We start from the raw sequence: 57142 nt of genomic DNA, 5'->3' as shown, positions 1-57142 counted from the left end.
GCCGCGACGGCCACGTCGAGCCGAGCGAGATCAGCGAGTCCGCCCCCACCGCGGGCCTCCAGCAGACGTCGACGGTCAACGCCGGCAAAGACTGGACCGGCGCCCGCCTGGTCTCCCCCCGGGGCGCCAAGAAGAAGTAACTCACTGCCCCTCCCGCTCCAGGTCGGCGCCCCCACGGGCGCCGGCCCTAAGGTGTTTGCCCTAGTCTGGGAGGATGCCGATCACCGTGGGCGAGCCGGCCCCCGACTTCCTTCTCAAGGATCAGAACAACCAGGAGGTACGCCTCAGCGACTTCCGCGGTCGCAAGGCGGTCCTGCTGGTCTTCTACCCCCTGGCGTTCAGCCGCCACTGCCACGGCGAGCTGACCGAGATCCAGCAGAACCTGCCCGACTACACCGGCGACCACCTCCAGGTCCTGACGGTGAGCGTCGACTCGGTCTACAGCCACAAGGTGTGGGCCGGCCAGGAGGGCTTCGAATTCCCACTGCTGGCCGACTTCTGGCCGCACGGCGAGGTGGCGCAGGCCTACGGAGTCTTCGACCACGACCGCGGCTACGCCGTGCGGGGCACGTTCCTGATCGACGCCGACGGCATCCTCCGCTGGTCCGAGGTGAACGGCCCCGGCCAGCCACGGGACCAGAAGGCCTGGCGCGAGGCCGTCGCCACCCTGACCCCCTGACCGCGGGCCGTCGCCAGTCGCTGCCCTCCCCCCCTGAGCGCGGGCCGTTGCCAGTCGCTGCCCTCGATCAGCGGCAGGGTAGGATGACTGCTCCGGCAACATGCCGTGCCGGGCGCGTAGCTCAGTGGGAGAGCACTCGCCTTACAAGCGAGGGGTCGTAGGTTCGAAACCTACCGCGCCCACCATCGTGAGCAGCGCGGGAGCGGCTCGCCGGAATTCCGGCAAGCCGCTCCCGTCTCAATTCTTGTCTCATATCGTCTTCAGAACGGTCCCTGCACTTTGCTCGATGATGGTTATCGGGAGTTCGGGCGAGGTGTCGTGTGACTTGCCGGTGGTTCCGGGTTGCGAGGCTCTCGTGTTGCCGTGAGGCAGCCACAAATGAGTGCCGGAGTGCCCTACGACGCGACCTCCGTGCCTCTGGGCCTTCGAATCGCTCGTCCGCACGACGTTCATGATGGCCTGTAACCAACCCGCTGAGCTATCACGATTCGCAATAGCAACTTCTCTCGCGCTGGGGTTGGTAACGGCCGGGCGGGCGTGTGCTCTCAGTAGCGAATGATCATGATCATGGCCTGAGGCGCCCGCGCACTTTGCGTAGCTACGAGCTAGCGTGTTGCACTATGCTGTCCACACCGATTGCCGGAGGACGCGCGTGTCTGAGATTGACGAAGAGCTACTATCCAGTATTTTTGAAGTTCGAGCAGAGTTTCTATCCAAGAAGGAACTCACTCAATGGACCGCGACAACCTTACGTGATAAAGCCATATTAAGTCGTCTCAAGGGCCCGGGCGCCAAACTTCTGATTGGCCCACGAGGCTCGGGAAAGTCTACTCTACTTCGTCAATCGTACTTCGAAATGCATGAGGAGGGGAAGGATCTTGCTGTTTACGTCAACTACAGCAGATCGCTCGCTTTGGAGCCCCTCTTTCATCGCGCGGCGAATGCGCTACAAATTTTTCGCCAATGGGTACTGACAAAGATTGTTCTGGGTGTCCGGGATGCTGTGCAGGAGGATAAGCGACAGCTGCCCAATTCTTTGGCTAAATGGGTTCAGCCTGGACAATCTTTCGTGCATGATCTGGAATCCGGCAAGGATCCGTCGCTGCCAGATAACTTCCTCACGCCTAGTCAGCTTCTAGGTCTCCTCGAAGGCTGGGTCGAAAGCCTAGGACGCCGTCGTTGCGTCCTGCTCCTTGATGATGCCGCCCATGCATTCTCCCCTGACCAGCAGCGCGAGTTCTTTGAAATTTTTCGTGAGCTTCGCTCTAGAGTTGTTTCCGCAAAAGCCGCTGTCTATCCGGGTATCACAAGCTACTCGCCCAACTTTCACGTTGGGCATGAGGCAGAGGTCGTGGAAGCATGGTACCGACCTGAAGAAGAAGACTATCTCGGCACTATGCGAGAGATGGTAGAACGCAGACTTCCTGATTCTTACAAGACTCGACTACGAGGTCGAACCGACTTGGTAGACTATCTAGCACTAGCCTCTTTTGGGCTGCCGCGGGGCTTTCTGGTGATGCTTTCGCAGCTCCTGGGGGTAGAGGAGGACGGCGATCAGGCTCCGACTCGGGCGAAGGCGGAACGTGCGGTATCCGACCACGTTGCCTCGGTTCGGAATATCTTCAAGGCACTTTCTTCAAAGCTGCCGCGCTACAAAAACTTCGTAACCACAGGCGAGGAGCTTGAGACGGCGATAGCGCGGGCGGTGCAGAATTATAATGCAGAAAGGCCTTTGAACAAAAAGGCCGTTACTGTGGCCTTCCCGGAGCCATTTCCGCCCGAGCTTTCCCGAATGCTTTCGATGTTAGAATATGCTGGACTCCTTCGGAAAAGCGATGCCGTCTCTCGCGGTGTAAAAGGCGTCTTCCATCGCTACACCGTGCACTACGGCCTGCTCATTGAGGCGAATGCCTTGAATCTTGGGCGTAGTTTTTCCTTGAGTGATGTTACTACCAGCCTGGTTGAGCGTGATTCTCATGCCTTCGTGCGCACACAGGTGCATCGACTCTTGGGAAGTGGCTACGAAGAACGCTGCACGCTTGACTTGGTGCCCTGTCAAAACTGCGGCGCCCCGCGACTTTCTGAGGAGGCCCAATTTTGTATGAAGTGTGGCCGACCCTTGCAGAGCGCGTCGATTTACGCGGACCTACTTCGAACGCCAATCGACCAATTGCCTTTAACTTCCAAGAAACTCGCAGGGCTAAAAAAGTTCACCTCGATTCGGACGGTTAATGATGTGCTCCTAGACGAGGAGAACATAGAAATCCGTGCCGTTCCAGGTGTTGGTCCAATTTGGGCCGCACGTATCCGGCGCTATGCAGAAGAGTTTGTCAGTGTCTAGGCGAAATTCTTCGACTCAGGCAATGTTCGTCAATCATCCCCCGGAGTCTCTCACGCTTGACCTTACTCGATGCTGCGTGCCAACGCAGTCCAATGGGAGCCCGATCGATACGTTCTATGAAACGATACGCCATACTCTCACTCTTGGGCAGCCTGATCAATTACGTGATAGCCCTACTCTCGGAAGGCTTCTGATCCTCGGATTAGTCACCGGAACCGAGGCTTACTTCAGGACTACACTGTTCGGCTTGACCTCTTTCTGTCCGCTAGCGAAAGATTCACTCGCGGACAGCGAAATTGCTTTTGGGGCAATCGATTTCTACGGTGCTGACCAAGCCGCTCTGGGGCTTTTTGAGCGAGTAAGCTTCGCAGGCAAGCTCGGCATCAAAGAGATGTCCAAGAAGATTGCTGGCCTTACATGGGTGGACAGGTCTTCGCTTGGCGTTGCGGTTTCTGATTTTGAAAAGGTGTGCCACATGCGCCACGCTGCGGTGCACTCGCAGGGAGTATTGAATCGGGGCAATGCCCGCGCTCTCGGGCTGGGTAGATCGACTGGAGCAATGAACGTGGTCGTTGACATGCCGCACTTTCACATGGCCGCGAAAGCATGCACCAATCTGGTGCGAGAATATAATCGATCGCTATACGAACACATCGTGCAGCGATGGATACGTGAGCGAATTCTTGTGGGTAGATGGAGTGATGATAGGAAGTTCTTTCAACCTTTCATTGATCTCATGCGCTCCCAGGAGGACGGTCTAATGCGAGGAACGGCCTACTCTGTGTATAGAACGCTTCAATCCGGAATTCTGAATCGCTACGCTTCTCCCTGAGGGTGCCGCCCGTATGCTGCTCGAATTCAACTGAGCCATTCGGTATCCGTTGTGTCGTCAACGTGCTGCCGTGGGGAGAGAGTTGCTCGAAGCCCGCATAGTTGGCGGATGCCCTGCAGGGTTTGGAGGCAAGCGACTAATCGGGTCTCTGCCAGACGAACGGGTCAAATGACGAATCCGGCTGACCCAGTGCTTCGTCATCTGACCCGCTTCCTGTGTCTTTCCGAGGGTCAGTTCGTCTTCCAAAGCAGTCCGGCGACTTGGTTGGCGATGTCTTTAGCGAGATCCGGCGCAAGGTGTTGATACCGAGTATTCATGGCCATTTGGGACCAGCCCATAACCTCCATGCCGGCTCGGGTCGGCACCCCAAGGACCAGGAGCATCGTTGCCGCCTTGTGGCGGGCGTCGTGCAGGCGAGCGTCACGGACGCCGGCCTCTTGGAGCAATTCCTTCCAAGCGTCGTGGATCGATCGGCCGGCCGTTCTGTTGAGCGAAAACCCAGCCGCCCTCCTCCCACAGTTGGAGGGCGCGTTCCCTCTCCGCATCCTGGACCTTCTTGTGCTCGCGGAGAGCCGCCACGATGAGGGCTGGAATCCCCACAGCACGGCGACCGGCACGCGACTTCACGTCGACCTCTTTGAGGCCGCCTCCGTGCTTCTGAGGACATCTGCTGGCGTGCCGGGAGCAATCGGCGCGGAACACCTCCCTTCGGTGACGGAATGCCGAATTGCCATACCTTTGTCTCGGCGGGAGTTGGTCGGCGGGCTATTGCCATGAACTCTAGGCGCGGGGTCGGTTCGAGGCGGTTCATTTCGTAGGTACTCGTATCCCTAGCTCCAGGCATCGCGTAGAATCTCGGCCGTGGCAGCAAAATTTTCCTGGCGGAGCGTTGATCCGGTTCCTGAGTTGAACGGCGATGTCGCTGCTTTACTCGCCACCATCGATGATCTCCGGCGGGTTTGGGAAGAGACTCTTAGCCTCGCAACGAGCGAAGAAATCCAGGAGGCCCGCAAGCGCAGTCTGCGTCGCCATGCGATCGAGACGGGAATCATCGAGCGCCTGTATGACCTGGATTGGGGAGTCACGGAAGCTCTTGTTGCCGAAGGCCTCACGCTTAATGCTGCAGAGCGTGAAGGGGGTATCACCGAGGACACCCTCGCAGTTATTCGTGATCAGTATTCTGCTCTCGACTATCTTGCAGAAGCTTGTCGCGGTGGTGTCGACCTGTCGCTTCATTTCATTCGAGAACTTCACGTCCTGATTACACGTCATCAGATGACTTATGAAGCTCAGGATCAGTTCGGCCGGATTGTGCATAAAGCTCTTTCTCACGGAAGCTGGAAGACGCACAAGAACCAGGCGGTGACTGCGGAAGGCGACATCGTCGAGTTTGCGCCTCCCGAGCATGTGCAGTCTGCAATGGAAATGCTGCTCGTTGAGTACGGTAAGTCCTCGAGCACGCACCCGATAATCCGCGCCGCGTGGTTGCATCATCAGTTTACTTCGATTCATCCTTTCTCTGATGGAAATGGCCGCGTAGCTCGTGCTCTCACGCTTTTGGTTTTACTGCAGGCGCGCTATGCGCCGCTAGTGGTTGACCGGCGTCAACGGGTCGATTATATTGCGACGCTCGAAAACGCTAGCGCTGGAGATCTGCGTCCATTGGTCCGGCTCTTCGCTAGGTTAGAGGGGATTGCGCTCCGCTCGGAACTTATCAGGCCGGTAGAGGTGATGCCTGTCGGGTCAGGCGCTGTAGATGTTGCCCGAGCCTATGCCGATCGACTTCGGGTCTTGGTTCAGGGCAGGGGCGAGGAGCAGAAAGAGCAGACTGCAACACTTGGCGCTGACCTTCACGCCAAGACTGGTGAATACGTACGAAGCGTTCGTGATCAATTCCGTGAAGCTTTCCGTGCAGTCGATCCAGCGGCCGATGCTGTTGTATTCCAAGCGGCACCTGGTGAAGAGCGTGCTGGTTGGTGGCGGACCCAAATCATTCGTACCGCAAATGCCGTAGATTTTTATAGCAATCTTCGCGAGGGATGCTGGTGGACACAGTTGCGTCTGACTGTTTTTAATCAAACCCTGCGATACGTGGTTGCGATTCAAAAAGTAGGGCGAGGCGAAACGGGGGTACTCGCTGTAACGGCTTTTGCTGAATCCGTCGAGAATCTCGGCGAGAACGACGTATCTCGACCGACATCATTGCTAAACCCAACCCCAGATGACAGCGTGACTCTCGTCTATACTGACGTCGCGGATAATCGATGGCCTGAGGTTCTCGATCTTGCCGATCGCTCGCTGGCTGCTGCTATTGCAAGTTTCAGCAATGGATTGGGCTAGCCTTCAACATCAAAGTGCGTGTCCTCTGGCGTGTGTTGATGAAGGGCGAGTTTCGCGCATTGGTGATTTCCGAAGTCCAAGGCGAGGGCGATTGGGAAGTGGTCAAGCCTTTGTGTTCCGGACTGGGGTCCAAATAATATTTAAGATATTGCAACCGCGGAGTTGAGGGACGGCGGCGATTTCTCCTTAATTGTCGAGCGAATTATTAGATCTTTGATGATCGGGTAATTTTGTTGGCAAGCGAGGCGGAATGGCACTATTCGCGGCCATTTCCGCCATCCGGGTTAGGTATCATGGCTACTTCAAGCCGTTGGATGTCTTTTCCGGGGGCCGAGCCCCCGGAAACCCCGCATCACGGTGGTTGCGCCTGATCGGCCCGTCTCGGTCGTCGGCGGCCCGTGTGGTTCCTCGCCTCGGGTGTCTTCGTCGCCCTTCACTTCCTGAGCGCTGTCGAATGTGTCTTGCGGCGACTCTGACGGCCAGCTGCCTTCCGCCTCTGTCGAGGCCGGCCGTCGGCGCGTTCCGGGAGAGGCAACCGGGGTGCAACGGGGGTGGGCTCATGTGGGGGACGGGTGGGCCGATTCGGAATGCGTCTGCGGCGGGGCCGCGGTGGGCGGGTCCGGGCCGGTTTCCCCTCGGCGGCCGGGGCCCGCCCGGATGGATGGGTGACGGGCATGGAGGGCTTCGTGGGTACGGAACTGCACGCCGGGATCGACTTCGAGAAAGTGGTCGTCTCGCCGTACCCGCTGAAGATGCGCAGTGGGATCGCCCGCCGGGAGCGGACCGGGATGCTGGTGGAAAGTGTCTGCCGGGCGCCCAGCGGGCGTGGCCGGGAGGAACGGGTGACCTTCGCTGCTCGTCTCGCGCTGCCGCTGCTTCTTGTTTCGGCTGTGCTTGCGGCCGCCGGGGTCAGCTGGTGGCTCGCAGTCGGCGGGAGTGCCGTTCTCGTTGGCGGGGTGTGGCGGCGGCAGGCCCGGGCGGCGCAGGAGGCGGTGTTCGCGGTGCCGCGGGATGACGCGTCGTGTGTGTTGTGGTCGGTGCCGGAGCGGGCCGCGTTCGCGGGGGCGCTGGACGGGGCGCGGCGCGTCCGGCGGACCTGGCCGGCGCTCGGCGACATGATCGATCCGGTCCTTGCGGACCGGTCTCTGACCCGCGCGCTCGGCGAGCTGGCCGAGGTTCTGGGGCGGCGCCAGGAGCTGCGCCGGGTCCGGGAGGAGCTCGCGGGGGTACGCGACGCCGACATCCCCGTGGACAGCCCGGCCCGGGTGGCGGCCGACCGGCAGCGGGAACGTGCCGACGAGGCGTGGCGGGAGGCGGGTGACGCCGCCAACCGGATTCTCGGCAGCATCGACGCGGCGGCCCGTGCGGGGGAGAGCTTCATCCGTGAACGGCAGGTCGCCGCGACGGCCCGGCACGCCGAGCGGACGCTCGCCCGGGTGGCCGGCGTTCCGGCCGCCGTGGAGAGCGGGCCCGACCTGGCCGGACGCACCGAAGCCGTGATCGACGCCTACCGCGACCTGGCCCGCACATAGTCAAGACGTGCAGTGCAGTCAAGACGTGCGGTGCAGTCAAGACGTGCGGTGCAGTCAAGACGTGCGGTGCAGTCAACACGTGCAGTGGCCGTGTGTATGACAACAGGCGCATGACGTCGAGGCCTGGACCGCTGAAGATTCACTCACGCATATCCCCCGGAGGGGTGATGTGATCGAGGGCCCCGATGCGGGAACCTTGTCGCATGCCAGGTGTTCGCATGTTCAGGCCGCTCGGCGGGACAACTGCCGGGGGACCAGGATCGGGCCGGCCGCGCGGGTCGATCCCAGTGCGGCTGCCAGGCGATCCTGCACCTCGTCGGACGCGGGGAGCCGCCACTGGGTGCGGGCCGGATGGATCTCCCAGCGGACCGGGCCCTCGGGCATCCGGCTCGGTGGGGCCGGGATCCAGGAGCCGGCGCCGTGCCGGACCACGTCGAGGCGGTGTTCGAGTTCGGGGCGCAGGGTGCTTCCGGGGCGTACCAGGAAGATCCAGCGGCCCGCGGCGGTCACCGCGACCGGTCCGGAGGCGGGGCCGTGTGTGCCGAGCGACGCGGGCACCTCCAGGGCGTCGAAGGTGTCTCCGGTGGGGAGCAGGACGGTGTACGGGCGCCGCCGCCACCACGCGGAGATGCGGGCCGGATCGTCGCCGGTGGACGCGGCCCAGGAGTCGAGGGCCGGGTGGCAGCCGGTGATGTCACAGGCGGTGCGGCCGCAGTCGAAGCGGTCGCCGGTCAGGTGTGCGCCGGGCGTCACCGCCCAGCCGTGTGCGGCATACCGCAGCGCGGCCCGGCGCAGGAGGGCTCTGTCGAGGATTGACGGTGGGACGAACGGCTGACGGCTGCTCCACTGCATGGCTCGATACCCCCGGATTCGAGTGGTTGGGCCGTATCCCACGGCGACGAACGTCGTTGGGTCCGGCAGATCCACCCTTTGCAACTTGCATGAAAAACTACGAGCATCGGTGAGCAGGCGATCACACACGCTGTGCGATCTGCGCGCACGTGAGAGGTCCACACTGCGAGTGACACCGGATGGCTCACCGGCGGAGGGACCGCCGGTTGAGTGGGGAGGCACCGTGGACGAGCTGCCGATCGGCCGCCGCGTCGCCTATTGGCGGGGCCGACGCAAAATGTCCCAGCAGGTGTTCGCGGACCGGCTGGGCAAATCGAAGAGCTGGGTCGACAAGGTGGAGCGCGGGGTCCGCCGACTCGATAAATTCTCCGTTGTCTATGACATCGCCGACGTGCTCCAGGTCGACGTCCAGCTGCTGCTGGGCAAAGAGGTGGAGCGTAAGCCGGAGACGCAGAACTGCATCGACCAGGTGGAGGTCGAGGAGATTCGGGCGGCTCTGGAGCGTTATGACCAGATGAGCGCGTTCTTCCAGGCGGTGCCACATTCGCCACCGCTCACCGAGATGCGCAAAGCGGTCAGTCACGCCTGGCTGACCTACCAGCACGCCAAGTACGGGGCTCTGGCGCGCGCTCTGCCCAAGCTGCTCCGGGACGCCCAGGCGGCGGACAGCGCCCACGCCAACAGCGACGACGCGCCGCACGCCGCGCACCTGCTCGGGCAGGTGTATCAGATCGCCTCGTCGGCGCTGCGCAAGGTCGGCGAGCACGAGCTGTCCTGGCTGGCCGCGGACCGGTCGATCGCGGTGTCGCAGCGGGCCGGCGACCAGTTGCTGGCCGGGCTGGCCAGTTACCGGGTGGGCAGTGCGCTGCTCGCGCTCGGCCGGGTCCGCCCGTCGCTCGAGGTGAACGTCAACATCGCCAACCGGCTGGCGCCCGGCCCGGACCGGGCCCGCCCCGATCAGCTCTCGGTCTACGGGATGCTGCTGCTCAACGGGGCGATGGCGGCGGCCCGGATCGGCGACAGCGCCACCGTCCGGGACCTGCTGTGCGGCGCCGACCAGGCGTCGCTGGAGCTGGGCGGCGACTTCAACCACTACTGGACCAGCTTCGGGCCGACGAACGTGCAGCTGCACCGCTGCGCGACGGCGGTCGAACTCGGCGACGGGAAGCTGGCCGTGGAGACGCACGAGGGTATGGACAAGGCCGGGTTCCAGGCCATGCTGCCGGAGCGCCGGGCGCATCACTACCTCGACATCGCGCGCGGTTACACACAGATCGGCGACGTCGAGAAGGCCGGCGAGATGCTGCTGGAGGGCGATCGTCTCGCCCCGTCCGAGATCCGGTGCCGGCCGCTCGCCCACGAGGTCCTTTCCGACGTGCTCCGGCGTACCCGGGGCACGCCGCCCGCTCCGATCGCGGAGCTGGCCGAACAGATGGGAGTCGGTGTATGAGGTGGGTACGCGAGTGATGGCGGGTAACCCCTCACCCGGTGTGCTGTACGTGCTGGTGTGCGGCTCACCGATGGCCCGGGACGTCGGGATCCTGGTCAGCCTCGCCCAGAGCGAAGGCTGGGACGTCTGTGTGGTCACCACCCCGGACGGCCGCAAGTTCGTCGACGTGGCGGCCTTGCAGGCGCAGACCGGGCACCCGGTCCGTTCCGACTACAAGAGTCCCGGCGACCCGGACGTGCTTCCGGCGGCCGACGCGATGATCGTCGCGCCGGCCACCGTCAACACGGTCAACAAGTGGGCCGCCGGCATCACCGACACGCTGGTGCTGGGTCTTCTCGTGGAGGGGTACGGCTACGGCGTCCCCACCGCGGTGGTGCCCTACACCAACAAGGTCATGGCCCTGCACCCGTCGCTGCACGAGAGTCTCGCGAAGCTGCGGGACTGGGGTGTGCACGTGCTCTACGGCGAGGACGTGTGCCGTCTCGGCGGCCCGGGGCAGACCGATCGTTTCCGTGGCCAGTTCCCCTGGCGGCGGGCCCTGCAGGCGGTCAGCAACCCGATCGCGGCGGGCAGCCGAGTCGAGCCGGGGGCGCTTTCCTAGCGGTATAGGGTTGGCCCTCGTGACCGACTCAACCGTCCGCTCCGTGGTGGATGCCCTCGACGCGCGTTTCCCCAGGGCCTGGGCGGAGTCGTGGGACCGGGTCGGGCTGGTGCTCGGCGAGTTCGAGCACCCGGTCACCCGTGTCCTCTGCGTGGTCGACTGCGTCCCGGAGACCGTCGACCAGGCGATCGAGCTGGGCGCCGACCTGATCCTGGCGCATCATCCGCTGTTCCTGAAACCGGTGTCGTCGATCGCGCCGGACACGTTCAAAGGCGCCCTCGTGCACCGGCTGATCCGGGCCGGGGTGGCGCTCTACACCGCGCACACCAACGCCGACGTGGCCAACCCCGGTGTGTCCGACGCGCTCGCTGCCCGGCTCGGCCTGACCGGGCTGAGCCCGCTGGCGCCGGCCGAGGGCGCGGCCGCCGGTGAGGGCCGTGGCCTGGGCCGGGTCGGGGAGCTGCCGGAGCCGCTGACCCTCGCGGCGCTGACCCGCCTCGCGGCGCGGCGCCTGCCGGTGACCGCGGCCGGGGTGCGCGCCGCCGGCGACCCGGACGCCCTTGTCCGCCGGGTGGCGGTCTGCGGTGGCGCCGGTGACTCCTTCCTGTCCGTCGCCGCCCGGTCGGGCGCTGACGCGTACCTCTGCGCTGATCTGCGGCATCACCCGGTGAGCGAGCATCTCGCCTCGGGTGGCCCGGCCCTGCTCGACGTCGCCCACTGGGCGAGTGAGCGTCCCTGGCTCGACGACGTGGCGGCCTGGCTGCGCGAGGTGTTCCCCGTCGAGGTCGTGGTGTCCGATCTGGACACCGACCCCTGGACCGTCCATGCGAATCATGATGATTTGGAGATCCGCCCGTGAAGGCCGCCCCGGAAGCCCAGCGCCGTCTGCTCGACCTGCAGGCCGTCGACACCACTCTCGCGCAGTTGGCGCACCGGCGTAAGTCGCTGCCCGAGCTGGCCGAGATCGACGCGGCCGCGCGGGAGATCTCCGCGCTCGAGGACGAGCGGGTCCGTGCCCAGGTGGTCGTCGACGACCTGGAGCGCGACATCTCCCGGCTGGAGAAGGACATCGACCAGGTCCGGCAGCGCAAGGAGAAGGACCAGAAGCGCCTGGACGCGGGCGGCTCGCTGCGTGAGGTCGAGGGCCTGCAGCACGAGCTGGCCACGCTGAACCGGCGGCAGTCCGAGCTGGAGGACGCCGAGCTCGAGCTGATGGAGCAGAACGAGACCGCGGCGGCGGCGCTGACCGAGGTGCAGGGGCGGCTGACGGCCGCGGTCGGGCGGCGTACGGATGCCGAGCGCCGCCGTGACGAGGCCCTCGCCGAGATCGCCAAGGAGCTGGAGTTCAAGACCCAGGCCCGGGGCCCGCTCGCCGCGGACCTGCCGGCCGACCTGGTCACCCTGTACGAGAAGATTCGTTCGGAGACCGGCATGGGCGCGGCGCTGTTCCAGGCGGGCCGCTGCGGCGCCTGCCGGATCGAGCTGTACGGCGCCGATCTGAACCGGGTGAAGTCCGCCCCGAAGGACGACGTGGTCCGCTGCGAGGAGTGCCGGCGGATCATGGTGCGGACCGGGGAGTCGGGCCTGTGAGCGGCCTCCGGGTGATCATCGAGGCGGACGGCGGGTCGCGCGGCAATCCCGGCCCCGCGGGGTACGGCGCCGTGGTCCGTGACGCCGGCTCCGGTGAGGTGCTGGCCGAGCGGTTCGCCTCCCTCGGCGTCGCCACCAACAACGTGGCGGAGTATTCCGGCCTGATCGCGGGCCTGCAGGCGGCGGCCGAGCTGAACGCCGAGCGGGTCGCCGTGAAGATGGACTCGAAACTGGTCATCGAGCAGATGTCCGGCCGCTGGCAGATCAAGAACGCGGGTCTGCGGCCGCTCGCCGCCGAGGCGGCCGCCCTGGTCGGCAAGTTCGCCGAGGTCGCCTTCGAGTGGATCCCGCGGGAGCGCAACAAGGCCGCCGACGCGCTGGCGAACCGGGCGATGGACGGCGCCGCCGAGACGTCCCCGGTCGCGGCGCCGGCGGAGAAGGTCGCGGCGCCGCCGGCGGAGAAACCGAAGTCGTGGGCGCCACCCGCGTCGCTGACCGACGCCACCCGGATCATCCTGGTCCGGCACGGCGAGACGCCGCTGACCTCGCAGGGGCGTTACTCCGGGCGCGGCGACGTGCCGCTCACCGACGAGGGCGAGGCGCAGGCCATGGCCGCGGCGGGGCGGGTGGCCGGCATTTCCCGCGACATCGCGGCGGTCCTCTCGTCACCGCTCTCCCGGTGTACGCGTACCGCCCAGCTGATCGCCGACGAGGCGGGCGGGCTGCCGGTGACCGTCATGGACGACCTGATCGAGTGCGACTTCGGGGCGTGGGAGGCCAAGACCTTCGCCGAGGTGCAGGAGCAGTGGCCGGACGAGATGTCGGCGTGGCTGGCGTCGACGAGTGTCGCCCCGCCGGGTGGGGAGTCGTTCCAGGCGGTGGCGAAACGAGTGCGGGGGGCTCTGGCGACCGTGCTCAGCGCGTACCCCGGGAAGGTCGTCGTCCTTGTCTCGCATGTGTCGCCGATCAAGTTGATCCTGCGTGACGCGCTGGCGGCCGGGGATGCCTTCCTGCACCGGCTCTTCCTGGACGCGGCGGGTGTGTCCACGATGGACGTGTGGCCGGATGGGAACATCGCGGTCAGATCGGTCAACGAGACCGCCCATCTTCGATAGCCCTTATTGACCCTCGCAGGGCGGACGTTTAGCTTCCTCGATTAGGAAACTTTCTTCAACGTTTCGCCCTGGAGGGCTCATGCGCGGTTCCACCCGCCGCCTCGTCGCCGCGGCGGCCGCTGCCACCTGCCTCGTGGCGGCCGCACCGGCTCCCGCACAGGCACACGGGAACGACAAATACACCAAAGTTGCCTACTTCACCCAGTGGGGCATCTACGGCCGTGACTTCCAGCTCGCCGACGTGCAGAGTTCCGGCGCGGCGGCCCGGCTGACCCACCTCAACTACGCGTTCGGCCCGGTCACCGCCGACGGCGTGTGTGCCTCGGCCGATCCGTGGGCCGACTGGCAGACGCCGTTCTCCGCGGAGAACAGTGTGGACGGTGTCGCCGACGTGGCCGGCCAGCCGATCTCCGGCAACCTCAACCAGATCGCCGAGCTCAAGAAGAAGAACCCCCGGCTCAAGGCGCTGATCTCGCTCGGCGGCTGGACCGGGTCGGCGCACTTCTCGGACGCCGTTCTCACCGACGCGTCCCGCAAGAAGCTGGTCAGCTCCTGCATCGACCTGTGGATCAAGGGCAACCTGACCGGTCTGCCCGGTGGCGTCGGCGCGGGCATCTTCGACGGCGTCGACCTCGACTGGGAGTGGCCCGGCTCGGCCGGCAACGACGGCAACGTCATCCGCCCCGAGGACAAGCAGAACTTCACCCTGCTGCTCGCCGAGTTCCGCGCCCAGCTCGACAAGCTCGGCCGGCAGAACAAGAAGAAGTACCTGCTCACCGCGTTCCTGCCGGCCGCGCCCGCGAAGATCGAGGCCGGCTTCGAGGTGAAGAAGATCTTCAAGTACCTCGACTTCGGCACCGTCCAGGGCTACGACTTCCACGGCAGCTGGGAGTTGCGCGCCAACCAGCAGTCGGCGCTGCGCGTGCCGGCCGGCGCGCCCGACAACCCGGACTTCTCGGTGGACAGCACCATCAACGCCTGGATCGCGGGCGGGGCGCCGCGCAAGGAGCTGGTTCTCGGCGTGCCCTACTACGGGCAGGGCTGGACCGGCGTCACCGGCGGCCGCAACGGCCTCTTCGGCCCGGCGACCGGCCCGGCGCCCGGCGTCTTCGCCGCCGGCTCCGAGGACTTCAAGACGCTCCAGAAGCTGCCCGCGCAGGGCTTCCAGGTCCATCGGGACCTGCGTAACGGTCACGCGTGGCTCTACGACGGCAACACCTTCTGGACGTACGACGACCCAGCCGTCGTCTTCCAGAAGTCGCTCTACATCCGGGCCAAGGGACTCGGCGGCGCGATGATGTGGTCGCTCGACGGTGACGACGCGAACGCGTCGCTCACCAAGGCCATCTCGGCCGGCCTGCGGTAATCGTCGTCATCGATGCGGCGGTGTGCCCACTCGGCGCACCGCCGCACCCGTTCGGCGCACAGGGGATCGCTCGATCAGCCGACGTCTCGTTAGCATGACGTGAACCACACGCAATGTGGACGGAGGAGGACTCATGACTGAGCCCGAACGTCGGAGAACCGATAGAAGTCCCTGGAACTGGCTGCTCCTGGTGCCGATCGTGGTGCCGCTGCTGACCTTCCTCTACAACCGTGACGAGCCGCGGATCGGCGGTTTCCCGCTCTTCTACTGGCTGCAGTTCGCCTTCATCCTGCTCGGCGTCGGCACCACGACGCTCGTCTACCAGATGACCAAGAGGCGGCGGCCATGAGTGAGCACCTGACCGAGATCATCGTCTTCACGGTCCTGTTTCTGCTGGTCAGCGGGATGGGGTTCGTCGCCTCGCGGTGGCGGCAGCCGAAGGACATGGCCCACCTCGACGAGTGGGGGCTGGGCGGACGCAGCTTCGGCGGCTGGATCACCTGGTTCCTGGTGGGTGGCGACCTGTACACGGCGTACACCTTCGTCGCCGTTCCCGCCCTGATCTTCGGCGCCGGCGCGGCCGGGTTCTTCGCCGTGCCCTACACGGTGATCATCTACCCGCTGTTCTTCCTGATCCTGATCCGGCTCTGGTCGGTGTCGCACCGGCACGGCTTCGTCACCCCGGCCGACTTCGTCCGCACCCGGTTCGACTCGCCGACCCTCGCGCTCGTCATCGCGATCACCGGGATCGTGGCGACCATGCCGTACATCGCCCTGCAGTTGATCGGCATCGAAGCCGTCCTCAAGACCATGGGCGTCACCGGGGAGAGCACGATCGCGAGGCACCTGCCGATCATCGTGGCGTTCGCGATCCTGGCCGCCTACACCTACCAGTCCGGGCTGCGGGCGCCCGCCCTGATCGCCTTCGTCAAGGACACCCTGATCTACATCGTGATCCTGGTGGCGATCATCTACCTGCCCTACAAACTCGGCGGCTGGAACGCCATCTTCGACGCCGCCGACGCCAAGTTCCAGGCGTCCCCGGCGCCCAACGACGGCATCACCCTCAACGCCAACAACCAGGTCCAGTACTTCACCCTGGCCCTCGGCTCGGCGCTCGCCCTGTTCCTCTACCCGCACAGCATCACCGGTGTGCTGGCCAGCAAGAACCGGGACGTCATCAAGCGCAACATGTCGGCGCTCCCCGCGTACAGCCTGCTGCTCGGCCTCATCGCGCTGCTCGGCTACATGGCCATCGCCTCCGGCGTGAAGCCGCTGCCCGGCGCCAAACCCGGCACCGTCGACAGCAACACCGTCGTGCCGGTCCTCTTCGACCAGCAGTTCCCGTCGTGGTTCGCAGGCGTGGCCTTCGCCGCCATCGGCATCGGCGCCCTGGTCCCGGCCGCGATCATGTCGATCGCCGCGGCCAACCTGTTCACCCGCAACATCTACAAGGAATACCTGCGCAAGGACGCCACCCACGCGCAGGAGGCCAACGTCGCCAAGATCACTTCCTTGGTGGTGAAGATCGGCGCGGTCGCCTGCATCGTCTTCCTCGACCCGCAGTTCTCCATCGACCTGCAACTCATCGGCGGCGTGATCATCCTGCAGACCGCGCCGGCCGTGGTGATCGGCCTCTACACGCGGTGGCTGCACCGGGGCGCGCTCATCGCCGGATGGGCCGCCGGCATGGCCATCGGCTTCTGGATGCTCTGGCAGATCCCCAATGCCGCAACCGGTCGCAAACACTTCGGCGGATCGGCGTTCCCCCTGTCCGAATTCGGTCTCGACAGCACCAAGACGATCTACGTCGGGTTCGTGGCGGTGCTCGTCAACGCGCTCGTCGCGGTGATCGTGACGCTGGTGCTGCGCGCCGCGTCCGTCCAGGAGGGCATCGACGGAACGAAGGACGACGACTACTTCGCCGACGAGGGTGACGCGCGGCTCGAACAGCAGCGCACCACACCGGTCGAGAACGTCTCCTCGACCTGACGTCAGGTATGCCGCATCTCCCGCCGCAACGGGAGATGCGGCACCGGCAGATCCGAGCGATACGCGAGATCCGCGGGGCTTGCGGCCTCCTCGCGCAACCGGGCCACGAGACGTCCGGCGATCATGTGGTACGCCGTGCCGGCCGCCGGCCAGCGCACCGTCTCCGTCCCGTCGCCGACGCGTACCGTCAGGCTGTCCTCCGTCTGGAAAAGCTCGGCGAGGGTCTCCTCGCCCGCGTGCGAGCGTCTCTCGTCGTCTTTTCCGCCCCCACCGGCCCGCTGCTGGCTCGTGCGGCCGGCTTCCTCTTCCTCTCCGGCCGGCTGCCGGCTCGTGCGGTCGGCTTCGTTCTGTTTTCGGGGCGGCTGCCGACTCGTGCGGTCGGCTTCGTTAGTCCCGGCCGGCCGGCGGCTTCTCTCCAGTCGCACGCCGGCGCCCGCGGGCAGGGAAGCGGCGGCGGCCGCGAGGCCCGTCCCCAGCGCCGCCCAGCCCACCTCGCCGGTGAACGGCGGGACCGCCGGAGACGGGACCCGGCGCGGGGCGGGCCGCAGCCACAGGTCGAGCATCCCCGGCCGGTCGACGATCTCCAGCACGCCGGCCGCCACCCGCCAGCCCACGCTCGGATCCGGCCCCGGGCACCGTATCGGCGGCGGCCCCAGCTGCGCCCCCACCTCGGCGATCGCGGCCACGAAGAGATCCCGCCGTCCCGGAACGTCCAGACCGTCCGACTCACTGAGATTCAGGTACACGGCGGTCACCTCGGCCCCGAACAGGAACGCCCCCGCCCGCCCCGGAGCAGCGTCGAAGGCGCAGCTCACCGTCCCTTCGGACGGCGGCCGGTAGATCCAGCCCGCGGCCGTGGCGAACTCCTCCAGCTGATCGGCCGCCCAACTCCACTCGAATCCCGCGACCGCGGCCACGGTCCGAGCCACCACGTGCACCGGGTCATTGTTGCCCATCGGGGCCGCCACGCCACGATGCATGAGGGTTACGGCATACGCGAGGCGAATTTAGGTATTAGTCCGACTCGCCACAGATGAGGCTGATGCTCCGGTAGCGTCTGCTCTGGCGCCGCCCGACCGTGACCTCGCGACCTCGCCTTGTGACCCTCGCCTCGTGCCCTGCGGAGGAGCTTCAGCGTTGCCCACCCAGACGACCCTGACGCAGCAGTTCGCCACCGAGTACGCCAAAGGCGCGGTGCCCGGCATGCTCCGGGCCATCCGCACCATCAAACGCGCCAACAACCTGATCCTCGTCGGCGCGCTCGCCGCCAGTTACCTGCACCAGGCCCACTACCTGGCCACCCTGGGCGCCGGCATGTTCGCCTGGATCGTCCCCGCGGTGTTCGACCTGGCCATGCTCTCCATGCTGACGATCGCCCACACCGCCGGCATGGCCGCCGACGCCAAACGCGCCGCCATGAAGATCCTCGCCGTAGTGGTGGTCATCTCCGCCGCGGTGAACTTCGCCGCCCCCGGCCCCCTCGGCCTGCGCATCATCTTCGCCCTGGTGGTGGGCCTGGTAGCCGGAGTCGAATGGGTAGCCGCCAAGATCCGCCCCGACTTCGCCGCCATCGAGGCCCGCGAGGTGGCCGTGATCACCGAGGTCAACCCGAACCGCAAACTGGACCCGGAGGTCGCCAAGGCCCGGGCCGCGAAGGCCGCCGCCACCCGCCGGGCCAAACAGGAGGCCGCCGAAGCCGCGGCCAAGGCAGCCGAGGACGCGGCCCGGGCCCGTGCGGCCCGAGCCGCCGAACGAGCCAAGGCCAAAGCCGACCGAGAAGCTCTCGACCAGGCCGAACTGGACCGCTTCCTCCGCGCCGGCCGCGTGAGCCTCGACGAGCCGGTCGGCGCCCACCGCGCCTCCTGACCGCGCCTCCTGACCGGGCTTCCGGCCCGTTCTCGGCGCGAACAGGCCAGGCGGCAGTGCGTGCGCGACGGGCTCGCCGGAAGCAAGCGGGGACGATGTGGCGCGGGCGCTCGCCCGGACGATGCAGGCCACCTCGGAGGCCGCCCGGTTCCAGCGGATCCGAAACGTCGTCCACGACGACATCCTCGGCGTGGCGCACCGCGAGGGCGGCGGACGAGTCGGCCTGTACGCCGGATTCTGTGGCCGGTGACCTGGGTCGCCGGTGGCGGCCATCCATCTAGGCCTGCCGTTGCCGGCAGGCTCGAGCAGCCTACCCGCAGGCTCGGGCGAGCAGCCCTCGAACGCCTGCGCCGGCCTTCGCCTTGCGGCTCGGGCCTTGCTTGGCCTTGCTCCGGGTGGGGTTTACCTAGCCACCCCGGTCACCCGGGGTGCTGGTGAGCTCTTACCTCACCGTTTCACCCTTACCGAGCGCGTACGCCGTACGCCCCCGGCGGTCTGTTTTCTGTGGCACTTTCCCGCGGGTCGCCCCGGGTTGCCGTTAACAACCACCCTGCTCTGCGGAGTCCGGACGTTCCTCGGCGGCACCGGTGAGGGTGCCGACGCGGCCGCCCAGCCGACTCGTCCGTCGCGCCGCCATCCTACGTCCCACCTCGGCGCGCCCTACCGGCGACGTGCGGGCTTCACCGGTGGTGCGAGCGTGGGACGCGGGGGAGATCACCGCGCCGGGGTCCGGGGTGGCACGTAGGGTCGGCTGCACCATGGATGTCACGGAGATCTTGCTGCTGGTGGTGGCCGGGGTCGCGGCCGGGGCGATCAACGCGATCGCCGGGGGTGGGTCGCTGATCACGTTTCCCAGCCTGATCGCTATCGGACTGCCGTCGGTCGATGCGAATGTCACCAATTCGGTCTCGGTGTTCCCGGGGTATCTGTCGAGTGTCGCCGGGAGCCGGGCCGATCTGGCGGGGCAGGGGCGGCGGGTGCGGGCGACGATTCCGGCCGCGGTGACGGGTTCGGCTGCCGGGTGTGCGCTGCTGCTGCTCACGCCGGCCCGGGCGTTCGAGCTGGTGGTGCCGTTCCTGGTGCTGGGGGCGGCGGCGACGCTGGCGTTCCAGGCGCGGTTGCGGGCGCTCGTCGGGCATCCGCGGAGCATGTCGCCGCGGCGGGCCGCGGTGACGCTGCAGTGCGTGGTGTTCGTGGGGGCGATCTACGGCGGCTACTTCGGGGCGGCGCTCGGGGTCATGTATGTGGCGGCCCTCGCGCTCATCCTCGACGAGCCGTTGAAGCGGATCAACGCCCTCAAGAACGTGCTGTCGGCCACCGTGGGCCTGGTGACGCTGCTGGTCTTCGCGGCGTTCGCGCGGGTCGACTGGGCTGCTGTCGCCACCCTCGCGCCGGCCACGATCGTCGGGGGGTACGCCGGAGCGCGTCTCGCCCGGCGTCTGCCCCAGCGGGTCCTGAAATACCTCATCGTCACCTTCGGCGCCACCGTCGGCCTGTTCCTCTTCTACCGAGCCTCCCTCGGCTGAGCGTCGGCCCCGACCGCCGCGCCATGGAGGGACGCGGGCGGGGGTAAGGGGTGACCGGCCTGGGGTGAGGTGGCGAAAGCGGACATCGTGAGGTGGTGCCGCCGGGTCCGGGGCGGGAGTGCCGGGCCGCCACCGGACCCGGCGGCTGGGCCGGTCGCCAGCCGGTCCGGGGGAACGTCCTGTGGGGAACAGCGGGTGCTTACGGCGTACCACTGTGGGGGGTTTGCTCTGGAAGGCCGACCGCTTACCACCCGGAGGCGGCCGGTAAACCTCTCGTCCGGAGTTTTTCTCGGCGGAGGCCGCCGGCGATGGCGAGGACGACCTCCAGGGCGTCCTCCTCGTCGAGGCCGTGGAGGCTGCGGCAGGGGGTGGCGCGCAGGGCGCTGGGGGCCTCGCAGCCGTCGAGTCGCAGGACGATCAGGCGGCCGACGAGTGTGGACGCCGAGGCGAGCAGCGCCCAGTCGGCGGGCGTGCCGCGATGCTCCGCGGAGAGCAGCACGAGAACCGGGCCGGTGCTGCTGAAACGGCCCTCGGTGAGGCGGCCGGCGAAGGCGGGGTCGGCGGGGTCGAGACGGACCTCGTGGCCGGCCGCGCGGAGGGTGGTGGTGATCCATTGTGCCCATGGCTCGTCGGCGGGGGAGTGGGAGACGAGGACGGGCACTCTTCCAGGATGCCGGACGGAGTTCCACAGTGCTCGATGGGGTTTGCGTAGTCCGCCGATGGCGTGGTGTGAGAATGTCGTCCGTTGACGTGCAACTTGCACAACTCATAGTGTCGGTGTCGTGACTGCGGGTGGACCCTTATGGGAACGGGGGAGGCCAAGTCACGGGGGAATGCTGACAAAGCATCACGAATCGAGGAGCGCTCGATGACTGTCACGATCGGGATCAATGGACTCGGGCGGATCGGCCGAAGTTTGACCCGGATCGTGGCCTCCGTGCCGAACCCGGGTGTGGAGATCGCCGCGGTCAACGACATCGCGTCGACGGAGAAGCTGGCATACGGCCTCCGGCGCGACAGCATCCGGGGATCGTTCCCCGGCACGGTCACCGCCCGGGGGGACTACCTGGTGGTGAACGATCATGCCATCCGGGCGTTCCACCATGAGCGGCCGGAACGGATCCCGTGGGCCGACCACGGAGTGGACGTGGTCATCGAGGCCACCGGGCGGTTCCGCGCCGGGACCACCGCCCGCAACCACATCACCCACGGCGGCGCTCGCAAGGTGGTGATCAGCGCCTCCGCCGACGATCCGGACGCGTTCCTGGTCTTCGGGGCCAACCACCAGAGCTACGACCCGGCCGGCCACGACGTGGTCTCGCCGGCCTCCTGCGGGGTCAACGCGCTGACCGTGATGGCGAAGGTGTTGCTCGACCGGTTTGGGCTGGGCTCGGTCAACACCTCGGTCATCCTGGCCGGTCAGGGCTGGCAGCGGGTCCAGGACTCGGCCGTCGGCAACTCCCGCGACGACCCGCGCCTGGGCCGGGCTGGCGGGGAGAGCATCATCCCGCACAACTACGTGGTCGGTGACCTGGTACGGGTGGCGCTGCCGGAGATCGGCGAGATGCGCTACAGCTACTACTGCGTGCCCACCCCGATCGGCTCGCTCGCCGAGCTCTCCGGCCAGACCGGCCGCCCGGTGACCGCCGAGGAGGTGAACCGGGCGATGGCCGAGGCCGCCGCCGGCCCGCTGCGCGGCATCCTCGCCTACGACCCCGACCCGACCGTCTCCGTCGACGTCAAGAACAACTCGGCGTCGTGCCTGTTCGACCCATCCGGCACGCAGACCACCGCGGACGGCGGCGTGAAGGTGCGCGGCTGGTTCGACAACGAGTGGGGCTTCTCCAACCGCCTGCTGGACCTGGCCCGCCTGGTCGGCGAGCGTTTACCGGTCGGCTCCAGCCGGGTCTCGTGGAGCGTCGCCTAGGCTGGCGTCCGTGGTCGATCTGGCGGATGTGCAAGCGGCGGCGAAGCGTGTCGACGGACGGATCCGGCGGACCCCGGTGCTCGCCGCCGGCCCGGACCTGTGGTTCAAGCTCGAGTTCATGCAGCACGCGGGCTCGTTCAAGACCCGCGGCATGATGAACCGGATTCTCACCGGTCCGGTCACCTCGGCCGGGCTGGTCGCGGCCTCCGGTGGCAACGCCGGGCTGGCCGCCGCCTACGCGGCCCGTGAGCTGGGTCATTCGGTCGAGGTGTTCGTGCCGGTCACCGCGCCCGCGGTCAAGGTGGCGAAACTCGGCAAGCTGGGCGCGCGGGTGGTCCAGGAGGGCGGGGAGTATGCGGAGGCGTACGCCGCGGCCGTGGTCCGTGCGGAGGAGACCGGGGCGCTGTTCTGCCACGCCTACGACGACCCGGAGATGGTGGCCGGCAACGGGACCCTGGGCCTGGAGCTCGACGGGTTCGACACCGTCCTGGTGGCGGTGGGTGGCGGTGGACTGATCGCCGGGGTGACAGCCGCGCTTGCCGGGAAGGCCCGGATAGTCGGTGTCGAGCCGGTGGGGGCCTGCGCGCTGCATGCGGCACTGCGGGCGGGCCGGCCGGTGGACGTGCCGGTCTCCGGCGTCGCCGCCGACTCGCTGGGCGCTCGGCGAGCCGGAGACATCGCGTTCGAGCTGGCCCGGGCCGCGAGGATCGACTCCGTCCTGGTCGACGACGGCGCGATCATCGAGGCCCGCCGCCGGCTGTGGGACGAGTACCGGATCGTGGTCGAGCACGGCACCGCCGCGGCCCACGCCGCCCTGCTCTCCGGCGCCTACCGTCCCGAGCCCGGCGAGCGCGTGGTCGTCCTGCTCTGCGGCGCCAACACCGATCCGGCCGATCTGACCACGTAGACGTGCCGATTCGGCGACGCTCGTCTGGTGACGGACGAAAAGCCCGAAACGGATGCCCGGCCTGAACCGGACGCGGGGCTCGAAACCGGCGACGGGCCCGCGGCCGGTGCGACCTCGGTCCGGGAGTTCCGGCGGTTCGCGACCGCTGTCTGTGTCGTCGGCGTACTGGTGCAACTGCTCCTGACCGCCTACTACCTGGGCATGGGTCACAAAGCCGCCCCGCACGACCTGCCGGTCGGCCTGGTCGCCGGCGCCGAGCAGCGCCAGTCGATCACCGCGATGCTGGAGGAGAACGGGGCGTTCCGGGTCGCCGACTACACCTCGGCGGACGTGCTGACCACGGCGATCAGGCAGCGCGAGGTCTACGGCGGGGTGGACGTGACCGGCGGCGAGCCGGTGCTCTACGTGGCCGGGGCGGCCGGGGCCTCGGCGGCGTCGCTGCTGCGCACCACCTACAACGGCGTGATGCAGCAGCAGAAGGCGAAACAGCTCGCGCAGGCCACGGACCCGATCACGATCGCCGCGGCCCAGGCGCTGATCGCGCCGCCCAAGGTGGTCGACGTGGTGCCGCTGCCGGCGGACGACGTGAACGGGGTGTCGCTGGGCTTCCTCACCCAGGCGCTGTCCCTGGGCGGGACGATCGCCTCCATGGGGCTGGGGCGCCTGATTCCGCGTACCCGCAGATCCTGGCGCCGTGGCGTCGCCCACCTGGCGACGCTGTTCCTCTATGCGGTCGGCTCGGCCGCCGCGGTCCTCTGGTCGATGACCTGGTTCGGGGTCGGGGAGGGCGCCGACCGCCCGGAGATGCTCTACATCTTCTCGCTGATCTCGCTGGCGGTGACCGGTTCGACGGCCGGGGCGGTGGCCCTGCTCGGTCCGGCCGGCGCGCTGGTCGGCGCGTTCTACTTCACGATCGGGACGGTGATCTCGGGCGCCAGCATCCTGCCGGAGTTCCTGCCGACGTTCGGGCGGGAGCTGGGCGAGCACCTGCCGACCGGCGCGGGCGTGCAGGCGGTTCGTGACAATCTCTACTTCCCGGACGCCCCGATCGGCGGGCATCTGCTCGTGCTCGTGCTCTACGCGGTGATCGGCTGCCTGATCGTGCTCATCACCAACATTCTCCCCAACCGGACCGACCGGACTTCCGAGGTCGATCTGGGCCTGTGACCGGCGACCCAGCGGCAACCGTGGCCACCTCATGAACCGGCGCGTACGGTCGATCCGTACTTGAAGTGTCAAGTGCACAGGGAGAGGGCATGCCGGTTCGTACGCGCGTCACCGTTCCGCTGGAGTTCCCCGATGGGTATCGCACCACCGCGGAGGTCGTCACCTTCACCGGTCTGTCCGACGGTAAGGAGCACCTTGCGCTGGCCCTCGGGGACGTCGCGAAGGCCGAGGCCCCGCTGGTGCGCCTGCACTCCGAGTGCATGACCGGGGATGTGTTCGGCTCGCAGCGCTGCGACTGCGGCCCCCAGTTGCGGGAGGCCGTCGAGCGCATCACCGAGACCGGTGGCTACCTTCTCTACCTGCGGCAGGAGGGCCGTGGCATCGGGCTGTACGCGAAGCTCGACGCCTACGCCCTCCAGGATCTCGGCATGGACACCTACGAGGCCAACCGGGCTCTCGGCCACGCCGACGACGAGCGTGACTACACCGCCGCCGCGCAGATGCTGACCGCGCTCGGGGTCGCGTCGGTCGACCTGCTCACCAACAACCCGGACAAGCCACGGCAGTTGCGTGAGCTGGGCGTCGAGGTGCGGGCGGTCGAGCCGACCGGGGTGCACGCCTCCCCGGCCAATGTCCGCTACCTGCAGGCGAAGGTGGCGCACACCCAGCACACGATCGACCTGGCCCCCGCGTCCTGAGGTTCTCGCCGGTTGCGCCTCAGATTCCGTGGGGCGCGCCGAACGGGAAAGCGTGGGTATCGAGGGAGTGAATTCGCGCATCGCGGACATCCAGAGCCGGATCCTCGCGCTGCAGGGCCAGCAGGCCACGACCACGACGGCTCGCGCCCGGACGGAGACACCCGCCCAGGCGAGTTTCGCCAGCCATCTCCAGAGTGCTGTGGCATCCACCGGGGCTTCGGACAAAACCTACAAACTCAACAGCAAAGGTATCCCGGAGGATCTTGTCGCGTACGGGAACGGCAAGATCCCCCCGGAGGCGCTCGGCCGGGTCGGCAACACCGGGCACAAGCTCTGGGCCCCGGCCGCCGAGAGCCTGAACCGGATGATCGAGGACGCTCGCGGCCAGGGCGTCACGATCGGCATCACCGACTCGTACCGGCCGTACGCCGAGCAGGTCGACCTGGCCCGCCGCAAGGGCCTCTACTCGCAGGGCGGTCTGGCGGCCAAGCCCGGCACCAGCGAGCACGGCTGGGGCATGGCCACCGACCTGAAACTGAACTCCGAGGCGCTCTCCTGGATGCGGAAGAACGCCCGGAACTACGGATTCGTGGAGAACGTGGCCCGCGAATCCTGGCACTGGGCGTACCGCCCGCCGTCCTGACCTCTCCGCTCCGGCATCCGCCTGTTCCGGCCGCGTCCGCTTGTCCCGGCGGTGTCGGCTTGTCCCGGCGTGTCGGCTGTTCCGGCGGCGTCGGCTTGTTCTGCGGGCTCAGGCGCGGCAGAGGATCTCGCCGTGCGGGATGATCAGCCAGCCGTCCGGGTCGTCGGCCCACCGGCGCCAGCCGGCCGAGATCCGGCGCAGATCGATTTCGGTCGCGGCGCCGGTGCGCACCGCCTGCGCCGACATGTCTGACTTGAGGACCCGATCCTCCCACATGCCGCCCCACCACTCGCGGTCCTCCGGGTTGGCGAAGCACCACACGCTCGCCGTCGCGGTGACGTCGGTGAACCCGGCCGCCCGCGCCCACGACAGCAGCCGTCGCCCGGCGTCCGGCTCGCCGCCGTTGCCCCGGGCCACCCGCTGGTAGAGGCCCAGCCACTCGTCCAGCTCGGGCAGCAGCGGGAACCAGGTGAACGCCGCATAGTCGCTGTCCCGCGCCGCGACCAGGCCGCCGGGCTTGGTGACCCGTCGCATCTCGCGCAGCGCCGCCACCGGATCGGCCACGTGCTGCAGCACCTGGTGCGCGTGCACCACGTCGAACGTGCCGTCCGGGAAGTCGAGCGCGTGCACGTCACCGACCGCGAAGTCGACGCCGGTCAGGCCGCGGCGCGCGATCTCGGCGCGGGCCAGGTCGAGGGCCGGTTCGGTCTGCTCCAGGGCCGTCACCCGTCCGGGTGTGACCAGCTCGGCCAGCTCGGCGGTGATCGTCCCCGGCCCGCATCCGACGTCCAGCAGGGAAAATCCGGAGGAAAGATGAGGCAGCAGGTACGCCGCCGAATTCTCTGCGGTGCGCCACCGGTGTGAGCGCAAGACCGACTCGTGGTGTCCATGGGTGTAGGTCGCCATGGGGTCGACGCTAAGCCCGTTGTCCTCGAATGTGGGACAACCTTCCCACCATTTGGATAACGCGATTTCTTGCTTCGCTGATCAGGACGTAGTTTGGTGGCCATGAGGATCGGTATCGTCGGTGCGACGGGACAGGTGGGCGGCGTCATGCGCCGCATCCTGGCCGAGCGCCAGTTCCCTGTGACCCAGCTCCGGCTCTTCGCCTCCGCGCGCAGCGCGGGCCGCACGATCTCGTGGGGCGACGGCGACGTGACCGTCGAGGACACCGCCACGGCCGACTACTCCGGCCTCGACATCGTGCTCTTCTCCGCCGGCAAGGGCGGCTCCAAGGAGTTCGCACCCCGCTTCGCCGAGGCCGGGGCGGTCATCGTCGACAACTCGTCGGCGTACCGGATGGACCCCGACGTCCCGCTCGTCGTCGCCGAGGTCAACCCCGACGCCGCCCGGGTGCGGCCGAAGGGGATCATCGCCAACCCCAACTGCACCACCATGGCCGCGATGCCGGTGCTGCGCCCCCTGCACGACGAGGCCGGGCTGGTCTCGTTCATCGCCACCACCTACCAGGCGGTCGGCGGCGCCGGCCTCGCCGGTGTGGCCGAGCTCGACGAGCAGATCAAGAAGGTCGCCGACCGCGCCACCGAGCTCACCCACGACGGCTCCGCTGTCGAGTTCCCCGAGTCCAAGGTCTTCCCCAGGCCGATCGCGTTCAACGTGATCCCGCAGGCCGGCTCGTTCGTCGACGACGGCAGCAACGAGACCGACGAGGAGCAGAAACTCCGCAACGAGAGCCGCAAGATCCTCGATCTCCCGGAGCTGCTGGTCTCCGGCACCTGCGTCCGCGTCCCGGTCTTCACCGGCCACTCGATCCAGGTCAACGCGCGCTTCAGCCGCCCGGTCAGCCCCGAGCGGGCCCGGGAGATCCTCGCCTCCGCACCGGGCGTCGAGCTGTCCGACGTGCCGACCCCGCTCCAGGCGGCCGGCCGCGACCCGTCCTACGTGGGCCGCTTCCGGGTCGACCCGACCGCCGAGAACGGCCTGTCGTTCTTCATCTCCAACGACAACCTCCGCAAGGGGGCGGCCCTCAACGCGGTCCAGATCGCCGAGTTGGTCGCCGCCGAAATCGGCTGACGACCAGCGCTGATGCCGCCCGGGCGTGATGGTCCGGGCGGCATTGTCCTTCAGGGGTACGGGACAGCCCGTCCCCGACCGCAACCTTTCCCGTCCCGCGGCTACCGCGCGACGCGGCCCCGACGTCCCGGCGCCGGCGCGCCGCACGGGCGTATGCGTCCCTCACGGCCCACCCCGCGCGACTCTCCGGGCCCGGCTCACTGCCTCGCGCCCTGCGTGTTGCCTCGCGTCGTGCGTGCCGGCCCGCATCCTGTGTGGTGGCTCCCTCGCTCGCCGCCCTGGCCGGTGCCCGCGCCTCTTGGTCGGCCCTCGCCGCTTGGCGGCGTCCGTCGTCGGTCGGCGGTCTCATGCGTTCGGCCGTCCTCGTGGGCGTCCGGTGTGCTCCGGCGGGCCCGCGTTTTCAGCCCACGCCTCGTGGGCTTCCCGTGTGTTCCGGCAAGCTCGTGTGTTCGGCGCGCGCCGCGTGGGCGTCCGGTGTGCTCCGGCGACCCCAGGTGGTCGGCCGCGCATCTCATGGGCATCCGGTGTTCATCGGCGGTCCCGTACGTTCGGCGCAGTCTTCCGGGCTCCGGCGTTGATCATCGAGTCCCCGCACGAAAGTCATCGCCGCCTTTGTCGCCGAGGGAGGTTTTCGGCGGCTCGAGATGGGGATATTCGCCAGGTCGCGGATTGCAGGTCCCGCTGCTGACTGCTCCGATGGCTGGTTTTGTACAGTCGTGTCGGGTTTGCAGAGCCTTTGTTCAGCTTAACAATGGGAATTTGGGACTTTTTGCCCGAATCGGTAGCGCTTGGCCGATTTTAGCGGCACAGTGATGGAATGAACGACAGTGGGCTGGGCGCAGCGGGCTACTTCTGGTGCCTCCGCGACCACCGCGTGGAGAGCGGCGACGAAGTATGCCCTGCTCAATACCGGCTCGGTCCCTACGCCACGGCTGACGAAGCGACGCGGGCACTCGAGACCGTCGAGAAGCGCAATGCCGAGTGGGATGCCGAGGACGCCCGCTGGACAGGGGAAGCCAGCTGACGTAATCCGCCGCTCCGGCCGTCCCGAGCCGGAGCCGCGAGTCTCCCGGCGCGGACGTGCCCATTCGCAAGGAGGAACACCTCGATGCCCGCTGCCAAAAAGGCCTCGACAAGGCCCGCTGCCTCCGGCACGGGCCCACGACCCAAAACCACCCCATCCGGTACGGGCACCCGCGCGACCGCCTCCGCACCCGCTCGCGGCACGTCCGCCCCGAAGCCCCGCCCGGCCACGACCACGCCGGCCCCCAACACACGGTCGGCAGCAACCGCAGCGGCGAAGAGGCCGCCCGCCAAGCCCGTAGTGGCAGCCCCAAGGTCCGGCGCAGCCGCAAGGCCCACGCCCGCGAAGTCCCCGGCATCGAAGTCGACCACGCCGAGATCCACCGCAGTGAAGCCGCCGGTGACGAAGTCTGCAGCGACCAGGTCTGCCCTGACGAAGCCTGCAGTGAAAAAGTCGGCGACGAAGCCCGCAGCGGTTAAGTCTGTCGCGGTGCAGCCGGTGGCGATCAAGTCCGCAATAGTGAAGTCGACGGTGGCCAAGTCTGCCGCGACGAAGCCCGGAGCGACGAAGCTGGCAGCCACCAAGCCTGCAGTGGCGAAAAATGTGATGGCCAAGCCCGCGACATCCAGGTCTGCTGCCTCGAAGGCAGTCTCCAAGGCCATGGCGACCCCGCCTGCGACGGCCAAGTCTGCTGCTGGGAAGTCGGCGGCGGTACCCGCGACAGCCAAGACCGCAGCGGCCAAGCCGACGACCTCGAAGACAGCCGTGGCGAAGTCGATCGCGACCAAGCCTGTGGTGGCCAAGCCCGCGATCACGAAGTCTGCGGTGCCGAAGCCGACTGTAGGTAAGCCCGCAGCGGGCAAGCCCGCAGCGCCCAAGGCTGCCGTGACCAAGTCCGTGGTGGCCAAGTCTGCGATGACGAAGGCCGCGGCGGCCAAAGCTGCCGCGGCGACGAGCGGCGCGGCGGGCCGGAAGACGGTCGGGCCGGTGGTCGCGGGTTCCGCCAAGCGCTCGGCTGTCAGTGCCTCGGCCGGGAAGCCGGCCGCGGTCAAGCAGACAGTTGCGAAGCAGACCTCGAAGGCTGCCGTCGGGAAGCAAGCCGGAGCGAAGCCCGTCGAGACCACGCCGGCTGCCGGTCGGCGGTCCGCGGTGACGCCGACGTCCAAGGCGGCTCAGGTCGTCGGGAAGCAGCCGGCCCGGGGAACGTCGGCCGGCCGCACGGCGATGGCCGGCGGAGGGGCCATCGTCAAGCCGCGGGTCGCGGGTTCGGCGGCCAAGGTCGCGGGCTCGGCCGCCAAGAGTTCGGTCGTTTCCGGTGCCGCATCCGGCAAGGTCGTCGCGCCGCGTGCCGGAGCCGCCGGGCGTGTCGTGGCGGCGAGCAAGCCGGTCAAGGTGGTGTCGGCTCGGGCGGCCACGCGCGACACCGGTGGTGGCGTGCCGCCGAAAGGCCGTACCACCGCTGCGTCCGCCGGCAGGAGCAATGCCGTCCGGTCCACCGGATCGTCGACGGCGGCCAAGCGCGGAACCGCAGCGTCGTCCAGCGCTACCGGATCGCGGGTAGCTGTCGGAGCGTCGACGAAGAAGATCGTCGCCGAGACGTCGAGGGGCGTCGCTGCCACGGCTGCGACTGCGAAGGCCGGTGTCAGGAAAGGTGCTGCGGCGGGGCCCGGTAAGGCTGCCGTGACGAAGCCCGGTGCCGGCAGAGTGACGGCGGGCAGTTCGGGCGCCGGGGCAGGCTCTGCCGCTTCCAACGCTCCGGCGGCCAGGAACGGAGCTGTGCGGGGACCAGCGGTGAAGGCCGCGACAGGGGGCGCCGGGCGCACCGGCCCGGGCAAGGCCACGGTCGCTGTCGTACCGGCTGCGCGAAAGAATGCATCCGGCGCGGGTAAGGCGACCGGCAAGGACCTCGCCGGCGGACGTGGGGGTGGAGCCGGCAACGTCGTCTCGATCGATCGTGGTACGGGACGAGTGGCCGCCGGGCGGAAGAACGCGGGACGCGGTGCGGCCGGCAGAGGCGCGGGCGGTGTGACCGTACCGATCGGATCGAAATCGGCCTCGGGCCGTCGGACCGGTGGGGCACGGCGGGTGGCCGCGGCTACCAGCAACCTGCCGAAGAACCAGGTGACGGTCTCGACCGACGACTGGGACGACGACACCGAAGGGCAGCCGTCCGACCCGTTCACCGGCCGGGCGCGATCCGACCAGGGCGTTTCCGGGGCGTACGGTGGCGGTGAAGAGGAAACCGAGATCGACGCCGGATCGCTGCCGGACGTGTCGTTCGTGGGTGGCTGGTTCCCGGCGCACCACGGGCAGCCGAATCCGGACGAGGACTCCGACCAGTGGGGCGCCGACCGTCCCGACCTGGAGGCCGTCGAGACCGGAGCCGGTCAGTCCGCGGCCGACGACGACGTTCCCGAGTACACCGGTCCGGCGGACGCTGTCGAATCCGGCTGGGTGTCCACGCTCGCCCGGGTGTCCAGCTCGGACGGGCGTGATCTCGGCGCGGACACCGACGGCGAACCGGACGAGGAATCCCGGTTCCCGGCCGCGGCGGACGATGCCCGAGAGGCCGGTGGGCGACCGTTCGGCGATGCGGTGGCGGACCATCTCGACGACGAGCTTGACGAGTTCGACGAGGAAGAGGACGAAGACGAGTTCGACGATCTCGACGAAGAGGACGATCGTGCCGGGGTCGTGACCGTCGCCATCCCGGACTCCGGGGAGCGGAGGACGTCCGCGTCCCGGCCGCGCCGGGGCCAGGCCGGGGCAGCGGAGACGGAGACAACGGAGCGACCCGAGAGCGACCGGTTCACGGCGGACGACCGGTTCACGGCGGACGACCGGTTCGTGGAGGACGGCGAGGCCGCGGCGCACGAGTTCGAGGACGAGGACGAGGCGGCCGAACTCGACGAGATCACCGCTCCCGGGACGAGCGTCTCTGGCGGCCGTTCGGCCGAGGGGACCACCACCGCGGGGGAGGCGGCCAAGGGCGTGGCGTCCAAGAAGGCGGCGCCCAAGACTTCGGCGGGTAAAGCGGCGGGAGCCGCGAGGACTGCTGCCAAGGCGGCAGGCGCTGCGGCGACGGCAGTGAAGACAGCAGACGCCGAATTCGAGGAGACCCGCACCGACGGCACCTCGGCCACCGCTGCCGGACCCGCCGCGCCCAAGGGACGGGGCACGGCGAAGGGCGCTACGACCCGGACGACCAGGGCCGCCGGCGCCAGGGCCACCGGAACCAGCAAGTCCGGGGCGTCTCCGGTGAAGACGATCGAGGGAGCCGCGAGCCGCACCACGGCCGGAAGCAAGAGCGCCGCGACCAAGGCGACCGGAACCAGGACTGCTGGGACCAAGACGACCCCCGCCAAGGCTGTCGGAAACAAGGCGGCCGCCGCCAAGACCGCTGGGACCAAGACCGCTGGGACCAAGACGGCGGGGACCACGGCAACCGGTACTCGGACCGCTGGGACGAAGGCCACCGGGATGAAGGCCACCGGGATGAAAGAGGCCGGGGCCAAGGCTACCGGGATGAAGGAGACCGGGGCGAAGGCTACCGGGGCGAGGGCCACGGGAGCCATGGCCACTGGGACCAAGGCGGCAGGGACCGCGGTGGCCGGGGCCAAGACGGCCAAGGCTGGGGTCGGCGGGACGAGAACGACCGGGACCAAAGCTGTTGGGACCACGGCTGCCGGAGGCAAGGCCACCGGTGCCAAGGCTGGTGCCGGCGTCCGGGCGGCCGGTGCTTCGGTAGCGAAAGACGCGGCAAAGGCCACTGGGGCACGGGCGACAGGTGCTACGGGGACCGGCTCCACCGCGGCGGTAGCTACCAAGGCGGCTGCGGCGAAGGCGAGCGCGACGAAAGCAACCGCAGCCAAGGCGACCGGGACAAAGGCGACCGGGACGAAGGCGAGCGGGACGAATGCGCCCCTCGGCAAGGCGACTGCGGCCAAGGCGACCGCTGGCAAGGCGACCGCTGGCAAGGCGACCGGGACGAAGGCGACTGGGACGAAGGCGACTGGGACGAAGGCGACCCTCGGCAAGGCGACTGCGGCTAAAGCGACCACTGGCAGGGCGGCCGGGACGAAGGCGACCCCCGGCAAGGCCGCTGCGGCGAAGGTGACCGCTGCCAAGGCGGCCGCTGGCAAGGCGACGGGAACCAAGGCGACGGGGACGAAGGCGACCCCCGGCAAGGGCACTGCGGCAAAGGTGACCGTCGCCAAGGCGGCGGCTGGCAAGGCGACGGGGACGAAGGCGGCCCCTGGCAAGGCGACTGCGGCCAAGGCGAGTGCGGGGAAAGCGACTGCGGCCAAGGCGGCCGGGGCTGATAGGACCGCGGCCACGACGAGCGGGAGCACCACAGCGGCAGGGAAGAAGGCTGCTGCCAAGGCTGCGGGAACCACTGCGGCGAAGACGGCCGTTGCGAAGAAGGCGGCTGCCAAGGCGACCGCAGCGACCAAGGCTTCGGTCAAGGGCGCCGCAGCGACGAAGGCAGGGGCGGCGAAGGCTGCTCCGGCCAAGAGTGCAGGAAGGACGGCCGCACCCGCCAAGGCGGTCAAGGCCACCCCGGCCAAGGCGGCACCTGCGAAGGCGGCCAAGACCGCGCCGGTCAAGGCTGCCAAAGCGACGGCGGCCAAGAGTGCACCTGCTAAAACGGCTGCGAAAGCGTCGGCCGGCAAGGCCGCACCTGCCAAGGCGACGGCGAAGACCACAAGTGCCAAGAAGGCCACAGTGGCCAGGGCGACGCCCGCGAAGTCAGCGGCAGCCAAAACGGCCGTAACCAAGGTCACTCCCAGCAAAGCCGGCGCGGCCAAGGCGATGCCTGTCAAAGCGGGCGCGGCCAAGTCGACCCCCGGCAAGGCGGGCGCGGCGAAGGCGGTGCCGAGCAAGGCGGGGGCCACCAAGTCGACTAAGACCAAGTCGGCTGGGACCAAGTCGACTGGGACCAAGGCGGCGCCGAGCAGGGCGGCTGGGACCAAGGCGGCTCCCGGCAGGGCAGGTGTGGCTACGGCTGCGCCCAGCAAGGCGAGTTCGGCCAAGGCGGCGCCCGGGAGAGCGGCTGCGAAGGCTACGGCAACCAAGACTGTCGCTGCCAGGGCGACCGCTGGTGGTGGGACGGCCAGGACGGCCGGCAGTGCTGGGGCCACCAAGGTGACCGGAGCGAAGACGAGCGCGACCAAGGCGACAGGAGCCAAGGCAACGACGACGGCGGCCAAGGGGACGGGAGCCAAGGCAACGACGACGGCGGCCAAGGGGCCGGGAGCCAAGGCGGCGGGCGCCCAGGCCACAGGGGCCAAGGTGACCGGTACCAAGTCGGCGGCCATGACCACGGCAGCGAAGACCACGGCGGCCAGAGCCACGGTGGCGAAGTCGACGACGGCCAAGGTGACGACGGCGAAGGCCACGCGGGCGGCCGGGTCGAATGCGGCGTCGGCGGGGAAGGGCACGGCGGCCAAGGGCTCGGCCGGGAAGACGGCCGGAAGCAGGGCCGATGCGGCGAAGACCACCGCGGGCCGGGCCGCCAACGCGAAAGCAGCGCCGGCCGGAACGGGGACGGGGCCTGCCGCGGTGAAAGCCACGGGGAACGCGGCCAAGGCGACTCGGGCGGCCCGGAGTTCCGGGACGAACGCGGGGGCTGTCACGCGTACGCCGGGAAGTGCTCGAACCGCTCGTAACACGCCCAAGGGTGAGCCGGTGCAGGCGTCCCGCGCGCCGTCGCGGCGTCGCTGATCCGGCGGAACGGGAAGCGCGTCGCCGGTGTCCGTCACCGGCGGCGCGCTTCTTCTGGTGTGACGCCTCGGCGGCAACGGTGCGCGTCGGCTGGTAGGAATGAGCCGTGCCGATCAAACGGGTGGTGGCGCCGCAGATCGACTTCTCGGGGCTGCGGCGGGAGCTGGGATTGCCGGACGAGTTTCCGGAGGCGGTGCTCGCTGAGGCCGGGGAGGCCGCTCGGGCTACGGGGATGCCGGAGACGGATCGCAGCGCGATCGAGTTCGTGACGATCGATCCGGCCTCGTCGCGGGATCTCGACCAGGCGATGCATCTGAGCCGCCGGCCCGGGGGTGGGTATCGGGTTCACTATGCGATCGCCGATGTCGCGTCCTATGTGCGGCCCGGCGGGGTGCTGGAGTCGGAGAGCTGGCGCCGGGGGCAGACGGTGTATCTGCCGGACGGGCGGGTTCCGCTGCATCCGCCGGTGCTCAGTGAGGACGCGGTGAGTCTGCTGCCGGGCGGGGACCGGGCCGCCGTCGTGTGGACGATCGACCTCGACGGGGACGGCGAGACCGTGGCCGTCCGCCTGGAGCGGGCCCGCGTGCGGAGCCGGGCGAAGCTGGACTACGCGGGGGTGCAGCGGCAGATCGATGCGGGGACCGCCCCGGAGATGCTGACGCTGCTGCCGGAGATCGGCGGGCTGCTCGCGCGGCGGGCGTCGGATCGGGGTGCGGTGAACCTTCCGCTGCCGTCGCAGGAGGTCGAGCGGGACAGTGGCGGCTGGCGGCTGGTACTGCGGGCGCCCCTGCCGATCGAGGAGCACAACGCGCAGATCTCGCTGCTCACCGGTATGGCGGCGGCGCGGATCATGCTGGACGGCGGGATCGGCCTGCTGCGGACCATGCCCCGGCCGAAGCCCGAAGCCGTCGAGAAACTGCGGGCCGCCGCCGGGCCGCTCGGCATCCCGTGGCCGGACGGCGCCCAGGTCGGGGCGGTAATCGCGGCCGTCGACCCGGCGGATCCGCGGGGCGCGGCCTTCCTCGACCAGGCCGCCGAACTGCTCCGCGGCGCCGCCTACACCGCCTTCGGCGTGCCCGCGCCACCGGAGCCCGGCCGCGCGGGCGCGACCCAAGGCGCGGCGGCTCAGGGCTCGGCGGCTCTAGGCACGGCAGGCCAGGGCGCGGCAGGCCAGGGCGCGGTCGGTCAGGGTGCGGCAGGCCAGGGCGCGGCAGGCCAGGGTGCAGCTGGCCAGGGCACGGTTGGCCAGGGCGCGGCGGCCGGGGCCGGGCGCGGCGGGGGTGACGGTCAGGGGCCGGAGAACGGGGGAGACGTTCTCGGCGTGCCGGCGGATGCGGGCCACGGCGGGGTCGGGGCGCCGTACGCGCACGTCACGGCGCCGCTGAGGCGGCTCGCGGATCGATACGCGACGGAGGCCTGCCTGGCGATGTACGGGGGCCGGCCGGTCCCCGGGTGGGTGCTGGACGCTCTGCCCCGGCTGCCGAAGGCGATGTCGTCGACGGATCGGGTGGCGGGTGCGGCCGACCGTGGCGCGATCGACCTGGCCGAGGCGGTGCTGCTGCAGGGCCGGATCGGTGAGGTGTTCGAGGCGGCCGTGCTGGACCGGGAGGACGCGAACGGCAAACGGCCGGCCGGCGGGACGATCGCCCTGGACGAGCCGGCCGTACGCGCCAGATGTGCCGGGGACCTGCCGCTGGGGGAGCGGGTCGCGGTGCGGTTGACGGCGGCCGACCCGGAGAGCCGGACGGTCCGCTTCGAGAAGGCGTGAGGACGGCGGGCGGACATCGGGAATGGGCACGGGCGCCGGGGCGAGGGTCGTGGCCGCTCGTGACGGTGTGGGCAGGGCGGGACGGGGTCCGTTGCGGGTGAGCGCTGCGGACCCCGTACCACTCAGAAGGTGTGCTCCGCGGCGGGGAACTCGCCGTTGCGGACCTCGTCCGCGAATTGTCGCGTCGCCTCGGTGAGCGCGCCGGCGAGATCGGCGTAGCGTTTCACGAAGCGCGGCGCCTTGCCGGTGCGCAGCCCGGCCATGTCCTGCCAGACCAGCACCTGAGCATCGGTGTCGGGGCCCGCGCCGATGCCGACCGTCGGGATCGGCAGCTCCTTGGTGATCTGCTTGGAGACCTCGCCGGGGACCATCTCCAGGACCACCGCGAAGGCGCCCGCGTCGGCGACCGCCCGGGCGTCCGAGATCACCTCGGCGCCCTCGTTGTCCCGGCCCTGGACGCGGTATCCGCCGATGGCGTGCTCGCGCTGCGGGGTGAAGCCGATGTGCGCCATCACCGGGATGCCGGCGCCGGTGATCGCCTCGATCTGCGGGGCCATCCGGCGGCCGCCCTCGAGTTTGACCGCGTGGCAGCCGCCCTCCTTCATGAACCGGACGGCGGTGCGCAGCGCCTGGGTGGGGCCCTCCTCGTAGCTGCCGAACGGCAGATCGCCGACGATCAGCGCGGTCTTGGTGGCCCGCACGACCGCGCGGACCAGCGGCAACAGCTCGTCGACGGTGACCGGGACGGTGGTCTCGTAGCCGTAGACGTTGTTGGCGGCCGAGTCGCCGACCAGCAGCACCGGCACGCCGGACTGGTCGAAGATCTGCGCGGTGTACATGTCGTAGGACGTGAGCATCGGCCAGCGGTCGCCGCGGACCTTGGCGTTGAGCAGGTCACGGGTGCGGACCCGGCGGGTCGGCGGCCCACCGTACAGGGTGGGGATCTCGGACATGGCGTTTCTCCTCCCTCGAGGCCGCGCGAGTGCGGTCCCCGGGTCCGCACATCGTTACACCTCTACACGCCTTCGCGAAACAGGTTGGTAATAGGGAGGCGACGATCACGGCCGAACGCCTTGCCGGAGATCTTGGTGCCGGGAGCCGACTGCCGCCTCTTGTACTCCGCCAGGTCGATCATGCGTAGCGTACGGTCCACCAGGGCCGGGTCGTTGCCGGCGGCGATCAGCTCGTCGCGGCCCAGATCCCGGTCGACGTAGCCCTTGATGATCGGGTCGAGGATCTCGTAGTCGGGCAGCGAGTCGGAGTCCTTCTGGTCGGGCCGCAGCTCGGCGCTGGGTGCCTTGGTGATCGAGTTCTCCGGGATCGGGGGTGTGCCGGGCTGGGTGTTGCGCCACCGCGCGAGCTGCCACACCATCGTCTTCGGCACGTCCTTGAGCGGATTGAACCCGCCGACCGAATCGCCGTAGAGGGTCGAGTAGCCGACCGCCAGCTCGCTCTTGTTGCCGGTGGTCAGGACCAGGTGCCCCTCCTGGTTGGAGAGCGCCATCAGGATCACGCCGCGGACCCGGGCCTGCAGATTCTCCACCGCCAGGCCGGAGAGCGACATGTTGGCCAGGAACGCGTCGACCATCGCCTGGATCGGCTCGGTGCGGTAGTCGAGGCCGGTGCGTTTGGCCAGGTCGGCCGCGTCGTCCTTGGAGTGGTCGGAGGAGAAGCCGCTGGGCAGCGAGACGCCGACCACCCGCTCCGGGCCGAGGGCGTCGACGGCGATCGCGGCGACCACGGCCGAGTCGATGCCACCGGAGAGGCCGAAGATCACCGAGGGGAAACGGTTCTTGTTCACATAGTCGCGCAGGCCCAGCACCAGGGCGGACCAGATCTCGGCCTCGTCGGAGAGCCGCTCCGCGATGCCGCCCCGCCGGGTGTCCGCGGGCGGGGCCAGGGTGACGCCGGTCGCCACCCGGTCGATCTTGAGCGCCGAGGGCCCGGGCTCCGATGCCCTGGGATCGAGATCCAGGTCGTGCACGAGCAGCTCCTCGCCGAACTGCCCGGTGCGGGCCAGCAGCTCCCCGGTCTCCGAGACGATCATCGAGTCGCCGTCGAAGACCAGCTCGTCCTGCCCGCCGACCATGTTGACGAACGCGACCGCGGCGCCCGCCTCCACGGCCCGCCGCTGGACCAGCGCGAGCCGCACGTCGTCCTTGTTCAACTCGTACGGCGAGGCGTTGATGTTGACCACCAGGCTCACCCCGGCCCGCCGCGCCGCGGTGAACGGCCCGCCCGCCTGCCAGATGTCCTCGCACACGGTGAGCGCCACGTCCACCCCGCCGAGCCGGACCACGGTCAGCGTGTCGCCGGGCTCGAAGTAGCGGTCCTCGTCGAAGACGCCGTAGTTGGGCAGGTGGTGCTTGTAGTAGGTGGCCACCACCTCGCCGCGGTGCAGCAGCGCGGACGCGTCGCGCCGGCCGCTGCCGGGCGCCGCGTCGGAGCTGATCGCCGGTGGGCCGTCGGCGTCCACGTAACCGACCACCACCGCCAGCTCGCCCAGGCCGTCGGCGGCCAGGCCGGCGGCGAGATCACGCAGGCCCTGCCGGGACGCCTCGACGAACGAGTTGCGGAAGACCAGATCCTCGATGGGGTAGCCGGTCAGCATCATCTCGGGGAAGGCGACCAGGTGTGCTCCGGCGTCCGCCGCCTCCCGGGACCAGCGCCGCACCGACGCCGCGTTGCCGCGGATGTCGCCGACTGTCGAGTTCACCTGAGCGAGAGCGATGCGCAACGTGGGCATGCTCTTATTCTTCCTCCAAGGCGGGCTTTTCGATCCCGACCCGGGCCGACGTCACAGACGATGGTCAGCGTAGTCTCGGCTCGATAGGTGGACATCCGAACGAGGGGTGGAAGTGGACCGACAGCAGGAGTTCGTGCTTCGCACGCTCGAGGAGCGCGACATCCGTTTTGTCCGGCTCTGGTTCACCGACGTGCTCGGCACGCTGAAGAGCGTGTCCGTCGCCCCGGCCGAGCTGGAGTCCGCCTTCGAGGAGGGCATCGGCATCGACGGCTCGGCGATCGAGGGCTTCGCCCGGGTCTACGAGTCGGACATGGTGGCCATGCCCGACCCGACCACGTTCCAGGTCTTCCCGTTCGAGGGCGGCGTCTCCGGTGAGAGCGCCCGGATGTTCTGCGACATCCTGCTGCCCGACGGCAGCGCCGCCTGGGCCGACCCGCGCCACGTGCTGCGCCGCGCCCTGGCCAAGGCCGCCGAGAAGGGTTTCACCTTCTACACCCACCCCGAGGTCGAGTTCTTCCTGATCCAGGACGGGGTCAACGACGGCTCGGTGCCGGTCCCGGTCGACACCGGCGGCTACTTCGACCACACCACCCACGCGGTGGCCCGCGACTTCCGCCGGCAGGCCGTGCTCGCCCTGGAGCGGATCGGCATCTCGGTCGAGTTCAGCCACCACGAGGTCGCGCCCGGCCAGCAGGAGATCGACCTGCGGTATGCCGACGCCCTCACCACGGCCGACAACATCATGACGTTCCGGCACGTGGTCAAGGAGGTGGCGCTCTCCCAGGGCGTCAAGGCGACCTTCATGCCGAAGCCGTACACCGACCAGCCCGGCTCGGGCATGCACACCCACCTGTCGCTGTTCGAGGGCGAGCGCAACGTCTTCTACGACAGCGAGGACCCGCAGAAGCTGTCGAAGACGGCCCGGTCGTTCATCGCCGGCCTGCTGGTGCACGCCCGGGAGTACACGGCGGTCACCAACCAGTGGGTCAACTCGTACAAGCGGCTCTTCCCGCTGCAGCTCCCGGACCGGATCACCGAGTCCCCGGCGTTCGTCAGCTGGGGCCACCTCAACCGGTCGGCGCTGGTCCGCGTCCCGGCGTTCGGCAAGCCCAACTCGGCCCGGGTCGAGGTGCGCTCGATCGACTCGGCGGCCAACCCGTATCTGGCTTTCGCGGTGATGCTCGGCGCCGGTCTCAAGGGCATCGAAGAGGGGTACGAGTTGCCCCCCGGCGCCGAGGACGACGTGTGGTCGCTGTCCCCGGCCGAGCGCAAGGCCGCCGGCTACGAGGCGCTCCCGGAGAACCTGTCCGAGGCGATCGACGTGATGGCCGGCTCCGAGCTGATCGCCGAGGTGCTGGGCGAGCACGTCTTCGACTTCTTCCTCCGTAACAAGCGGGCCGAGTGGGAGCAGTTCCGCCGCGAGGTCACCCCCTACGAGCGCCAGCGCTACCTCGGCGCCCTGTAAGCCGCCGTCATCGAGAAAGGGCCTCTCCCGTCGGAGAGGCCCTTTCCCGTGTGTGGCGCCAGGCGGCGACGGTGTCCGAGCCGTCACCGCCTGGCTGGTGCGGTTGCCGGGCGCTGGGTGGGGGCGACCCTTACCGGCAACCGACCGCTAAAGGCACCCGGCGGACCGCCCGTTCCCCAGATCCGGTCCGCCGGGTGCCGGCTTCATCTGCGCGGCCTCGAGCTGGTGCTCGGGCTTGCGCTGCCGCTCGGCCGTGGTCTCGGCGACCACTGGCCGCCGTCGTCCGGGCGCTGCTCGTCGTCCCTGTCGTCGCCGTAGCCGCCGGGCTGTGTCGGATAGCCCGGGCGAGGGCTGAACGTGCTCCCGAACGCGCTGCTGCTCGGGCTGTTGCGGGGGCCGCTGCCGCAGAACTGCTCGACCCGCTCGCGGTCCCTCTCGCCGGCCCGTTTCACCAGCTCGCCGAAGCGGCCGTCGTTGAGGGCGCGGGTCCGGGTGTCCCGGTCGTGGAGGGTGAACTCCTGGCAGAGCTCGGTCACCCGGTCCCGGTGGACGGTGGGGGTGGCGGCGGGCCGCGGCACCGCCGGCGTGGTCTGCTCCGGCGTCGCCGAGGCCGCCCGGCTCGCCGGGGTGGAGACGATGGGCGAGTCGTCGGCGAGCGGCCCCGGCAGGGCGCCCGTGTTGGCGGCCAGGGCCACGCCGCCGATCGTCGCCGAGGTGCCGAGGGCGACCACCACGACCTTGAGGGTGAGCAGCCGGGCCACCGCCGAGCGGAGCGGCGAGCACCGCCGGCGCGGCGCGGGAGCGAGCCCGGCGGTGCGGAACGCCGCCATCACGTCGGCCTCCCCGGCCAGCTCCTGCGCGGTCGCGGGCGCCGTCGCCGCGGCCAGCACCTGGTCGAGCGGGTGCCCGGTCCGGTCGCCGCGCAGCAGGCGGTCCGCGGTCCTCCGGTCCATCTCGCTCCACTCCTCCGGGCTGGTCATCTCATCTCCTTCAGCGCCGCGGCCGCCGAATTCGTCACCGGGTTGTTCCAGGCGGCCGTCCGGCGTTGTTCCGGAGGCCGCTGGGGGGCGGGCGGCGGGAACCGGGCGGCGAGTTGTCGCAGACCCCGATAGGCGGCGGTACGGACCGCGCCGGCCCGCCGGCCCAGGATCTTGCCGGTGGTCGCGGCGTCCAGCCCGACCACGACCCGCAACATCACCGCCTCGGCCTGCTCCTGCGGCAGCGACGCGATCAGCGCGAGCGCGGCGTCGGTGGTGACCAGCTCCATGGCCCGGTCGGCGGTGTCGTCGGCGGCGCTCAGCTCGGTCAGATGGTCGACCGGGGCGCTCGACTGCGGGCGGCGCCGCTGGGCGCGCAGCAGGTCCATGGCCCGGTGCCGGGCGATCGTGGCGGTCCAGCCGCGGAAGCCGTCCCAGTCGCCGGAGAAGCTCCGCAGGTCACGGGCGATCTGCAACCAGGCCTCGGAGGCGACGTCCTCGGCGTCCTCGGCGACCAGCACCCGCAGGTAGCGCAGCAGGGCCGGCTGCTGGGTGCGGTAGAGCAGGCGGAACGCCGCCTCGTCGCCCTGCTGGGCCGCCCGGACCACGTCGTCGAGGCCCTCCGGTGCCACCATCCAACGACCTCCGCGCCTCACGTCGGCCCCGCACACCGCATGCGGGCTCCCCTGGTACAGCGCCCTCTGATGAAAAAACGTCACCGCGGCGTCAGCCGTCCGATCGACTCGGTAGATCCGCTCCGATACGGTCTTGTGCGAACCACATCTGACTAGGGAGAAGTCGTGCTCGAAGATCTGCTTGAGGGCGCCGGGCGCAGCATAGTGTTCGGCGGCGTCGGCATCCTGTTGATGGCTGTCGGCTTCGTTCTGATCGACGTGCTCACTCCGGGCAAGCTGCGCGATCTGATCTGGGTGGAGCGCAACCCGAACGCGGCGCTGCTGCTGGCGTCGAACCAGCTGGGCATCGCCGCCATCGTCTTCACCTCGATCTTCACCACCTACGAGTCGTTCGGTCAGGGGCTGGCGTCCACCGCGCTGTTCGGCGTGATCGGCATCGGCATCATGGGCCTGGCCTTCCTGGTGCTGGACTGGCTGACCCCGGGCAAGCTGGGCGAGGTCATCTGCACCCAGGACCGGCACCCCGGCGCCCTGGTCAGCGCCGCCTCACACTTCGGCGCGGCCCTGATCGTCTGCGCCTGCATCGCCTGACGGTTTCTGATCACTCTCACTCGCCGCGGCCGAAGTCGCCGATCGCGGCGGCCGGGCCGAGACGACGGATGCGGGGCAGATCCTCGGCGATCGCCCCGCCCGCCAGGATCAGCGGCACCACGGCGAGCTGCGCCACCGCGACCAGATGCCCCAGCGGCACGGCCGCGAGCACCAGCACGGCCGCGCCCAGCCGGTACGCCACGCCCGGGATCCCGAGCAGCCGGAGGAAGGCAGCGTGGCCCAGCAGGTAGAGCGCCACACCGCCGGAGAGCGCGATCGCCGGCCCCCAGTGCAGCGGCTCGAAGGCGTGTCCGACCGTCTTCTTGATGCCGACCGCCGCGACCACGATGCCGAGCAGCATCGGCAGATGCGCGTAATACCAGGCGTTCAGCGCTAGCCGTGCCCGCCGCGCCGGCTCGGCCGCCGCGGCCAGCACGTGCTCGGCCCGCTTGTCGTCGCCGGCGAAGTAGTACCACCACAGGTAGTAGGCGATGCACAGGGCGAGAATGGCGACCAGCACCGCCCCGCCGTCCAGGCGCACGTCCCGGAAGCCCAGGCCGATCGCGATGATCGACTCGCCGATCGCGATGATCATGACGAGGCTGTGCCGCTCGACGAAGTGGCCCGCGGTGATCGAGTGCATCTCGGCCGGGTGCACGTAACCGGCGACGATCTGCACCAGCGGCGCCGCGGCCCAGCACAGGTGCCGCCACGGCTCGGGCAGGAAACCGCCGGTCAGCACCAGGGCGGCGGCCAGCAGGTTGAGCGGGCCGAGCGTGCGCATCATCCGGCGGGCGGCCGGCCCCGCCTGCCGGAAGAGCACCAGATGGACCACGTTCACCACGACGTAGCCGGCGCCGAAGATCCAGCCGTACGACCCGAACGCCTCCGGCACGGCCAGCGCCGTCACCAGGAAGCCGGCCATCCCGGCGAGCAGCAGCGTCCGCCGGGTGGTCGTGGTCGGGGCCACCGCGTTGGTGAGCCAGGCGTACCCCGAGTACATCCAGAAGATCGCGAACAGGATCAGCACCACGTCGAGCAGGCCGGCCGGGGACAGGTCGTGGGCGAGGGCGTCGGCGAGCTGGGTGACGGTGAAGACGAAGACGAGGTCGAAGAAGAGCTCCAGAGTGGAGACGCGGATCTCCGTGGACTGCTGCTGCGTCATGGCGCGCAGCTTAGGACAGCGCGCTAAATGTCGTACCCCCGCTTTATGGTCGTGGGGTGAATCGAACCGATCGGCTGTATGCGCTCGTCGAGGAGCTGCGGGCGGTCGCCCCGCGGCCACGCAGCGCCCGCTGGCTGGCGGGGCGCTTCGAGGTGAGCGTCCGCACGGTCGAGCGGGACATCGCGGCGCTGCAGCAGTCCGGCACCCCGATCTGGGCCGAGCCCGGCCGCGCCGGCGGCTACTGCCTGGACCGCGCGCACACCCTGCCGCCGGTCAACCTGACGCCGGAGGAGGCGGTCGCCATGGCGCTCGCCCTGCGCGGCATGGCCGGCAGCCCGTTCCGGCAGCCCGCGGCGAGCGCGCTGCGCAAGGTGCTGGCCGCGATGCGCCCGGAGGACGTGGCCGCCGCGCACGACCTGGCTGGGCGCATCCAGCTGGCCGGTGACGCGACGCCGATGACGCTGCCACGGCTGGCCGGCGGCCCGCTGCCGGTGGGCTGCGTGCTGCGGATCGGCTATGCCGACCGGTTCGGCGCCGTGACCCTGCGCGACATCGAGCCGCTGGGTTATGTCGGGGTCGGCGAGCGGTGGTATCTGATCGCCTGGTGCCGGCTGCGGGGGTCGGTGCGGATCTTCCGGTCCGACCGGATCAGTTCGGTGACGCCGACCCGGGAGACGGCGCCGCCGCGGTCGCTCAGCGAGGCCGGTGTGGACATCCCGCACCGGCTGCGCCCGCTGAGCCTGATCTGAGCCCGGTCAGCCGGCCGGGGGCGTGAAGACCTGGAACTGGTTGCCCGCCGGGTCGAGCAGGTGGGCGATCTCGATCCCGGCCGCCGACGTGCGCCGCACCAGCACCTTGCCGCCCGCCGCCTCGGCCGCCCGGCAGACGGCGTCGGTGTCGTCGACCTGCACCGAGAAGACGGCGTGGTTCGGCCCCTGCCCGCCGGTGTCCGCGAGCCCGCCCTGGATGCCGCCCTCGGCCGGGGTGCTGATGATGCGGTAACCGGGCACTGTGGCGTCGAAGGTCCAGCCGAAGAGGCCGCCGTAGAAGCGCTCGGCCTCCTCCGGCCGGTCGGTGCCGATCTGGAACCAGGCGATGCCGTTCACTGCGGACATGATCTCTCTCCTTGGTCGTGGGACCCCTTCACTCTGGAGCCCACGGCCGACACCGTCCTGTCGGTGTTTCCGGGCTTTGACAGGATCACCCGGATGGGAGACATCAGCCTGGAACCGGTCACCGCCGCCAACTGGCGCGACTGTGCCGCGCTCACCGTCCATCCGGATCAGCGGCGGTTCGTCGCCGACGTCGCCTACTACCTCTGCATGTGCCACTACGGCGACACCTGGAACCCGTTCGCGGTGGTCCGGGACGGCACGGTGGTGGGGTTCGTGATCTGGGGCGTCGACGACGACGGGAGCCGCTGGATCGGCGGTCTCGTGGTGGATGCAAGACATCAGCGGCAGGGCGTCGGCCGGGAGGTGGTCCGGCGGCTGCGGGAGCGGTTGATCGCCGAGCCGGGTACGCCGAACGTGGCGCTCAGCTACCAGCCGGCCAACACCGCGGCCCGCGGTCTCTACCTCTCGCTGGGCTTCGTGGAGACCGGCGAGACCGAGGACGACGAGGTCGTCGCGAGGTGGGCGCCGCAGGTCTAGGTGAGGCGGTGCACGTCGATCACGAGCTTGCCCGACGTGGTGCGGCTCTCCAGGTCGGCGTGCGCCCGGCCGACCGCGGACAGCGGATACCGCCCGCCGATCCGGGCGGTCAGCAGGCCCCGCCCGGCCAGGTGGAACAGGCGGGCCGCGCTGGATCGGTAGAGTTCCTCGTCGTCCAGGACCCGCTGCAGCCAGAAGCCGAGCACCCCGGTCGACGCGGTCATCAGATCATCCACCGCCACCGTGTTGGCCACGTCGCTCGCCCCGCCGTACGCCACGATCCGCCCGAACGGCGCCAGCGCCCCGTGCAGCTGCTCGAACGTCCGCCCGCCCACACTGTCGAGCACCAGCGTCGGCGCCTCGCCGAGCGCCGCGCCCAGGTCCGGGTGGTGGGAGTCGACGGTGACGTGCGCCCCGAGCTCGGTGAGGAACGCGCGTTTCGCCGGTGACGAGGCCAGCGCGATCACCCGCGCCCCGGCCGCCCGGGCCAGCTGCACGGCCAGATGGCCGACCCCGCCGGCGGCCGCGGTGACGACCACGACGTCGTCGGCGCCGACCCGGCCCAGGGTGTGCAGGCTGTGCCAGGCGGTCAGCCCCTGCTCCAGCACGGCGAGCGCCTGCTCGTCGCTCACCTCGCCGGGCACGTCGACCACGTGCTGCGCCGGGGCGACCTGCGCGTAACCGCCGCCGGCGCGCAGCAGCGCGGCGACCCGGCGGCCGGACCGCAGGCGGCCCACCACGTCGGCGCCGAGCACGGCGGGCAGGGACGGCTTCTCGTACTCACCGCGGCGGCGGTGGACGTCCGCGAAGTTGACTCCCGCCAGCGTCACGTCGACCACCTCGCCGGCGGGCGCCGGGAGCTCGGTCAGCGCGAAGACGTCGGGGCCGCCGAAGGCGGTGATGACGGCGGCGAGCATGCCCCATTGAATCAGCAGGCGTTAGCCTCGTCGTGTGGGCACCGCACTAGTGATCGAGAACGACCCGAGCGACGACCTCCGCCGGCTCGGGGACTGGCTGGCCGAGGGTGGGCTGGAGCTGACCGTGCTGCGGCCGCACGCCGGTGACGAGCTGCCGGACAGCCTGGACGGCTATCTGGCGCTGATCGTGCTGGGCGGTGATCAGAGCGCGTTCCCGGACGCCGCGGGTGTGCCCGGCGCCCCCTGGTTCCCGGCGCTGGAGGGGCTGCTGCGCAAGGCGGTCCGCTTCCGGGTGCCGACCCTCGGCGTCTGCCTGGGCGGGCAGTTGCTGGCCCGGGCGCACGGCGGCGCAGTCGCGCGCAGCACCGCCGGGCCGGAGATCGGCCCCGGCCTGGTCGCCAAGCGTGACGCCGCCGACGACGACCCGCTGTTCAAGTGGGTGCCGCTGCTGCCCGACGTGCTCCAGTGGCACCGCGACGAGATCACCGAGCTGCCGGCCGGCGCGGTCCTGCTGGCCGCCTCCAGCCGCTACCCGCACCAGGCCTTCCGGATCGGTGACCGCGCGTGGGGCCTGCAGTTCCACATCGAGTGCGACGCCGAGATGATCGCCGACTGGGCGCGGTCGGACGGTGACGGCCTGGCCGAGCTGGGCTACGACGCCGACGCCGTGGTGGCCGCCGCCGGCGCGGCGCTCGCCGACGTGGAGGAGGTGTGGCAGCCGTTCGCCGTCCGGTTCGCCGCGCTGGCCCAGGGCACACTCGCCGACGCCGACATACCGAACCCCGGGACCGGCCGGACCCTGCCACTGCTGGGGCAGTGATGACCAGACCTGCCCGCCTCGCCCGGTACGGGTTCGCCGACAACGGCGCCCGGGCGACCGACCTGCTCGGGCCGGGCGGTCTGCGGCTGTGGGACACCGAGGCGCAGGCCCCGGTCGACGAGCGGGCGGCCGGGCTGCTGGAGGCGCTCTCCAGGGCGGCCGACCCCAATCTGGCGCTGCGCCAGCTGCACCGGATCGTCGAGGCCGCGGACCGGGGCGGGGCGAAAGCGGGGGAGGAGCTGATCGGCGCGCTCGCCGCCGACCAAGGGCTGCGACGACGCCTGATCGCGGTGCTGGGGGCGTCGTCGGCGCTCGGCGACCACCTGGTGGCCCATCCGGAGCACTGGCGGACGCTGGCGACCGGGAGGAGCGGCCTGCCCCCGGAGGCTGACGGCGGGCTGGCCGATTTCGATCAGCTGACGGTGCCGGCGCTGCGGACGGCGTACCGCATCTCGCTCCTGCGCATCGCCGCCGCCGACCTGACGGCGGGCCGCGGTCTGGAACCGACGATGGAGGCCCTGTCCCGGCTGGCCGACGAGACCCTGGCCGCCGCCTACGCGATCGCCGTCGCCGGCCTGCCGGCGGCGACCCCGGAGCCGCGCCTCGCGGTCGTCGCGATGGGCAAGTGCGGCGGCAACGAGCTCAACTACGTCTCCGACGTCGACGTGATCTTCGTGGCCGCCGGCGACGAGGACCTGCAGGCCGGCACCACCGTCGCGGCGCGGCTGATCGAGATCTGCGGCCAGGTGGCCTGGCCGGTGGACGCCGCGTTGCGGCCGGAGGGCAGCCGGGGCCCGCTGGTCCGCACGCTCGCCAGCCACCAGGCCTACTACCGCCGGTGGGCGCGGACGTGGGAGTTCCAGGCGCTGCTCAAGGCCCGTCCGGCGGCCGGCGACCTGGCGCTGGCGCAGGAGTGGATCGCCGATCTGGCCCCGCTGGTCTGGCACGCCGCCGAGCGGCCCGAGGCGGTCGCCGACGTCCGGGACATGCGCCGCAAGATCATCGACAACGTGCCGAAGAGGGAGCTGGACCGCGAGATCAAACGCGGTCCAGGCGGCCTGCGCGACATCGAGTTCGCGGTGCAGCTGCTCCAGCTCGTGCACGGCCGGGTCGACGAGACGCTGCGCCGCGGCGGGACGCTCCCGGCGCTGCGCGCCTTGGTCACCGGCGGCTACGTCGGCCGCGAGGACGGCGAGACGCTGCTGCGTGGTTACCGTTTCCTGCGCGGCGTCGAGCACCGGCTGCAACTGCAACAGCTCAAACGTACGCACACCGTCCCCGACGACCCGGACGGGCTGCGCTGGCTCGCGGCGGCTCTCGGCTACACCGCCCTGCCCGGCCGGGACGCCGTCGAGTCGTTCCGCTCGGACTGGGTGGGCCACGCCGCCAACGTCCGCCGCCTGCACGTCAAGCTGCTCTACCGCCCGCTGCTGGAGGCGGTCGCCCGGGTGCCGGCCGAGGAGCTGCGGATGACCCCGGAGTCGGCCCGTAAGCGGCTGGAGATCCTCGGGTTCGCCGACCCGGCCGGCGCGCTGCGTCATCTGGAGGCGCTGACCGGTGGCGTGACCCGTACGTCGGCGATCCAGCGGACCCTGCTGCCGATGCTGCTGCAGGATTTCGCCGACGCCCCGGAACCGGACCGTGGCCTGCTCAACTACCGCCAGGTGTCGGACAAGCTGGGCAGCACGCCGTGGTATCTGAGGCTGCTGCGTGACGCCGGCCCGGTGGCCCGCCGGCTGGCCCGGGTGCTGAGCCTGTCCCGGTACGCGACCGACCTGCTCACCCGCGACCCGGAGGCGTTGCGCCTGCTGGCCGAGGACGCCGAGTTGCAACCGCGGCCCCGGGAGTCGCTGCGGGACGGGTTCGCCGCGGCCGGCGACCGGCACACCGACCCGGTGAAGGCGATCGCCGCGGTCCGGGCGCTGCGCCGCCGGGAGCTGTTCCGGGTGGCCTGCGCCGACATCCTGAGCCAGGGCGGCGATCTGGCCCCGGACCGGCCGCTCGATGTCGACGACGTGGGCACGGCGCTGTCCGGCGTGACCGACGCGACGCTGAACGCGGCGTTGCGGATCGCCCGGCGCGTCAAGCCCGCCCCGGAGGGCCTGCGGTTCGCGGTGATCGGGATGGGCCGGCTCGGCAGCTACGAGATGAGCTATCCGTCCGACGCCGACGTGCTCTTCGTCTACGAGCCGCCGCCCGGCATCCCGGAGGGTGAGGCCAGCGCGGCCGCGCACGCGATCGCCGAGGAGATGCGCCGCCTGCTCAATGCGCCCGCCCCGGATCCGGCGCTCGGCGTCGACGCCGACCTGCGACCGGAGGGCCGGCAGGGTCCGCTGGTGCGCAGCCTGCAGGCCTACCGGCAGTATTACGAGCGCTGGTCGAAGGTGTGGGAGGCGCAGGCCCTGCTGCGGGCCCGGTTCGTGTGTGGCGACGACGATCTGGGCCGGCGGTTCGAGGAGCTGGCCGACGGCGTCCGATATCCGGCCGGCGGGCTCACCCGTGAGCAGGTGGTCGAGATCCGGCGGATCAAGGCCCGGGTGGAGACCGAGCGGCTGCCCCGCGGGGCCGACCCGAACACGCACACCAAGCTGGGCCGGGGCGGTCTGGCCGACGTCGAGTGGGCGGTGCAGGTCACCCAGCTGCGGCACGCGCACGCCGTCCCGGAGCTGTGCAAGACCCGTACGACGGAGGCGCTCGCCGCGGCGGCGGAGGCGGGGCTGATCGCCGAGGCGGACGCGGCCGAGATGGCCGCCGGGTGGACGCTCGCCGCGCGGGTGCGCAACGCCCTCACGCTGGTCCGGGGCCGGCCGACCGACCAGCTGCCCCGGCACGGGGTCGAGCTGGCGGGCGTGGTGCTCCTGCTGGACGGCGGTGACCCGGGTGAGTTCGTGGACCGGTACCTGCGCGTGACCCGGCGGTCGCGGGCCGCGATGGAGCGGGTGCTGGAGAGCTGACCCGCGGGGGAGAGCCGATCAGCACGGCTGGTCGAGGCCGTCGCCCCGCAGCATCCGGTACCCGTCGCCGTGCACCGTGAGCAGGTAGGTGACCTGCCACAGCGTGCACGTCTCGCGGGGGCGTCCCGGTGGCCCGTGCCCGGCCTTCTGCTCGCTGCGGAAGCTGACCTCGGCGCGGAGCCGTCCGTACGCCGCATCGGTCAGCCCGACCAGCACGATGTCCGAGTCGAGGCTGGTCGACGTGCCCTCGGCGAACGCCTCCAGCTCGCCGGGCACGCCCGGATCCACGTCGCCGGCCGGGTCGAGGACGGTGGCGACGGCCCGGTAGTCGCGCTGGTTGATGCCGTGGAAGTAGGTGTCGAGCATGGCCACCACGGCGACTGTGCGCGGGTGGGTGACCCGTGGATCCACGGTGACCAGGTTCGCCGGGAGGTTCTCCAGGGCCGGCGCGGCGTCGCGGCGGACCGGCTGCTCGGCGCGCGGCCGCTCGGCGCCGATCAGGCGCGGGCCGCCGACCACCGCGGCGAGCGCGAGCGAGCCGACGAGGACGGCGATCGGCAGAGCGGGCAGGATCCGGCTGCCGGACGGGCACGCCCGGCACCCGCGGGGCACACCGCTGTGGCGCTCACCGCAGTCGACGCAGGTCCGCATCCGGCTCGTCCTCCCGTCGTGCTCAACGACGGTGACGGATGGATGCGGCGCCGGGTCACCCGGTCGCGGCGGCTATCACCCGGGTGAGCGCCTCGTGCACGCGGCGAAGCTCCTCGATCGGCATGCCGAGCCGCTCGACCACGGCCGGCGGGATCCGCTCGGCGTCGGCCCGCAGCGCGCGGCCCCGCTCGGTCAGCGTGATGGCGAGGCTGCGCTCGTCGGCCGGGTCGCGCTCGCGGCGCAGGTAGCCGATCGCCTCCAGGCGCTTGAGCAGCGGCGAGAGCGTGCCCGGGTCGAGTTGCAGCAGCTCGCTGAGGCGGCGCACGGAGAGCGGGGCATGCTGCCACAGGGCGAGCATCACCAGATACTGCGGGTGAGTCAGGCCCATCGGCTCGAGCAGGGGGCGGTAGATCGCCACGACACCGCGGGCTGCCACCGAGAGGGCGAAGCAGACCTGCTGCTCCAGCGCCAGGGGGTCGTCGACCGGATCACTCATCGGTGGTCAGCCTACCAACAGTTGGTGTACAAATAGTTTGTCCACCAACGGTTTTTCGGGAGGCGTCGTGTCGAGGTTCAAGGCCTGGTTCCACCGGACGTTCGACGACTGGTTCTTCCGCTCGATGATCGGCCCGGCGCAGACCAAGGGCGCCGTCCACGGGGCCGACCACTACGCCCGCGAGCAGTGGAAGCGTGACCTGGAAAATCGCAAGCGATACACCCGTGAGCAGCGGGAGCGTAAGCGTGCGGAGCGGGCCGCCCGGCAGTGACCGCGGGGCGGGGTGATCCGCCACGATAGGGTCGGCGGCGTGGAAAGAGCCGCATGAAGCGAAAAGCGATGGTCATCGGCCTGGCGTCGATCGCGGTGGGCCTCGTCGTTCTCGCGGTGTACCGGAACTCGTACTTCGACTCCCGGGTCTACCACGGGGCGATCGTCTACTGGTTCCGCGACGGCGGCATGGTCTACGACTTCCTCCGTCCCGGCACGCCGTACGGTTTCACCTACCCGCCCTTCGCGGGCATGGTGATGTGGCCGATGGCGGTGTTGCCGCTGTTGATGGTGATGATCCTGGCCACGGTCGGGACGGTGATCACCACCGGCCTGCTCGTGTGGTGGCTCGCCGGCCCGGAGATCGAGCGCCGCGGCTGGCCGGTCACGTTCGCCGTCGCGATCGGCTTCTGCCTGGCCCTGGCGTTCGAGCCGGTCCGCGAGACGATCAGTTTCGGCCAGGTCAACACGCTGCTGCTGGCCTTGGTCGCCGGCGACATGATCCTCGGCCTGGACAAGGGCCGGAAATGGGCGGGTGTCGGCATCGGCCTGGCCACCGCGATCAAGCTCACGCCCGGCGTCTTCATCCTCTACCTGCTGGTCACCCGGCGCTGGCGGGCCCTGGGCACCGCGGTCGGCACGGCCACCGGCGTCACCCTGCTGGCCGGGGCGATCTTCCCGGACGAGTCCCGCGAGTTCTGGACGTCGGCGCTGTGGGACACCAACCGGGTCGGTGTGCTCCGGATCGTGTCCAACCAGTCCGAGCGGGGCTTCCTGGCCCGGCTGCAGATCGAGACGATCGAGTCGAAGGTGTGGCTGGCCTGCGTGCTGGTGACCCTGGCGGTGTGGGTGTGGCGGGTGGCGCGGGCCCCGCACGACGTGGTCGGCGGGCTGGCGCTGACCGGCATCGTGGGCTGCCTGCTCAGCCCGGTCACCTGGATCCACCACTGGGTGTGGGTGATCCCGGCGCTGGTGCGGTGCCTGTTCCTCTTCGACTCCGACCGGGTGCGGTTCGCCCTCGGCGCGGCGGCGTACCTGCTGATGACCTCGCACATCACGTGGCTCTGGGAGAAACCGCCGATCCCGCCGATGGAGCTGCTGGGCGCCAACGTTTATGTCTGGTTCGGGCTGGCTCTGCTGCTCTGGACACCTGTGGGCATCACTCGTTCGTCTGAAGTCCATGCGAAGGTCAAGATCATCGCGTAGGCAGAGCGCATGCCTCTACGCCGTACCACCTCGGCGGTTGTCTCCGTCGTGGCCGTGGCCGCGGTGGGCGCCGTGCCCACCGCGGCGGCCGCGCACGGCCGCTCCGAAGAATTCCGCCGGCTCGCCACGTTCCCGGCCTACCTGAACTCGTCGATCGACGACACCGCGGCGGCCGAGATCTCGACCGTCACCGAGGACGGCCGCACGGTGGTCTACACCGACAGCCCCGGCAAGCGCCTGGGCTTCGTCGACATCACCGACCCGTCCGCGCCGAAGCCGGCCGGCACCCTCGCCGTCGGCGGCGAGCCCACCTCGGTCGCCCACCTGGGCCGCCTGCTGCTCGCCGGCGTGAACACCCGGACCAGCTTCACCGAACCGTCCGGCAAGCTCGTCGTGATCGACGCGAAGTCCCGCGCCGTGCAGCGGGAGATCGACCTCGGCGGTCAGCCGGACTCGGTGGCCGTCGCCCCGAGCGGCCGCTACATCGCCGTCGCCATCGAGAACGAGCGTGACGAGGACGTCGACGACGGCGCGATACCGCAGGCCCCGGCCGGCTGGCTCGCCGTGATCGACACCCGTACGTGGAAGGTCTCGCGCGTCGACCTGACCGGTTTGACGAAGATCGCCCCGACCGATCCGGAGCCGGAGTACGTCAGCGTCAACTCCCGCGACGAGGCCGTCGTCTCCCTGCAGGAGAACAACCACCTCGTCGTGGTCGACCTGCGGACCGGCCGGATCGTCAGGAGCATCGACGCCGGTTCGGTCACGGTCGGCGACGTCGACACCCTTGACGACGACAAGATCGAGCTGACCGGGACGATCACCGCCAAGCGTGAGCCGGACGGCGTCGCGTGGATCACCGACGACCTGTTCGCCACCGCCAACGAGGGCGACTACGAGGGCGGCTCCCGCGGCTGGTCGATCTTCAGCAAGAAGACCGGCAAGGTCGTCTGGGACGCCGGCAACAGCCTGGAGCACATCGCCGTCGCCCACGGCCAGTACCCGGACAAGCGCTCCGACGCCAAGGGCATCGAGGCGGAGAACGTGGCGTTCGCCCGGCTCGGCGGAACCCCCTACGTCTTCGTCAACTCCGAGCGCGGCAACTTCACCGCCGTCTACGACGTGTCGAACCCGGTGAAACCGAGGTTCCGGCAGCTCCTGCCGACCACGAACGGCCCCGAGGGCGTCGTCGCGGTCCCGTCGCGCAACCTGGTGGTCGTCTCCTCCGAGGAGGAGGACCCCTCGATCGGCATCCGCGGCACCGTCCAGGTCTACGGCTTCGGCACGCCGCGCACCGGGCAGCTCGTTGCGAAGCACGACATCCCGTGGGGTGCGCTCTCCGCTCTCTCGGCGGTTCCCGGCCGCCGGGACCGGCTCGCCACCGTCACCGATGCCGTCTACTCGCCGACCCGGATCCTCGGCCTCGGCAGCGGAGGGATCATCGACAGCGAGCTGACCGTCACCAAGGGCGGAGAGCCGGTGGGCTACGACGTCGAGGGACTCGTCGTGCGCAAGGCAGGCGGTTACTGGCTGGCCGTCGAGGGCACCAATACTCTGGTACGCCTGGACGCGCGTGCCCGCGTGCAGGAGGAGATCCCCCTGCCCGCCGACGTGGCGGCCGCTGTCACCAGCAACGGCCTGGAGGGCATCGCCGAGGTGGGCACCACCGTGTGGGTGGCCGTCCAGCGCCCGATCAAGGGCGACCCGGCGAACGTCGCCCGCATCGGCCGCTACGACACGGCCACCAAGACCTGGTCCTGGCTGCTCTACCCGCTCGAGGTCGCGCCCACCGGCTGGGTCGGCCTGTCCGAGCTGGTCGCCGTCGACGCGAACACGTTCGCCGTGATCGAGCGCGACAACCAGCGCGGCACCCTCGCCGCGATCAAGCGCATCTACACGTTCGACGTGCCCGCGACCTGGACCGGCACCCCGACCGTGACGAAGAGGCTGGTCAAGGACCTGCTGCCGCTGCTGAAGGCGGACGGCGGCTGGGTGCAGGACAAGGTCGAGGGCCTCGCCGTCGCCGGGAACGGCCGCACCTACGCGGTCACCGACAACGACGGGCTCGACGACAGCACCGGCGAGACGGTCTTCCTCGACCTGGGCCGGCTGCTCTGACGTGACCTGACATGGCGCCGATCGCCGCATCAGCGCCATGTCAGCACCTCCGGCGATCGTGTCCGGCATGGACACCACCTATGCGATCCACGCCGAAGGGCTGGTGAAACGCTTCGGCGACACCACCGCCCTGGACGGCGTCGACCTGGCCGTGCGCCCGGGCACGGTTCTCGGTCTGCTGGGGCCGAACGGGGCCGGGAAGACCACCGCCGTCCGGGTGCTGGCCACCCTGATCCGCCCGGACGCCGGGCATGCCGAAGTGGGCGGCTTCGACGTCGTCAGGCAGCCGCACCAGGTCCGCGAGCTGATCGGGCTGACCGGCCAGTACGCCTCGGTCGACGAGACCCTGAACGGCACCGAGAACCTCCTCATGATCGGCCGGCTGCTCGGCCTGTCCCGCCGGGCCGCCCGTGCCCGCGCCGCTGAGCTGCTGGAACGCTTCGACCTCACGGACGCCGCGAACCGGGCCGCCGGGAAGTACTCCGGTGGCATGCGCCGCCGCCTCGACCTGGCCGCCAGCCTGGTCGGCGACCCTCGGCTGCTCTACCTGGACGAGCCGACCACCGGCCTCGACCCGCGCAGCCGCAACGAGGTGTGGGACATCGTCCGGCGCCTGGTCGCCGACGGCACCACGGTGCTGCTGACCACGCAGTACCTGGACGAGGCCGACCAGCTCGCCGGCGAGATCGTGGTGATCGACCACGGCCGGGTCATCGCCACCGGCACCCCGGCCCAGCTCAAAGCCCGTACCGGGGCGCAGACCGTTACCGTCCGCCCGGCCTTCGGCGACGAGCTCGACCGGGTCCGTGAGGCGGTCGCCCGGGTCGCCACCGGGCCGGTCGACGTGGCCGGTGAGGTCGTCACCGCCCCGGTCAGCGACCCCGGCGCACTCGCCAAACTCGTTCGCGACCTGGACGAGCACGGGCTGTCGGTGGCCGAGCTGGCCCTGCGCAGCCCCAGCCTCGACGAGGTCTTCCTCACCCTGACCGGAGGCCGCGCATGACCACCATGGCGCTGCGCAACACCGCCACGCTTGCCTGGCGGACCCTGGTGCAGATCAAGCACAACCCGTTCGAGCTGTTCGACTTCAGCGTCCAGCCGATCATGTTCCTGCTGCTGTTCACGTACGTGTTCGGCGGCGCCATCGCGGACTCGCCGGGGGAGTACCTGACCTACGCGCTGCCCGGCATCATCGTGCAGAACCTGCTCTTCGCCACCCTCAACACCGGGGTCGGCCTGAACACCGACATCAGCAAGGGCGTCTTCGACCGGCTCCGGTCGCTGCCGATCGCCAGGTTCTCCCCGCTGGCCGGCCGGATCGTCGCCGACGTGATCAAGCAGGCCTGGGCGATCGCGCTGCTGCTCGTCCTCGGCATCGTCCTCGGCTTCCGGATCGAGACCGGCCCGGCCGAGGTGCTCGCCACCTTCGCGCTGCTGCTCGGCTTCGCGTTCGCCGTGTCCTGGATGTCGGTGCTGGTGGCGATGCTGGTCAGCGAACCGGAGAAGGTGCAGATCTTCGGGTTCGTGCTGCTCTTCCCGATCACGTTCGCCAGCGGCGCGTTCGTCGACCCGGACACCATGCCGGGCTGGCTGCGCTCGTTCGCCGACGTCAACCCGACCAGCATCCTCGCCGACGCGGCCCGCGGCCTGCTCAGCGGTGGGCCGGTCGCCGGGCCGGTCACGCAGTCACTGCTGTGGGCGGCCGGCTTCCTGGTGATCTTCGCCCCGCTGTCGGTCCGGGCCTTCCGCCGGCGGATCTGACTCCAGACCGGCCGCCGTCAGCGCGGTCGCCATGGTGACCCCGTCACCCTGCCGGTACGCCGCCTCGAAGCCCGCGTCGCCCAGTGCGGCGCGGGCTTCGCGGAAGGTCCGTTCGGCCTGCTCAACGGTCCGGTCCTCGGAGCCGCGCACCGAATCGGCCGCACCCAGCAGATAGGCCGCCCGCCTCGGATCGCCCTCCCGCAGCGCCAGATCCGCCACCCCGGCCAGCGCCTGCGCGATCACCGGCGAGTCGTTCGAGTCCACCGCGATCCGGACCGCCGTCCGGTGCGACTCCCGGGCCAGCGCCAGATTGCCGGCGGCCCCGTAGATCAGCGCCTGCGTGCTCTGCGCCATGGCCCGGAACTGCGGCGCGAACATCGAATGCTCGATCAGCCGGACGGCCGTCTCGTTGTGCTCCTGGGCCAGCCCCAGATCACCCTCGGCCAGCGCGATCACCGCGTGACAGTGGTGCACCGACGCCATCACCTCGGGAATGCCGACCTCGTGGGCGTACTCCCGGGCCCGTTTCATCATCCGGTGCGCCTCCTCCGGCTCACCGTTCAACCACATCTGATGAGCCATCTTCACCGACAGCTGCGGCAGGTCCTCACGCATGCCCACCTCCTCCAGCAGCGCCAGCGCCTCCCGCTGCCAGACCAGCGCCCGCGCGAAGTCACCGCGCGCCGCCGTCAGGTCGGCCAGCGAGCTGAGCGTGTAGCCGATGCCCCAGCGATCGCCGATCCG

Annotated in this window: 52 protein-coding genes, 1 tRNA gene, 1 other RNA gene and 1 pseudogene (2 of these 55 only partly in view); 37 read left to right on the top strand and 18 right to left on the bottom strand. The window is 69.8% G+C overall.

Going from position 1 to position 57142, the window contains the following annotated elements; genetic code table 11:
* From BM290_RS06565 to BM290_RS47120, 5 genes are all read left to right on the top strand, one after another.
* Positions 1–140: the final stretch of a DUF3052 domain-containing protein gene (locus tag BM290_RS06565; protein WP_043525386.1), read on the top strand. Its footprint begins 292 nt before the window's first position; 140 of the gene's 432 nt are visible here — the last part of the coding sequence; its start codon lies beyond the left edge, outside the window; the stop codon is at positions 138–140.
* Between the two features lie 74 nt (positions 141–214).
* Positions 215–679, top strand: coding sequence for a peroxiredoxin (locus BM290_RS06560; RefSeq protein ID WP_093610991.1), 465 nt, complete (start codon positions 215–217; stop codon positions 677–679).
* Positions 680–789: 110 nt separating this feature from the next.
* Positions 790–864, top strand: a tRNA-Val gene (locus BM290_RS06555).
* A gap of 467 nt (positions 865–1331) precedes the next feature.
* The gene (locus BM290_RS06550; protein ID WP_093610989.1) at positions 1332–3020 is read left to right on the top strand and encodes a zinc ribbon domain-containing protein; all 1689 of its coding nucleotides are present in this window, start codon (positions 1332–1334) and stop codon (positions 3018–3020) included.
* A gap of 247 nt (positions 3021–3267) precedes the next feature.
* On the top strand, positions 3268–3852 hold the full coding sequence (locus BM290_RS47120; protein ID WP_143133635.1) for a hypothetical protein: 585 nt from the start codon (positions 3268–3270) through the stop codon (positions 3850–3852).
* 230 nt (positions 3853–4082) lie between these two features.
* Here BM290_RS47120 and BM290_RS06545 read toward each other — a convergent pair whose 3' ends face one another.
* Positions 4083–4397 carry a tyrosine-type recombinase/integrase gene (locus tag BM290_RS06545; protein WP_239143411.1) on the bottom strand — a complete coding sequence of 105 codons (315 nt, stop codon included), beginning with the start codon at positions 4395–4397 and terminating at the stop codon, positions 4083–4085.
* A gap of 316 nt (positions 4398–4713) precedes the next feature.
* Between BM290_RS06545 and BM290_RS06540 the strand changes: the two genes are divergently transcribed.
* Positions 4714–6192, top strand: coding sequence for a Fic family protein (locus BM290_RS06540; protein WP_177319601.1), 1479 nt, complete (start codon positions 4714–4716; stop codon positions 6190–6192).
* A 686-nt stretch (positions 6193–6878) separates the two neighbouring features.
* Positions 6879–7724, top strand: a complete 846-nt coding sequence (locus BM290_RS06535) for a hypothetical protein (protein ID WP_093611260.1) — start codon at positions 6879–6881, stop codon at positions 7722–7724.
* A gap of 222 nt (positions 7725–7946) precedes the next feature.
* Here BM290_RS06535 and BM290_RS06530 read toward each other — a convergent pair whose 3' ends face one another.
* Complete coding sequence (locus tag BM290_RS06530; RefSeq protein ID WP_093610985.1) at positions 7947–8576, bottom strand: bifunctional DNA primase/polymerase; 630 nt, start codon at positions 8574–8576, stop codon at positions 7947–7949.
* Between the two features lie 223 nt (positions 8577–8799).
* Here BM290_RS06530 and BM290_RS06525 point away from each other — a divergent pair, with 223 nt between their 5' ends.
* The 8 genes from BM290_RS06525 to mctP all read left to right on the top strand — a co-directional run bounded on the left by BM290_RS06525 (position 8800) and on the right by mctP (position 16690).
* Positions 8800–10026, top strand: coding sequence for a helix-turn-helix domain-containing protein (locus BM290_RS06525; RefSeq protein ID WP_093610983.1), 1227 nt, complete (start codon positions 8800–8802; stop codon positions 10024–10026).
* Positions 10027–10042: 16 nt separating this feature from the next.
* Positions 10043–10627 carry a flavoprotein gene (locus BM290_RS06520; RefSeq protein WP_093610981.1) on the top strand — a complete coding sequence of 195 codons (585 nt, stop codon included), beginning with the start codon at positions 10043–10045 and terminating at the stop codon, positions 10625–10627.
* Between the two features lie 10 nt (positions 10628–10637).
* Entirely contained in the window at positions 10638–11486 is an 849-nt protein-coding gene (locus tag BM290_RS06515) for a Nif3-like dinuclear metal center hexameric protein (protein ID WP_093610979.1), read from the top strand.
* Entirely contained in the window at positions 11483–12217 is a 735-nt protein-coding gene (locus BM290_RS06510; RefSeq protein ID WP_093610977.1) for a zinc ribbon domain-containing protein, read from the top strand. The genes BM290_RS06515 and BM290_RS06510 overlap by 4 nt, the downstream gene beginning before the upstream one ends.
* Positions 12214–13332, top strand: coding sequence for a bifunctional RNase H/acid phosphatase (locus BM290_RS06505; RefSeq protein ID WP_093610975.1), 1119 nt, complete (start codon positions 12214–12216; stop codon positions 13330–13332). The genes BM290_RS06510 and BM290_RS06505 overlap by 4 nt, the downstream gene beginning before the upstream one ends.
* 79 nt (positions 13333–13411) lie before the next feature.
* A complete protein-coding gene (locus tag BM290_RS06500; RefSeq protein ID WP_093610973.1) occupies positions 13412–14698 on the top strand; it encodes a glycoside hydrolase family 18 protein in 1287 nt (428 codons plus the stop codon).
* A gap of 133 nt (positions 14699–14831) precedes the next feature.
* Positions 14832–15047 carry a DUF3311 domain-containing protein gene (locus tag BM290_RS06495; RefSeq protein ID WP_093610971.1) on the top strand — a complete coding sequence of 72 codons (216 nt, stop codon included), beginning with the start codon at positions 14832–14834 and terminating at the stop codon, positions 15045–15047.
* Complete coding sequence (gene mctP / locus BM290_RS06490) at positions 15044–16690, top strand: monocarboxylate uptake permease MctP (RefSeq protein WP_093610969.1); 1647 nt, start codon at positions 15044–15046, stop codon at positions 16688–16690. The genes BM290_RS06495 and mctP overlap by 4 nt, the downstream gene beginning before the upstream one ends.
* A gap of 2 nt (positions 16691–16692) precedes the next feature.
* Here the strand turns inward: mctP and BM290_RS06485 are convergent, their stop codons facing one another.
* Positions 16693–17670: a DUF6301 family protein gene (locus tag BM290_RS06485; protein ID WP_143133634.1), complete on the bottom strand. Its 978-nt coding sequence runs from the start codon at positions 17668–17670 to the stop codon at positions 16693–16695.
* A 157-nt stretch (positions 17671–17827) separates the two neighbouring features.
* Between BM290_RS06485 and BM290_RS06480 the strand changes: the two genes are divergently transcribed.
* Together BM290_RS06480 and BM290_RS51020 are read left to right on the top strand one after the other, a co-directional pair.
* A complete protein-coding gene (locus tag BM290_RS06480; RefSeq protein WP_239143410.1) occupies positions 17828–18556 on the top strand; it encodes a DUF2637 domain-containing protein in 729 nt (242 codons plus the stop codon).
* Positions 18557–18647: 91 nt separating this feature from the next.
* Positions 18648–18725, top strand: a pseudogene (locus BM290_RS51020) (hypothetical protein); the annotation flags it as partial.
* Positions 18726–18766: 41 nt separating this feature from the next.
* Here BM290_RS51020 and rnpB read toward each other — a convergent pair.
* Positions 18767–19177, bottom strand: an RNA gene (rnpB, locus tag BM290_RS06475) — RNase P RNA component class A.
* Between the two features lie 137 nt (positions 19178–19314).
* On the opposite strand from rnpB, the gene BM290_RS06470 reads away from it, so the two are divergent.
* A complete protein-coding gene (locus tag BM290_RS06470) occupies positions 19315–20082 on the top strand; it encodes a sulfite exporter TauE/SafE family protein (protein ID WP_093610965.1) in 768 nt (255 codons plus the stop codon).
* Positions 20083–20326: 244 nt separating this feature from the next.
* On the opposite strand, the gene BM290_RS06465 is transcribed toward BM290_RS06470, so the two are convergent.
* Positions 20327–20743 (bottom strand): toll/interleukin-1 receptor domain-containing protein, encoded by a 417-nt coding sequence (locus BM290_RS06465; protein ID WP_177319600.1) that lies wholly within the window; start codon positions 20741–20743, stop codon positions 20327–20329.
* A 207-nt stretch (positions 20744–20950) separates the two neighbouring features.
* Between BM290_RS06465 and BM290_RS06460 the strand changes: the two genes are divergently transcribed.
* From BM290_RS06460 to BM290_RS06440, 5 genes are all read left to right on the top strand, one after another.
* Positions 20951–22009, top strand: a complete 1059-nt coding sequence (locus BM290_RS06460) for a type I glyceraldehyde-3-phosphate dehydrogenase (protein WP_093610961.1) — start codon at positions 20951–20953, stop codon at positions 22007–22009.
* Positions 22010–22019: 10 nt separating this feature from the next.
* Positions 22020–22916: a threonine/serine dehydratase gene (locus BM290_RS06455; protein ID WP_093610959.1), complete on the top strand. Its 897-nt coding sequence runs from the start codon at positions 22020–22022 to the stop codon at positions 22914–22916.
* A gap of 27 nt (positions 22917–22943) precedes the next feature.
* Positions 22944–24083: an ABC transporter permease gene (locus BM290_RS06450; RefSeq protein ID WP_239143409.1), complete on the top strand. Its 1140-nt coding sequence runs from the start codon at positions 22944–22946 to the stop codon at positions 24081–24083.
* Positions 24084–24172: 89 nt separating this feature from the next.
* The gene (locus BM290_RS06445) at positions 24173–24781 is read left to right on the top strand and encodes a GTP cyclohydrolase II (RefSeq protein WP_093610957.1); all 609 of its coding nucleotides are present in this window, start codon (positions 24173–24175) and stop codon (positions 24779–24781) included.
* 52 nt (positions 24782–24833) lie between these two features.
* Positions 24834–25424: a M15 family metallopeptidase gene (locus BM290_RS06440; RefSeq protein WP_093610955.1), complete on the top strand. Its 591-nt coding sequence runs from the start codon at positions 24834–24836 to the stop codon at positions 25422–25424.
* A gap of 108 nt (positions 25425–25532) precedes the next feature.
* Here the strand turns inward: BM290_RS06440 and BM290_RS06435 are convergent, their stop codons facing one another.
* Complete coding sequence (locus BM290_RS06435) at positions 25533–26330, bottom strand: class I SAM-dependent methyltransferase (RefSeq protein WP_093610954.1); 798 nt, start codon at positions 26328–26330, stop codon at positions 25533–25535.
* 102 nt (positions 26331–26432) lie between these two features.
* Between BM290_RS06435 and BM290_RS06430 the strand changes: the two genes are divergently transcribed.
* Entirely contained in the window at positions 26433–27458 is a 1026-nt protein-coding gene (locus BM290_RS06430; protein ID WP_093610953.1) for an aspartate-semialdehyde dehydrogenase, read from the top strand.
* 921 nt (positions 27459–28379) lie between these two features.
* Here the strand turns inward: BM290_RS06430 and BM290_RS48140 are convergent.
* Both BM290_RS48140 and BM290_RS48135 read right to left on the bottom strand, forming a co-directional pair.
* On the bottom strand, positions 28380–29648 hold the full coding sequence (locus BM290_RS48140) for a hypothetical protein (protein ID WP_177319599.1): 1269 nt from the start codon (positions 29646–29648) through the stop codon (positions 28380–28382).
* 6 nt (positions 29649–29654) lie between these two features.
* The gene (locus tag BM290_RS48135; RefSeq protein WP_093610948.1) at positions 29655–30101 is read right to left on the bottom strand and encodes a hypothetical protein; all 447 of its coding nucleotides are present in this window, start codon (positions 30099–30101) and stop codon (positions 29655–29657) included.
* A gap of 502 nt (positions 30102–30603) precedes the next feature.
* Here BM290_RS48135 and BM290_RS47105 point away from each other — a divergent pair.
* Positions 30604–34206 (top strand): TrbL/VirB6 family protein, encoded by a 3603-nt coding sequence (locus BM290_RS47105; RefSeq protein ID WP_177319598.1) that lies wholly within the window; start codon positions 30604–30606, stop codon positions 34204–34206.
* Positions 34207–34312: 106 nt separating this feature from the next.
* On the top strand, positions 34313–35974 hold the full coding sequence (locus BM290_RS06405) for an RNB domain-containing ribonuclease (protein ID WP_093610945.1): 1662 nt from the start codon (positions 34313–34315) through the stop codon (positions 35972–35974).
* A gap of 122 nt (positions 35975–36096) precedes the next feature.
* On the opposite strand, the gene panB is transcribed toward BM290_RS06405, so the two are convergent.
* Positions 36097–36927, bottom strand: a complete 831-nt coding sequence (gene panB, locus BM290_RS06400; RefSeq protein WP_093610943.1) for a 3-methyl-2-oxobutanoate hydroxymethyltransferase — start codon at positions 36925–36927, stop codon at positions 36097–36099.
* 62 nt (positions 36928–36989) lie between these two features.
* Positions 36990–38720 carry an NAD+ synthase gene (locus BM290_RS06395; protein ID WP_093610941.1) on the bottom strand — a complete coding sequence of 577 codons (1731 nt, stop codon included), beginning with the start codon at positions 38718–38720 and terminating at the stop codon, positions 36990–36992.
* Positions 38721–38832: 112 nt separating this feature from the next.
* Here BM290_RS06395 and glnA point away from each other — a divergent pair, with 112 nt between their 5' ends.
* Complete coding sequence (gene glnA / locus BM290_RS06390) at positions 38833–40185, top strand: type I glutamate--ammonia ligase (RefSeq protein WP_093610939.1); 1353 nt, start codon at positions 38833–38835, stop codon at positions 40183–40185.
* 203 nt (positions 40186–40388) lie between these two features.
* Here glnA and BM290_RS06385 read toward each other — a convergent pair whose 3' ends face one another.
* The gene (locus tag BM290_RS06385; RefSeq protein ID WP_093610937.1) at positions 40389–41165 is read right to left on the bottom strand and encodes a hypothetical protein; all 777 of its coding nucleotides are present in this window, start codon (positions 41163–41165) and stop codon (positions 40389–40391) included.
* Positions 41162–41797, bottom strand: coding sequence for an RNA polymerase sigma factor (locus BM290_RS06380; protein ID WP_093610935.1), 636 nt, complete (start codon positions 41795–41797; stop codon positions 41162–41164). The genes BM290_RS06385 and BM290_RS06380 overlap by 4 nt, the downstream gene beginning before the upstream one ends.
* A 165-nt stretch (positions 41798–41962) precedes the next feature.
* On the opposite strand from BM290_RS06380, the gene BM290_RS06375 reads away from it, so the two are divergent.
* Complete coding sequence (locus tag BM290_RS06375; RefSeq protein ID WP_093610933.1) at positions 41963–42388, top strand: DUF350 domain-containing protein; 426 nt, start codon at positions 41963–41965, stop codon at positions 42386–42388.
* A gap of 16 nt (positions 42389–42404) precedes the next feature.
* Here BM290_RS06375 and BM290_RS06370 read toward each other — a convergent pair whose 3' ends face one another.
* Positions 42405–43553, bottom strand: coding sequence for a low temperature requirement protein A (locus BM290_RS06370; protein WP_093610931.1), 1149 nt, complete (start codon positions 43551–43553; stop codon positions 42405–42407).
* 56 nt (positions 43554–43609) lie between these two features.
* Here BM290_RS06370 and BM290_RS06365 point away from each other — a divergent pair, with 56 nt between their 5' ends.
* On the top strand, positions 43610–44302 hold the full coding sequence (locus BM290_RS06365; protein WP_093610929.1) for a helix-turn-helix transcriptional regulator: 693 nt from the start codon (positions 43610–43612) through the stop codon (positions 44300–44302).
* Positions 44303–44308: 6 nt separating this feature from the next.
* Here BM290_RS06365 and BM290_RS06360 read toward each other — a convergent pair whose 3' ends face one another.
* On the bottom strand, positions 44309–44668 hold the full coding sequence (locus tag BM290_RS06360) for a VOC family protein (RefSeq protein WP_093610927.1): 360 nt from the start codon (positions 44666–44668) through the stop codon (positions 44309–44311).
* Between the two features lie 93 nt (positions 44669–44761).
* Here BM290_RS06360 and BM290_RS06355 point away from each other — a divergent pair, with 93 nt between their 5' ends.
* The gene (locus tag BM290_RS06355) at positions 44762–45205 is read left to right on the top strand and encodes a GNAT family N-acetyltransferase (RefSeq protein ID WP_093610925.1); all 444 of its coding nucleotides are present in this window, start codon (positions 44762–44764) and stop codon (positions 45203–45205) included.
* Here BM290_RS06355 and BM290_RS06350 read toward each other — a convergent pair.
* Positions 45202–46122 carry a quinone oxidoreductase family protein gene (locus tag BM290_RS06350; RefSeq protein WP_093610923.1) on the bottom strand — a complete coding sequence of 307 codons (921 nt, stop codon included), beginning with the start codon at positions 46120–46122 and terminating at the stop codon, positions 45202–45204. The two genes, BM290_RS06355 and BM290_RS06350, sit on opposite strands and share 4 nt — an antisense overlap.
* 34 nt (positions 46123–46156) lie before the next feature.
* Between BM290_RS06350 and BM290_RS06345 the strand changes: the two genes are divergently transcribed.
* A complete protein-coding gene (locus tag BM290_RS06345; RefSeq protein WP_093610921.1) occupies positions 46157–46942 on the top strand; it encodes a type 1 glutamine amidotransferase in 786 nt (261 codons plus the stop codon).
* Positions 46942–49896 (top strand): bifunctional [glutamine synthetase] adenylyltransferase/[glutamine synthetase]-adenylyl-L-tyrosine phosphorylase, encoded by a 2955-nt coding sequence (locus BM290_RS06340; protein ID WP_093610919.1) that lies wholly within the window; start codon positions 46942–46944, stop codon positions 49894–49896. Before BM290_RS06345 ends, BM290_RS06340 begins: the two co-directional genes overlap by 1 nt.
* Before the next feature lie 18 nt (positions 49897–49914).
* Here the strand turns inward: BM290_RS06340 and BM290_RS06335 are convergent, their stop codons facing one another.
* Together BM290_RS06335 and BM290_RS06330 are read right to left on the bottom strand one after the other, a co-directional pair.
* Positions 49915–50547 (bottom strand): hypothetical protein, encoded by a 633-nt coding sequence (locus BM290_RS06335; RefSeq protein ID WP_093610917.1) that lies wholly within the window; start codon positions 50545–50547, stop codon positions 49915–49917.
* Positions 50548–50602: 55 nt separating this feature from the next.
* Entirely contained in the window at positions 50603–51043 is a 441-nt protein-coding gene (locus BM290_RS06330; RefSeq protein WP_093610915.1) for a MarR family winged helix-turn-helix transcriptional regulator, read from the bottom strand.
* Positions 51044–51110: 67 nt separating this feature from the next.
* Here BM290_RS06330 and BM290_RS06325 point away from each other — a divergent pair, with 67 nt between their 5' ends.
* Genes BM290_RS06325 through BM290_RS06305 form a run of 5 tightly spaced genes read left to right on the top strand, consistent with a single transcriptional unit; the run spans position 51111 to position 56398 of the window.
* Positions 51111–51314 carry a hypothetical protein gene (locus BM290_RS06325; RefSeq protein WP_093610913.1) on the top strand — a complete coding sequence of 68 codons (204 nt, stop codon included), beginning with the start codon at positions 51111–51113 and terminating at the stop codon, positions 51312–51314.
* A 53-nt stretch (positions 51315–51367) separates the two neighbouring features.
* Positions 51368–52519 carry a glycosyltransferase 87 family protein gene (locus tag BM290_RS06320; protein ID WP_093610911.1) on the top strand — a complete coding sequence of 384 codons (1152 nt, stop codon included), beginning with the start codon at positions 51368–51370 and terminating at the stop codon, positions 52517–52519.
* A 9-nt stretch (positions 52520–52528) separates the two neighbouring features.
* Positions 52529–54637, top strand: coding sequence for an esterase-like activity of phytase family protein (locus BM290_RS06315; RefSeq protein ID WP_093610909.1), 2109 nt, complete (start codon positions 52529–52531; stop codon positions 54635–54637).
* A 37-nt stretch (positions 54638–54674) separates the two neighbouring features.
* Positions 54675–55640 carry an ATP-binding cassette domain-containing protein gene (locus BM290_RS06310; RefSeq protein WP_239143408.1) on the top strand — a complete coding sequence of 322 codons (966 nt, stop codon included), beginning with the start codon at positions 54675–54677 and terminating at the stop codon, positions 55638–55640.
* A complete protein-coding gene (locus BM290_RS06305; protein ID WP_093610907.1) occupies positions 55637–56398 on the top strand; it encodes an ABC transporter permease in 762 nt (253 codons plus the stop codon). Before BM290_RS06310 ends, BM290_RS06305 begins: the two co-directional genes overlap by 4 nt.
* Here BM290_RS06305 and BM290_RS06300 read toward each other — a convergent pair.
* Positions 56324–57142: the 3' end of an ATP-binding protein gene (locus BM290_RS06300; protein WP_093610905.1), read on the bottom strand. Its footprint extends 2280 nt past the window's final position; 819 of the gene's 3099 nt are visible here — the last part of the coding sequence; the start codon falls outside the window, past its right edge; its stop codon occupies positions 56324–56326. The two genes, BM290_RS06305 and BM290_RS06300, sit on opposite strands and share 75 nt — an antisense overlap.

Source organism: Actinoplanes philippinensis (genome assembly GCF_900113015.1).
GTDB lineage: Bacteria > Actinomycetota > Actinomycetes > Mycobacteriales > Micromonosporaceae > Actinoplanes > Actinoplanes philippinensis.
This window is presented reverse-complemented; position numbering and strand designations above follow the sequence as displayed.

Excerpts from the sequence above, each read along its gene's own strand:
- BM290_RS06560 (WP_093610991.1), top strand. The coding sequence starts at position 215 with ATGCCGATCACCGTGGGCGAGCCGGCCCCCGACTTCCTTCTCAAGGAT.
- BM290_RS06545 (WP_239143411.1), bottom strand. The coding sequence starts at position 4,397 with ATGCGGAGAGGGAACGCGCCCTCCAACTGTGGGAGGAGGGCGGCTGGG.
- BM290_RS06530 (WP_093610985.1), bottom strand. The coding sequence starts at position 8,576 with ATGCAGTGGAGCAGCCGTCAGCCGTTCGTCCCACCGTCAATCCTCGAC.
- BM290_RS06520 (WP_093610981.1), top strand. The coding sequence starts at position 10,043 with ATGGCGGGTAACCCCTCACCCGGTGTGCTGTACGTGCTGGTGTGCGGC.
- BM290_RS06500 (WP_093610973.1), top strand. The coding sequence starts at position 13,412 with ATGCGCGGTTCCACCCGCCGCCTCGTCGCCGCGGCGGCCGCTGCCACC.
- BM290_RS06495 (WP_093610971.1), top strand. The coding sequence starts at position 14,832 with ATGACTGAGCCCGAACGTCGGAGAACCGATAGAAGTCCCTGGAACTGG.
- mctP (WP_093610969.1), top strand. The coding sequence starts at position 15,044 with ATGAGTGAGCACCTGACCGAGATCATCGTCTTCACGGTCCTGTTTCTG.
- BM290_RS06485 (WP_143133634.1), bottom strand. The coding sequence starts at position 17,670 with ATGCATCGTGGCGTGGCGGCCCCGATGGGCAACAATGACCCGGTGCAC.
- BM290_RS06470 (WP_093610965.1), top strand. The coding sequence starts at position 19,315 with ATGGATGTCACGGAGATCTTGCTGCTGGTGGTGGCCGGGGTCGCGGCC.
- BM290_RS06460 (WP_093610961.1), top strand. The coding sequence starts at position 20,951 with ATGACTGTCACGATCGGGATCAATGGACTCGGGCGGATCGGCCGAAGT.
- BM290_RS06445 (WP_093610957.1), top strand. The coding sequence starts at position 24,173 with ATGCCGGTTCGTACGCGCGTCACCGTTCCGCTGGAGTTCCCCGATGGG.
- BM290_RS06435 (WP_093610954.1), bottom strand. The coding sequence starts at position 26,330 with ATGGCGACCTACACCCATGGACACCACGAGTCGGTCTTGCGCTCACAC.
- BM290_RS06430 (WP_093610953.1), top strand. The coding sequence starts at position 26,433 with ATGAGGATCGGTATCGTCGGTGCGACGGGACAGGTGGGCGGCGTCATG.
- panB (WP_093610943.1), bottom strand. The coding sequence starts at position 36,927 with ATGTCCGAGATCCCCACCCTGTACGGTGGGCCGCCGACCCGCCGGGTC.
- BM290_RS06395 (WP_093610941.1), bottom strand. The coding sequence starts at position 38,720 with ATGCCCACGTTGCGCATCGCTCTCGCTCAGGTGAACTCGACAGTCGGC.
- BM290_RS06385 (WP_093610937.1), bottom strand. The coding sequence starts at position 41,165 with ATGACCAGCCCGGAGGAGTGGAGCGAGATGGACCGGAGGACCGCGGAC.
- BM290_RS06380 (WP_093610935.1), bottom strand. The coding sequence starts at position 41,797 with ATGGTGGCACCGGAGGGCCTCGACGACGTGGTCCGGGCGGCCCAGCAG.
- BM290_RS06370 (WP_093610931.1), bottom strand. The coding sequence starts at position 43,553 with ATGACGCAGCAGCAGTCCACGGAGATCCGCGTCTCCACTCTGGAGCTC.
- BM290_RS06360 (WP_093610927.1), bottom strand. The coding sequence starts at position 44,668 with ATGTCCGCAGTGAACGGCATCGCCTGGTTCCAGATCGGCACCGACCGG.
- BM290_RS06355 (WP_093610925.1), top strand. The coding sequence starts at position 44,762 with ATGGGAGACATCAGCCTGGAACCGGTCACCGCCGCCAACTGGCGCGAC.
- BM290_RS06350 (WP_093610923.1), bottom strand. The coding sequence starts at position 46,122 with ATGCTCGCCGCCGTCATCACCGCCTTCGGCGGCCCCGACGTCTTCGCG.
- BM290_RS06340 (WP_093610919.1), top strand. The coding sequence starts at position 46,942 with ATGACCAGACCTGCCCGCCTCGCCCGGTACGGGTTCGCCGACAACGGC.
- BM290_RS06335 (WP_093610917.1), bottom strand. The coding sequence starts at position 50,547 with ATGCGGACCTGCGTCGACTGCGGTGAGCGCCACAGCGGTGTGCCCCGC.
- BM290_RS06330 (WP_093610915.1), bottom strand. The coding sequence starts at position 51,043 with ATGAGTGATCCGGTCGACGACCCCCTGGCGCTGGAGCAGCAGGTCTGC.
- BM290_RS06320 (WP_093610911.1), top strand. The coding sequence starts at position 51,368 with ATGAAGCGAAAAGCGATGGTCATCGGCCTGGCGTCGATCGCGGTGGGC.
- BM290_RS06315 (WP_093610909.1), top strand. The coding sequence starts at position 52,529 with ATGCCTCTACGCCGTACCACCTCGGCGGTTGTCTCCGTCGTGGCCGTG.
- BM290_RS06310 (WP_239143408.1), top strand. The coding sequence starts at position 54,675 with ATGTCAGCACCTCCGGCGATCGTGTCCGGCATGGACACCACCTATGCG.
- BM290_RS06305 (WP_093610907.1), top strand. The coding sequence starts at position 55,637 with ATGACCACCATGGCGCTGCGCAACACCGCCACGCTTGCCTGGCGGACC.